This window comes from Pseudomonas sp. NBRC 111132 (genome assembly GCF_001320565.1).
GTDB lineage: Bacteria > Pseudomonadota > Gammaproteobacteria > Pseudomonadales > Pseudomonadaceae > Aquipseudomonas > Aquipseudomonas putida_P.
On the sequence record NZ_BCBI01000032.1, the window covers coordinates 1 to 54,317 of the forward strand.

A 54,317-nucleotide genomic window follows, 5' to 3' on the forward strand; every position below is an offset into this window, starting at 1 on the left:
AGGACAACAATCGGCCCCGCAGCGAGCGCCGAGGAGATGATACATGGCGCGAAAAACGATCACCGGCCTCTACGAGAAGGGCGGTGTCTGGCAAATCGACAAAGTCTACAAAGGGGAGCGAATTCGAGAGAGTACTGGAACTGGTGACCGGGAAGAAGCAGAGCAGTACTTGATCCACAAGCTCGAGCAGATGCGTCAACGGAAGGTGTACGGCGTTCGGCAGGTGCACACCTGGGAGGAGGCGGCAATGCGCTACCTCCTTGAGGTCAAGGATCAGCCCTCCATTCACCTGACTGCCTTGTGCATGAAACAGCTTCACCCGTACCTGGGCCACCTACCGCTGACGCACATCGATGACCAGGCGCTGGAGCCGTTTATCAGGGATCGGCAGACAGAAAAGGTTCTGCCGGATGGGACCATTGAAAAGGCCGTGAGCAACCGGACGATCAACATCGCCATCGAGCGCGCGGTCCGGGTTTTGACGCTCTGCGCCAGGAAGTGGCGAGACGATGATCGCCGCCCATGGCTGGACAGTGTACCCATGCTGAGAAAGCTCGAAGAGAAGAAGTCGAGCCGCAAGCCCTACCCTATGTCATGGGAAGAGCAGTCGATCCTCTTCAACGAGTTACCGGGCCATCTGCAAACGATGGCCCTGTTCAAGGTAAACACGGGCTGCCGGGAGCAAGAGGTGTGCAAGCTGAGGTGGGATTGGGAGATATCGGTGCCGGAACTGGGAACCAGTGTTTTCCTGATCCCTGCTGACTTCGGCGGGAGACACGCCCGGTCTGGCGTAAAGAATGGCGACGAGCGCCTGGTGGTGCTGAACAACGTGGCCAAGTCGATTATTGAAAGGCAGCGCGGGATCAGCAAGGAATGGGTATTCCCATACAACGGCACAGCGATGCACCGGATGAACGATTCGGCATGGAAGAAGGCACGGGTGAGAGCGGCGAAACTCTGGCAGGAGGAAAACCTTCGCCCCGCTCACCCTGGATATGCCTCGATCAGGATTCACGACTTGAAGCACACCTTCGGTCGACGACTGCGGGCAGCAGGCGTTACAGAAGAGGATCGGAAGTCACTGCTCGGGCACAAGAACGGCAGCATCACCAGCCACTACTCCGGCGCTGAGCTGGGCAAGCTGATTGAGGCTGCGAACATGGTATCAACAACTGACTCTCGCGGGCCGGTGTTGACGATCTTGAAGAGGAAAATCGGATGAAGTCCCGAAAAACTCCCCACATGCAAAAACGAAAAAGCCACCCGAAGGTGGCTAAGTCGTTGAAATATATGGTCGGGACGGAGTGATTCGAACACTCGACCCCTTGCACCCCATGCAAGTGCGCTACCGGGCTGCGCTACGCCCCGACTCTATTCTCGATACTGCTGAGAACGATGAAGAATCTACCCTAACCTCCTGATAAATGAAAGCTTTTTCTCAAAGAATTTTCACTTACCAGCAAACAAGCTCATTTCTTCAACACTACCAACACATCCTCCAACTCAACAATCATCTGACGAATCAGTTGCTTGTATTGGCTGGATTCATCCTTAGCCTCATCACTGGAGAGCCTCAACCGGGCGCCGCCAATGGTGAACCCCTGGTCATAAAGCAGCGCACGAATCTGGCGGATCATCAGCACATCCTGGCGCTGGTAATACCGCCGGTTGCCCCGCCGCTTCACAGGGTTAAGCTGGTCGAACTCCTGCTCCCAATACCGCAGCACGTGCGGCTTAACCGCACAAAGCTCACTCACTTCACCAATGGTGAAGTAGCGCTTGCCCGGTATGGGGGGCAGTTCGTCGTTATGGCTTGGTTCCAGCATAGGCCTCAACCCGGGCCTTCAACTTCTGCCCTGGACGAAAGGTGACGACGCGCCGTGCAGTGATCGGGATCTCTTCCCCTGTCTTGGGGTTGCGGCCCGGCCGCTGGCGTTTGTCGCGAAGGTCGAAGTTGCCGAAACCGGACAGCTTCACCTGCTCGTTCTCTTCAAGTGCGTGCCGAATTTCTTCGAAAAACAGCTCGACCAATTCCTTGGCCTCACGCTTGTTAAGCCCCAGCTCCTCGTACAGCCTTTCGGCCATCTCAGCTTTCGTCAGAGCACCCATGCCGTTATTTCCTTAACGTGGTGTTCAACCTTTGTTCGAGCGAGGTGAGGATGTTTTGCAGGGTAGTGTTCACCTCATCGTCGTTAAGAGTGCGCGATGGATGCTGCCAGGTCAAGCCGACGGCAAGGCTTTTTCTATCAGGATCAATGCCTTTACCTTGGTAGACATCAAACAGCCTGAGGTCTGTGAGCCATTCGCCTGCATTGTCACGAATTAATTCAAGCACCGCGCTAGAAGCTACATCACGCCCTGCGATCAAGGCCAGGTCGCGACGGGTTTCCGGGAACTTGGACAGCTCGCTGAACTTCGGCAGGCGGCCTTCGACCACGTCGCCCAGCACCAGCTCGAACAGGAATACCGGGCGGTCCAGGTCCAGGGCCTTGGCCAGCTCTGGGTGGATGGCGCCGAGGTAGCCGACCAGTTTGCCGTCACGCTCGATGGCGGCGGTCTGGCCTGGGTGCAGGGCTGGGTGCTTGCCGGCGCTGAAGGTGAAGTCGCTCAGGGCACCGGAGTAGCCCAGCAGGGCTTCCACGTCGGCTTTGACGTCGAAGAAGTCGACGCCGTCCCGGCCGTTGGCCCAGCCTTCTGGCAGGCGGCTGCCAGTGATTACGCCGGCAATCATCGGCTGCTGCTGCAGGTCACCGAGCTGGCCGACAAAGCGCAGGCCGCTTTCGAACAGGCGCACGCGGTCTTGCTGGCGGTTCAGGTTGTGCTGCAGCGCCTTGACCAGGCCCGGCCACAGGGACGCGCGCATGGCGGCCATGTCGCTGGAGATGGGGTTGGCCAACAGCAGCGGCTCTACGCCCGGGCTGAACAGTTCGAACAGTTTCGGGTCGATGAAGCTGTAGGTGATGGCTTCCTGGTAGCCGCGGGCAACCAGCAGACGACGCAGGGTCGGCAGGTCACCGCGAGTCTCTGGCTTGCCCTGGGGGGCCAGGCGGGCTTGCGGGTAGCGAACCGGCAGGTTGTTGTAGCCGTACAGGCGGGCCAGTTCTTCGATCAGGTCGACTTCCAGGCTGATGTCGAAGCGATGGCTCGGGACGTTGACGGTCCACTGCCCTTCCCCGTTGCGAGTGGTGGTCAGTTCCAGGGCGTTGAGCAGTTGCTCGACCTGGGCTGGGTCCATTTCCATGCCGAGCATCTGGGTGATGCGTTCGGCGCGCAGGGTGACAGGGGCCACTTGCGGCAGGTGCTGTTCGCTGACGGCTTCGACGATCGGGCCGGCTTCGCCACCAACGATGTCCAGCAGCAGCTGAGTGGCGCGCTCCATGGCTTCGCGGGCCAGCTGCGAGTCGACGCCGCGTTCATAGCGGTGCGAGGCATCGGTGTGCAGGCCGTAGGAGCGGGCTTTACCGGCGACGGAAATCGGCTCGAAGAACGCGCTTTCCAGGAACAGGTCGCGGGTTTTTTCGGTATTCACACCGCTGTGCTCGCCACCCATGACGCCGGCGATGGCCAGGGCGCGGGTGTGGTCGGCGATCACCAGGGTATCGGCACGCAGGGCCACTTCCTGGCCATCGAGCAGGACGAGCTTTTCGCCCTCTTCAGCCATGCGCACGCGGATGCCGCCGTTGATTTCCGCCAGGTCGAAGGCGTGCATCGGCTGGCCAAGTTCAAGCATCACGTAGTTGGTGATGTCGACGGCGGCGTCGATGCTGCGCACGTCGCTGCGGCGCAGGCGCTCGACCATCCACAGTGGGGTTGGCTTGCTGAGGTCGACGTTACGGATAACACGGCCCAGGTAGCGTGGGCAGGCAGCCGGGGCACTGACTTCGACCGGGCGCACTTCGTCGTGGGCCGCCGCTACGGCTGGCACGACCGGACGAGTGACCGGGGTGTCGTACAGGGCGCTGACGTCGCGGGCCAAGCCCGCGATGGACAGGCAGTCGCCACGGTTGGGGGTCAGGCCGATTTCGATGCTGGCATCGTCCAGGCTCAGGTACTTGCGAATGTCTTCGCCAACCGGGGCGTCAGCCGCCAATTCCAGCAGGCCATCGTTCTCTTCGCTGATTTCCAGCTCGGCAGCCGAGCACAGCATGCCGAAAGACTCGACGCCGCGCAGCTTGGCCTTTTTGATCTTGAAGTCGCCAGACAGCTCGGCGCCGATCATGGCGAACGGGATCTTGATACCTGGGCGGGCGTTAGGCGCGCCGCATACGACCTGGAAAGTTTCCTGGCCGTTGGTCACCTGACACACGCGCAGCTTGTCGGCGTCCGGGTGTTGTTCGGTGGCGAGGATTTCGCCCACGACGATGCCGCTGAACTGGCCGGCAGCGGGGGTAACGCTGTCGACTTCGAGGCCGGCCATGGACAGGCGGGCGACCAGTTCGTCACGGGAGACTTGCGGGTTTACCCAACCGCGCAGCCACTGTTCACTGAATTTCATGCTGTTCTCCTGAAAGTTGCGTCGGGCATTGACCTAGCGGAATTGCGCGAGGAAGCGCAGGTCGTTGTCGAAGAACAGACGCAAATCGTTGACGCCATAGCGCAGCATGGCCAGGCGCTCGGCGCCCATGCCGAAGGCGAAGCCCTGGAACTCTTCAGGGTCGATGCCGGACATGCGCAGCACGTTCGGGTGCACCATGCCGCAGCCCATCACTTCGAGCCAGCCAGTTTGCTTGCACACGCGGCAACCATTGCCGGAACACATCACGCACTGGATGTCGACTTCAGCGGAAGGCTCGGTGAAGGGGAAGAACGATGGGCGGAAACGTACCGCCAGTTCTTTTTCGAAGAACACGCGCAGGAATTCTTCGATGGTGCCCTTGAGGTCGGCGAAGTTGATGTCGCGATCGATCAGCAGGCCTTCGACCTGGTGGAACATCGGCGAGTGGGTGATATCCGAGTCGCAGCGGTATACGCGGCCAGGGCAAACAATGCGGATTGGCGGCTGAGTGGACTCCATGGTCCGCACCTGCACCGGCGAGGTGTGGGTACGCAGCAGCATGTTGGCATTGAAGTAGAAGGTGTCGTGCATCGCCCGGGCCGGGTGGTGGCCAGGGATATTGAGCGCTTCGAAGTTATGGTAGTCGTCTTCGACCTCTGGGCCTTCGGCGATGCCGTAGCCGATGTGGGTGAAGAACTGCTCGATGCGCTCGAGTGTACGGGTGATCGGGTGCAGGCCACCGGTGGCCTGGCCGCGACCTGGCAGGGTGACGTCAATGCACTCGGCAGCCAGGCGAGCGCTGAGCTCGGCTTCTTCAAAGGCGGCCTTGCGGGCATTGAGCACAACGGTAACGCGCTCTTTGGCGTCGTTGATCAGCGCGCCAACTTTCGGCCGCTCTTCGGCTGGCAGGTTGCCCAGGGTCTTCATCACCTGGGTCAGCTCGCCCTTCTTGCCGAGATAATTAACCCGGATCTGTTCCAGGGCGTTGATGTCTTCAGCGCGTTCCACGGCCTCTAGGGCTTGGGAGACCAGCGCATCCAGGTTTTCCATGTACAGACTCCAGATACGAAAATAGGGGAAGAGCTTTGAAGGCTCTTCCCCTATCGATGACGTTCAATGCCCGACAGCGCTAGCGCCGCCGGGTGATTGTCGCGGGTACTTAAGCCAGAACGGCTTTAGCTTTCTCGACAATCGCAGCAAACGCCGCTTTTTCGTTCACTGCCAGATCAGCCAGAACCTTACGGTCGATTTCGATCGAAGCCTTTTTCAGGCCAGCAATCAGACGGCTGTAGGACAGACCGTTGGTGCGGGCACCGGCGTTGATACGAGCGATCCACAGTGCGCGGAACTGACGCTTCTTCTGGCGACGGTCGCGGTAGGCGTATTGGCCTGCCTTGATGACCGCTTGCTTGGCTACACGGAATACGCGCGAACGTGCACCGTAGTAACCTTTAGCCAGTTTCAGAATTTTTTTGTGACGCTTACGAGCGATAACGCCGCGCTTAACACGAGCCATGAGTAACTTCCTCTATCTTAACCAGAATTAACGAACGCGCAGCATGCGCTCGACTTTTGCTACGTCGGACGGGTGCAGCAAGCTGGCACCGCGCAGTTGACGCTTACGCTTGGTCGACATTTTGGTCAGGATGTGGCTCTTGAAAGCGTGCTTGTGCTTGAAGCCCGAAGCTGTCTTCAGGAAGCGCTTCGCAGCACCGCTTTTGGTTTTCATTTTTGGCATGTTGGAACTCCGCATTCGATAAAATTACACATAATCATCAGGCCTGCCGTGCCCGGGAGATTACTTCTTTTTCTTGGGGGCGATGACCATCATAAGCTGGCGTCCTTCCATCTTAGGATGCTGCTCAACGGTGCCGTATTCGGCGAGGTCGGCTTCGACCCGCTTCAACAGCTCCATGCCCAGCTCCTGGTGGGCCATCTCACGACCACGGAATCTCAGAGAGATCTTGGCCTTGTCCCCATCGGTAAGGAAACGTACCAGGTTGCGTAGTTTTACCTGGTAATCCCCATCCTCCGTCCCTGGACGAAACTTGATTTCTTTGATCTGGATCTGCTTCTGGTTTTTCTTGGCTTCGTTAGCCTGCTTCTTCTTCTCGAAGAGGTGCTTGCCGTAGTCCATGACCTTGCAGACCGGTGGTACCGCGTCTGCAGAAATTTCTACCAGATCCAGCTTCGCTTCATCAGCGATACGCAGCGCTTCATCAATCGAGACGATGCCAACCTGCTCGCCGTCTGCGCCAATTAACCGAACCTCGCGGGCCGAGATATTCTCGTTGATCGGGGCCTTCGGTACAGCACGCTTATCGTTTCTCATTTCACGCTTAATAGTCATTACTCCGATTCTTGGCGACCACGCCGGGAAACCGCTTGTGTCAGCAACTCAGCGAATTGGGCGACGGGCATGGAGCCCAGGTCTGCGCCTTCGCGAGTACGCACAGCGACGGTTTGCGTTTCGACTTCGCGGTCCCCTATAACCAAAAGGTACGGGACCTTGAGCAAAGTATGCTCGCGGATTTTAAAGCCGATCTTCTCATTTCTCAAGTCCGACTTGGCACGGAAACCGCTACCGTTCAGAGATTTCTCTACCTCGAGGGCGAAATCGGCCTGCTTGTCGGTGATATTCATGATCACCGCCTGGGTCGGGGCCAGCCACGCCGGGAATACGCCAGCGTAGTGTTCGATCAGCATGCCGATGAAGCGTTCGAACGAACCGAGAATGGCGCGGTGCAGCATGACCGGGCGAACACGGCTGTTATCTTCGGCGATATAGCTGGCATCCAGGCGTTCTGGCAGGTTCGGGTCGTACTGCAGGGTACCGCACTGCCAGTTACGGCCGAGGCAGTCGCGCAGGGTGAACTCGATTTTCGGGCCGTAGAAGGCGCCCTCGCCTGGCTGGTATTCCCACTCAAGGCCCGATTCGTTCAGGGCGTCGGCCAGCGCCGTTTCGGCACGGTCCCACAACTCTTCAGAACCTACACGCTTGGCCGGACGGGTGGACAGCTTCATGGCGATGTCGCTGAAGCCGAAGTCCTTGTACACGTCCAGGGTCAGCTTGATGAAGTCGGCAGCTTCTTTCTTCACCTGCTCTTCGGTGCAGAAGATGTGCGCGTCGTCCTGTACGAAGCCACGCACGCGCATGATGCCGTGCAGGGCGCCAGACGGCTCGTTACGGTGGCAGGCACCGAACTCGGCCAGGCGCAGCGGCAGGTCACGGTAGCTTTTCAGGCCCTGGTTGAACACCTGCACGTGGCACGGGCAGTTCATCGGTTTTACCGCGTAGTCACGGCTTTCCGACGACGTGGTGAACATGTTCTCGGCGTAGTTGGACCAGTGGCCGGAGCGCTCCCAGAGGATACGGTCGACAACTTGCGGGGTCTTGATTTCCTGGTAGCCGTTTTCACGCTGCACGCCACGCATGTACTGCTCGAGTACCTGGTAGACGGTCCAGCCGTTGGCGTGCCAGAACACCATGCCTGGGGCCTCTTCCTGCAGGTGGAACAGGTCGAGCTGCTTGCCGATCTTGCGGTGGTCGCGCTTTTCGGCTTCTTCGATGCGCTGGATGTAAGCGGCCAACTGCTTCTTGTCAGCCCAGGCGGTGCCATACACGCGCTGCAGCTGCTCGTTCTTGGCATCGCCGCGCCAGTACGCGCCGGACAGCTTGGTCAGCTTGAATGCCTTGAGGAAGCGAGTGTTCGGCACGTGCGGGCCACGGCACATGTCGACGTATTCTTCGTGGTAGTACAGGCCCATGGCCTGCTCATCCGGCATGTCTTCGACCAGGCGCAGCTTGTAGTCTTCGCCACGGGCCTTGAACACATCGATCACTTCGGCACGCGGGGTCATCTTCTTGACCACGTCGTAGTCTTTCTCGATCAGCTCCATCATGCGCTTTTCGATAGCGGCCATGTCTTCAGGGGTGAAGGGGCGCTCGTAGGCGATGTCGTAATAGAAGCCTTCGTCGATCACCGGGCCGATCACCATCTTGGCGGTCGGGTACAGCTGCTTCACGGCGTGGCCAACCAAGTGGGCGCACGAGTGACGGATGATCTCCAGTCCCTCTTCATCTTTAGGGGTAATGATCTGCAGGGTGGCGTCGTTGCTGATCAGGTCGCAAGCATCGACCAGTTTGCCGTCGACCTTGCCGGCCACGGTGGCCTTGGCAAGGCCCGCGCCGATGGAAGCGGCTACGTCGGCTACGGATACGGCGTGATCAAACGAACGTTGACTGCCATCGGGAAGAGTAATAACGGGCATGGCGCCTCCTCTCCTAGTGGTGACCCCTACCAAAGGTCACGTGGGTTGGGATGAGCCAGTACAAGATCCGACCTGCCTTTCTTTAAGGAAAGCCTGCCTCACAGTGGCAGAAGCCTTTCGACTTGTCAGGGACGAACCAGAGTGACTGGAAAGAAAAAAGATAGCTGTAGCCGGCAACAACGCGACCACAAGCCGAGCATGCTAGCACGCGGGTTGCACCCCAGGCAGAAATATTTGGAAATTGCACCGCAGCGGTGAACTATCAGGAAAAAATGCCTATCAGACCTTGGGAAGCAACCTACTCTTGATGAGACCTTAACCCAAGGAGTAACTGGTTATGCGAGTTCCGTCTCTTCTGGCCCTGGCGGCCGCTGGCGCCCTGCTGCTGCCCGTGGCTGCGAACGCCGGCAACTTCCCACCTGGGAAGGAGGCCGGCTACATGACCCAGTGCACGCAGGTGGCCAGCGGCCAGGGTGTTGACGCTGCCACTGCGAAAAAGCACTGCGACTGTGGCGCGCAAGCCATCAAAAAGAATTTTACCGATGCCGAGATTGCCGACCTGGACAGCCAGGATGGCGTGGACGCCAAGCTGATGCAGAAGGCCCAGACGGTCGTTCAGCAGGCTTGTAAACCAAAAAGCTGAAACCTTAAAGCCAAGGTTGGCGAGCGATTCTTTGCCTTGAATCAACATCCGATGAAGGTAAAAGGCGCTACATCCGCAGAATTAGACTATGATGTCATCTGTGCCAGACAGCTCAGGCGTCTATGGCACTTCGAAAAATTTCAAGTTTCTGGAGATTCATCCCATGTCCAATCGCCAAACCGGCACCGTCAAATGGTTCAATGATGAGAAAGGCTTCGGCTTCATCACCCCACAAGGCGGCGGCGACGACCTGTTCGTTCACTTCAAGGCCATCGAATCTGACGGCTTCAAGAGCCTGAAAGAAGGCCAAACTGTTTCCTTCGTCGCCGAGCGCGGTCAGAAGGGCATGCAGGCTGCACAGGTTCGTCCGGAGTAATTCGGAAGCTGTAAAAAAACCCGCCCTTATGGCGGGTTTTTTTATGGGCGTTTGCATGGGCTGAGTGAAATGGCCTATGCGGGCACGCCATGTTTCGGGGGCCTGATGGCCCCTCAGCCCTGCATCAACCGCAGTTGACGCGGGTCACGTTGCCCTGCTCGTCCACATTCAGGTTCAAGCGCTCGGAGCGGTATTCCAGGGTAACCACGTCGTGCGGCTTGAGAATACGCGCCATTTGCGAGCCGCTGGCCTTGCGCGCCTGCTCCAACAATTCGGCGCTGGCCGGCTTGCCAATGGCAAAGTCAGCGCCGCTGGCTTCGCAACGGCCGTCGTTGCCTGCTGGCGTGGCCGGCGCAGCACCACCACCAGCGTTGTCACCAGTGCTGCAACCAGCCAGGACAGCAGCCACCGCCAGGGTTGCCAGGTAAGCACGGGTACGGAACATGAAGCCTCCTAAATCGGTCTGGGAACTGCCTGATCCGACAGCTCCACTCATCATTTGTTGCAAAACCGGCCAAGTCTGCCTGAACTGCAGCTGCGAGGCGAAAAGCAATCGTGACCGGATTTTGCACAACCCACTGCGTTTGCCATATGCTTAGCTCGCACGATCACTGGCGCAAAGCCATGATTTGTTGCAAGAAGTGGAGCGCATCCCGCCTCCATCGAACACCAGGGTCAGGTGTTCCCCTTCGTTCCGGGCCCCAAGCGAGAGCTTTTCATGAGCACCCACAACATCGATGCCGATATCAAGGTCAAATGGGCCGAGGGCCAGAGCGCGTACAGCCCCGGCACACCGGAGGAGCTGCTGTTGATTGGCATCGACCTGCTGGTGCGCGATCGCGGCGCTGAAGCCGCGCGCGGCTTCATCGAGCAAGTGCTTGAGCGTTACGCGCCGCACCCGGTTATTCCAATCGTGCCAACCGGGCGCTGAGCAGATCGAACAGCCCCTGGGCATCGCCCTGCTCCACCCACAGCACATTCGCCGGCTGCTTGAGCACGCCGTACCAGTCGGCAATCGTCTGGCCAAACGTTGGGCCTTCGCGGCTGTCGACGCTCATGTGAATGCGCCGGCCACTGAAAAGCTCGGGCTTTAACAGGTAGGCGATGACGCTGGCGTCGTGCACCGGGCCGCCGGGCATGCCGTACAGGTCCATGTCGTGGGTGATGTAGGCATTGAGGATATCTACCACGCGTTTGCTGGCCTGGTTATTCACGGCGGCCAGTTGCTTCAGGCGGGCGTCGCTGGTCAGCAGCTTGTGGGTGACATCCAGCGGCAAGTAGGTCAGTTGCACGCCGCTGGCCAACACCACTTCGGCGGCGTGTGGGTCGGCGTAAAGGTTGAACTCCGCCGCCGGGGTGATGTTGCCGCCGTTGAAATGGGCACCGCCCATGACGACCACCTCTTTGATGCCCTTGACGATGTCTGGGCGCTGAATCAACGCCAGGGCCAGGTTGGTCTGCGGGCCGAGCATGGCCACGGTGATGCTGTGGGGTGTGGCCGCGCCGAGGGTGTCGATCAGGTACTGCACGGCATTGCCCTGGGCCTGGGGCTTTTTCGGCTCGTGCACCGGTACGCCAGTGAGGCCTTCTTCGCCGTGTACGTCGGCAGCATAGATAGGTGTGCGCACCAACGGGCGACCGGCACCGGCGTAGACGGGGATATCTTCGCGCCCCGCCCATTCGCGAGCCAGGCGCGCGTTGCGCGAGGTTTTTTCCAGACGCACGTTGCCAGCCACTGTAGTGATGGCGCGGATGTTGAGTTCGTCGGGTGAGGCCATGGCCAGAAACAGCGCGACCACATCATCGGCGCCAGGGTCAGTGTCGATGATCAGGTCGATAGGGGCGGCCTGAAGGGTGGAAGCAGTGGCCATGAAGGCGATTCCTTGTAGCAGGGGTTTGAGCATGGGTGGCACTCCTGTTGCCTGGGTGGCGGTTTCCGGGGCCGCTTTGCCCCCCCGCCCTTAGAAGGTGACGCCGGATATGAGGGCGATGTTGCTGTAGGGCTGGCATTCACCTGTGCGCACCACTGCACGGGCACTGCGCGAAAGCACTTTGAAATTCTCATGGCTCAGCCATTCGCGCTTGCCCAGCTTGCCCTTCAGTCGCTCGATTTCGACCAGCGCTGGTGGCACGACTTTCTGCATTTCTTCAGCCAGCACGTGCCGCTCTACCTGCAATTCGCTCAGCACTGCCCGCAACACGCTGGCGAAATCCGGCAACCCTGGGGTAACGGCCAGGTCGATCATCTCCACGCCCGGCGGCACCGGTAGCCCGGCATCACCGATCACTAGAATGTCACCATGCCCCATGCCGGCAATAACCCGCGACAGGGCAACGTTCAGCAATGGGGTTTTCTTCATGGTGTCAGCTCCGCCAGGTAAGGAATCGACGGCTGGGCACCGGCACGGGTGACCGACAATGCGGCGGCACGCTGGCCAAACACAATAGCCTCGCCCTCCTCCAGCCCCCGCACCAGCCCGGCCGCAAAGCCACCGACAAAGGTATCGCCGGCAGCGGTGGTATCCAACGGTTGCACCACCGACGCCGGATAGTGCTGGTGGCCTTGAGCAGTAATCCGCAAGGCCCCTTGCGCACCCAGGGTGATGATCACTTTCCCCGCCCCCAGTTGCAGCAGCCGCTCGCCAGCGCGCCGGGCGCTTTCCTGGTCGGTCACCGCCATGCCGGTCAACGCTTCGGCCTCGCTTTCGTTAGGGGTGAGGTAATCGATATGCGCAAACCAGTCCGCCGGCAAGGGACCGGTAGCAGGTGCTGGGTTCAGGATTACCTGCTTACCCAGCTCATGCCCTCTGGCCAGGGTCCAGGCCACGGTTTCGGCCGGCACTTCCAGTTGGCAAATGATCACTTCAGCCGCCTGCAACAGCGCATCGAAACGCTGCACCGACCGTGGCGTAAGCAGGCCGTTGGCGCCGGGAATGATAACGATACAGTTCTGGCTGGCGGCATCCACGGTGATCAGTGCGACACCACTGGAAACCCCTGGGCACGTGCTTACGCCCTGGCAGTCGATACCCTCGACGTACAATGCCCGGTGCAGTTGCCGACCATAATCGTCGTCCCCCACATTGCCGATCATCGCCACGCTACCGCCCAACCGTGCCACTGCCACGGCCTGATTAGCGCCCTTGCCGCCCGGCACGGTGAAAAAGCTTTCGCCGGGGAGTGTTTCGCCGGCCCTGGGCAGGCGCTGCGCGCGGGCCACCAGGTCCATATTGAGGCTGCCGACCACCACAACCTTGGCATTCATGACATTTCCTTAGCGTTAGCGGTAATCATTGAACAGGTCCGGGCGTGGCCCGGTGGACTCACGCAAGACGATGCGCGGGGCAATGATGCGTTGCTCTGCCGCGCCTTGCCGGGGTGTACCGATACGCGTCAGCAACAGTGAAGCGGCACTTTCGCCCAGCTCGCGAATCGACTGGCCCACCGTGGTCAACGGCGGGTAGACGTAGCGGCTGAGTTCGATGTCGTCGAAGCCGATCACCGACAGTTCGCCGGGTACGCTGATATTGCGTTCGGCTGCAGCGCGCAGCACGCCGAAACCAATCATGTCATTGCCGGCAAAAATTGCCGTGGGCCGCTTGCCCTCCAGCACCTGCGTTGCCGCCGCATGGCCACCTGGGCTGGTGAAGTCGCAGTGCAGCACACGGTTGCCCAGCAGGGGCGCACCGGCTTCGATCATGGCGCGGCGAAAGCCGCACAGGCGCAGCTGAGTAACCCCGGTTTCGGCAGGGCCGCCGATGTAGGCGATGTCGCGATGGCCAAGCTCCAGCAGGTGCTGGGTGGCCAGGTACGCGCCATGCTCGTGGTCGATACGCACCAGGTCGGCATCGACGCCCTCCAGCTCACGGTCGACGATGACCATGGGCGTGCGTACACAGGCCAGGCTTTGCAGCAGGTCGCTGTCCTGGCCCACCGAGGCTACCACCAGGCCGTCGATGCGTTTTTCCAGCAGCACGCGCAGGTAACTGCGCTGCTTCTGCGGGTTGTCGTCGGAGTTGCACAGGATCACACAATAGCCGTTGCGTTCGCAGGCGTCTTCGATACCCCGCGCCAGCTCGGCGAAGTACGGGTTGACGCTGTTGGGCACCAGCAGGCCGATGGTGGCCGTGCTACGCGCCTTGAGTGAGCGGGCCACCGCACTGGGCACATAATCCAGTTCGATAATGGCGGCTTCCACTTTCAACCGCACCTGTTCGCTGACGGGTCGGGTCTTGTTCAGTACATGGGACACGGTGGTGTAAGAAATACCCGCCAGCGCCGCGACATCTTTGATGGTTGCCATGTTGTCAGTTCCGCCGGGCTGCACGCCGGCTGCGGTAAGTGTCGAGCACCACGGCGATGACGATCACCGCCCCGGTGATGATGCGTTTGGTTGGTTCGCTGGCGCCGATCTGCGCCAGCCCGGCGGCCAGTACGGAAATGATCAGTACGCCAAAGAAGGTGCTGATAACCGAGCCACGCCCGCCCATCAGGCTGGTGCCGCCGATCACTACAGCGGCAATCACCTGCAGTTCCAGGCCGGAGCCAGCATTGGGGTCGGCGGCTTCCAGCCGCGAGATCTGGAACAGCGCGGCCAGGCCGGCGAGCAGGCCCATCAAGGCGAACACCAACACTTTGTAGGGCCGCGGGTCGATACCGGCGAGGCGTACGGCTTCTTCGTTGGTGCCAATGCCAATCAGGTAGCGGCCGAATACCGTACGGGTCAGCACCAGCTGGGCCAACACGATTACCAGCAAGGCAATGATGAAGGCTGGCGAAATACCAAAGGCGACCGGGTTGGAGAACCAGGCATAGGCATCGCCAATATAGGCGGTGCGCGAGTCGGTGAACTGGTAGGCCAGACCACGGGCCATTTCCAGCACGCCGAGCGAAACAATGAATGACGGGATGCGCCAGGCCACGGTTACGCACCCGGTAATGCTGCCGGCCAGCGCGGCCACGGCCATGCCCAGCATCGCCGAGGGCAGCACGCCCCAGCCCCAGCCGAGAATCGCCACGCTCACCGCGGAGGCAGCCAGCGCCAGCACCGAGCCCACCGACAGGTCGATACCGCCGATAATCAGCACGAAGGTCATGCCCACCGCCAGTACCATCAGGTCCGGGATCTGGTTGGCCAAGGTGCTGAAGGTGCTGTAAGACCAAAAGTGGCTGCTGAGGAATGAGAACAACACGATCATCGCCAGCAAAGCGCCAGCCAAGCCCAAGTAAGTGGCCAAGCCAAAGTACGTGCCACTGCGGCGCACGGGAGCGACGCCTTGGCTGTCTAGCGGGGTGGTTTTCATGCATTCTTCCTGGGTGCTGCATCGTGCAGCAGTGCGTCACGTTTCTGATATCCGGCAAAGGCGGCGGCCAACAGCTGATCCTGAGTCCAATGCTCACGCTCGAAGGTGTCGATCAGGCGGCCGGCGGACAGCACAGCGATGCGGTCGCAAATCAGCATCAGCTCGCGCAGGTCGCTGGACACCACCACCAGGGCCTTGCCCTGGCGCGCCAGTTCGGCCAGCAGGCCATAGATGTCGAACTTGGCGCCCACATCGATGCCACGGGTAGGTTCGTCGAACAGCAGCACCTGGCAATCGCGCTCCAGCCAGCGGCCGATCACCACCTTCTGCTGGTTGCCGCCAGACAGCTCGCCCACTACCTGCTGCGCGCCGGCACTGCGAATGCGCATGGCCTGGATCTGGCGTTCGGCCAGGGCTTGCTCTGCCTGGCCATCGAGCACGCCGGCCCGCGATACCGCGCCCAGGTTACCCAGGGCGATGTTGGCGCTGATCGACTGCGTCAGCAGCAGGCCCTCGCCTTTGCGGTCTTCGGTAATCAGCGCGATACCCGCCCGCACGGCGGCCTTGGGCGAGTCGATGGTTACCGCTTGAAGTGGCTGGCCGAGCGCGATGCTGCCACTGTCGGCACGGTCGGCACCGTAGATCAGCCTCAGCAGCTCGGTGCGGCCGGCGCCGATCAGGCCGGATATGCCAAAGATTTCCCCTGCCCTGACCTCGAACGACACCTCGCGCACCTTGTCAGCACGGCTTAGCTTGTCGACCTTGAGCAAGGGGGCACCGATCTGCCGGCGGCCCAGGTCGATATGCTCGCCCAGTTCGCGGCCGACCATCAGGTTGACCAGTTCGGCACTGCTGTAGCGCTGTATCGGCTCATCGCACACCAGTTTGCCATCGCGCAGCACAACGATGCGCTGAGCCACGCGCTGCAACTCTTCCAGGCGGTGCGAGATATAGACGATGGCCACGCCACGCTGGCGCAAGCGCTCAATCTGGGTGAACAGCAACTCCACCTCGCGCGCAGTGAGCATGGCAGTGGGCTCGTCGAAGATCAGCACATGGCAGTCACCGATCAGGTTGCGGGCGATTTCGACCATCTGCTGATGCCCGATACCCAACTCGCCCACCGGGGTATCCGGGTCGATGGCATCGAGCCCGACCTGGGCCATGGCGGCCGTGGCCAATTGGCGCAGGCGCTTGTGGCTGATCCAGCCAAAGCGGCTGGGCAGGTTGTCGAGGAACAGGTTTTCCGCCACGGTCAGTGTCGGCAGCAGGTTCAACTCCTGCATGACCATGCGTACACCGAGGCGCTCGGCCTCGCTGCGGCTGGCGGGCGCGTAGGCCTGGCCGCGATAGGTCATGAGCCCGGTGGTGGGCACCTCCAGGCCACTGATGAGCTTGGACAGGGTACTTTTGCCCGCACCGTTTTCGCCGGTCAGGGCCAGCACTTCGCCGGCGCGCAGGCTCAGGCTGACGTCGCCTAGCACGGGCTGGGCGTAAGTCTTGCCCAACCCACGGGCGGCGAGTACCACTTCGTTGGCCAATGCAGGCATGGCCGTTCTCCTGGCAGCGTCAGGGCTTCTTGGTGATGAGTTTGACCGGGGTCTGGATGACGTTGTCGTCATCCACATCAGGCTTCTCGCCCTTGACCATTTTCAGCGCCGCCTGGATGCCGTACACCGCCTGCTGGCTGGCGGCCTGGTCGAGGGTGGCGAGTACGCGACCATCACCAAGCATCGGTTTGATGGCGTTGATGTTGTCGTAGCCCACCACTTGCACCTGGCCGGTCTTACCGGCAGCACGCACGGCCGATACCGCACCCAGGGCCATGCTGTCGTTGCCAGCCATCAGGGCTTTCAGTTCGGGGTATTCGTTGAGCATGGACGCCGCGACAGCGTTGCCTTTGTCGATTTCCCAGTTGCCACTTTGCACCGAGACGATCTTCATCTGTGCGGCCTCCATGGCGTCCTTGAAGCCGGCGGTGCGTTGCTGGGCGTTGGTGGTGGTCGGCACGCCTTCGATGATGCCCACCTGGTCGCCGGCCTTGAGCTTCTGGCTGGCCAGGTAGTCGCCGACCAGGCGCGCGCCCTTGCGGTTGTCGGGGCCAACGAAGGGTACGCTGATGCCTTTGCTCTTGAGCAGATCAGGGTCCAGACGGTTGTCGATGTTGATCACTACAACGCCCTGGTCCATGGCCTTCTTCACCGCCGACACCAGTGCCTTGGAATCGGCCGGGGCAATCACCAGCGCCTTGGCGCCGGAATTGACCATTTGCTCGACGATGCGAATCTGCTCGCCGGTGTCGGTTTCGTTCTTGATGCCATTGGCGACCAGGTCGAATTCACTGGCGTGGGCTTTCTGGTAGTCCTTGGCGCCGTCTTCCATGGTGCGGAAGAATTCATTGGCCAGCGACTTCATGACCAGGGCGACCTTGGGTTTGTCTTCGGCGTGGGCGGCCGACAATGGCAGGGCGAGAGAAAGCGAGGAAACGACAGCGAGGGCCAGCAGACGACCGGGGAACGGCAGTTTCATGGACGATGACTCCGAATCTTGTGTTTTTTATCGGATAGCAAACGTTTGCGGTACCTAACTATGGAAACAGGACCGGGGTTTGTCAAATCCGTTTGGCTGTCGGAGGCCAGAGCACTGCTTCGGCTGATTATCCAGATTTCTCCGAAAAACCGAACACCTTTTCCTATGTTTTTCGGGATTCCGAATGCAATACGCCCCCTGGCAACGCGCAAGGCCGCACCTACGCTCATTTACACAAGCTGGTATGAAACATGCCTTGTCCAGGTGCGACAAAAAAATCATCTCACTAGGAAGAGAGAACAATAACGATGAATGCCGCACTGAAAACCTTCGCCCCCAGCGCACTCGCGCTGCTGCTGATCCTGCCAGCCACCGCCTCGGCCAAAGAAGCCGAAACCCAGCAGAAGCTGGCCAACGTGGTCATCCTCGCCACCGGCGGCACCATTGCCGGCGCCGGTGCCAGCGCCGCCAACAGCGCTACCTACCAGGCTGCCAAGCTGGGCGTCGACAAGCTCATCGCCGGCGTGCCGGAGCTTGCAGACATCGCCAACGTGCGCGGTGAGCAAGTGATGCAGATCGCGTCTGAAAGCATCAGCAACGACGACCTGCTAAAGCTGGGCAAACGCGTCGCCGAGCTGGCCGAAAGCAAGGACGTCGACGGAATCGTCATCACCCACGGCACCGACACCCTGGAAGAAACCGCCTATTTCCTCAATCTGGTGGAAAAGACCGACAAGCCAATCGTGGTGGTCGGTTCGATGCGTCCAGGTACCGCCATGTCCGCTGACGGCATGCTCAACCTGTATAACGCCGTGGCCGTGGCCAGCGACAAGCAGTCGCGTGGCAAGGGCGTGCTGGTGACCATGAACGACGAGATCCAGTCCGGGCGTGACGTGAGCAAGTCGGTCAACATCAAAACCGAAGCGTTCAAGAGCGCCTGGGGCCCCATGGGCATGGTAGTGGAAGGCAAGTCCTACTGGTTCCGCCTGCCGGCCAAGCGCCATACGGTCAATTCCGAGTTCGATATCAAGCAGATCAGCAGCCTGCCCCAGGTGGACATTGCCTATGGCTATGGCAACGTCACCGACACTGCCTACAAGGCACTGGCGCAAAACGGTGCCAAGGCGCTGATTCATGCCGGCACCGGCAACGGTTCGGTATCGTCGCGGGTGGTGCCGGCGCTGCAAGAGCTGCGCAAGAACGGCGTGCAGATCATCCGTTCGTCTCACGTCAACCAGGGTGGCTTCGTGCTGCGCAACGCCGAACAGCCGGACGACAAGAACGACTGGGTGGTGGCCCACGACCTGAACCCGCAAAAGGCGCGAATTCTGGCGATGGTAGCGATGACCAAGACCCAGGACAGCAAGGAACTGCAGCGAATCTTCTGGGAGTATTGAGTGCTCCACTCAGGGCCGGTGCGCCGGCTCTGAGGCTCTTGCCGCCCTTCCCTCTGCGGTGCCTGGCACCGCCTCTGAGCCACGCATGACCAGCCCCGGCGGCGGCGCTCTTCGCGGGCATGCCCGCTCCCACAGCGACGACTGTCATCCTGTACAACCGGTGCCATCCACTACAGGAACTCAGGGCGCAATGCGCTTCAGGTCATTCAACAAGCCCATCAGTTGCTGCAGCTTCTCTTCACCAAACTGCGCCTGAATCTTCTGGTAGTTGGCCTCCATCCCTTCCTTCATCGAGGCAAAGCACGCCTCCCCGTCTTCGGTCAGGCTGACGAACACCCGCCGCTGGTCCTGCGCTGCCTTCTGCCGCCGCACCAGCCCATCGCGCTCCAGCCGCCCCAGCACCCCGGTCATGCTCGGCTTGAGGATGCAGGCCAGTTCTGCCAGCTGGTAATTCTCCAGCTCGCCATGCTGCTTGAGGATGCGGATGACCCGCCATTGCTGCTCGGTCAGGTCATGCGCGTTCAACAGCGGCCTGAAAAATGCCATCGCGGCTTCTCGGGCCTGCAAAAGGCTTAGGGTGAGCGAAGGTTGGGTCTTGGTCATGGTCGAGCCTGTGGTTTTTCTCAGTTCACAAATTTAAGGGCATGCACGATGGAAAGTGCAATCTGTTCCACGGAAAACCCATTCAAGCCCAGCGCGCGGGCTGCGACTATCCGGTACAAACAACAACACATACCGGGTGCGCCGCCATGGCCCTGTCACTGCAAGTGTGCCTGCCGCTGGCGATACTCCCCAGGCGTGAGTTTGGCGTAGCGGTTGAAGAAGCGGCTGAAATAGGCCGGGTCCTTGAAGCCGAGCTGGTAACAGATTTCGTTGGCCGTGCTACCGGAAAACAACAGCAAGCGCTTGGCCTCCTGCATCAGCCGCTCCAGTACCAGGCGCTTGGATGGCAAGTCGGCGATACGCCGGCACACATCGTTCAGCCGCGCCTCGGTCACGCCAACCTGCTGCGCGTAGCGGGCCAGCGGCCAGTGCTCGAGGTAATGCGCTTCGATCAGTGCATTGAAACGGTGGAAGATCTTCAAGTCCTCATGCCGCGCCGGGGTCGACTCCAGCGAGTTGGGGCACAGCCGCAGCAGGCTGACCATGATCAAGCGGGTCAGCGACTGCAGCGCCGCCTCGCGCCCCGGTTGCTGTGTGGCGAACTCGTCGCTCAGCGCTTCCAGCCAGCCTTGCAGGCGGTGGGCCTCGGCCTTGTATTCGGCCGGCAGGTTGCCCAGCGCCACGCAGGCCGGCTGCACCTGCATGCCCGCCGGCAGCAGGCTGGCATCGGCTTCGATCAATTGCCAGACCAGTTGCTGGCGCACAGTCAGCACATGCCCGTCGCTGTCGGCTTCGGTAACGAACGCGTGTGCCACCGTGGGCGGCGTGAGGAAGAACATCGGCCCGGCCTCGATGTACTGCTGGTCGTCCAGATACACCCGCACCGTGCCCGATTTCACGTAATGCACCTGGAAGAACCGGTCATGTCGGTGCACTGGCATGTTGCGCCCGAAAAAGCCCGCCAGGTTGCCCAGCCGGTCGTAATGCACCTCGCTGTCGCTGTAGCGCTGGTCATAGACCTGGCCGATGTTGATGTTCGGTATCGGATGCCGGTCGCTCATGGCTGCTTGCTCGCAAATCGCTTGACCCTGTTGACGATGGCCCATGGTGCACCGCCTTGTCGGCACGCACCACTGGCCACCTCTTGACCATCGTTAACATATTAACTATAACATTAACACATTAACAAAATCCGCAGGACGGCCATCGCCCTGCACTGCCAGGAGAAGAGCATGAGCCATGCCCTGCATGACGTTGCCAACGGCACCCTGTTCGGCGTCGCGCTGAACTACCGGGGTTTGCTGCAGCAGCACCAAGCGGCGTTCGTCGAAGCACCGTACAAGCAACTGCCAGTCAAGCCAGTGCTGTTCGTCAAAACCCCGAACACGCGCAACCAGCATGAAGGCCAAGTGCTGTTCCCGGCCAACGTACAGCGCCTGCAACCTGGCCCGGCGCTGGGTGTGGTGATTGGCAAGGACGCCAGCCGCGTCAGTGTGGAGGACGCCCTGGAGCATGTGGCGGGCTACACCATCGTCAACGAAACCAGCCTGCCCGAAGACAGCTACTACCGCCCGGCCGTCAAGGCCAAGTGCCGTGATGGCTTCTGCCCGATCGGCCCAGCGTTGGTGCCGGCCAGCCAGGTAGCCAACCCCGATGCCCTAGGCCTGCGCCTGTATGTGAATGGCGAACTGCGCCAGCACAACAACACCGCCAACTGCGTGCGCACGGTGGCCCAGCTGATTGCCGAAATCAGCGAGTTCATGACCCTGCACGCTGGCGACATCCTGATCACCGGCACCCCCGAGGGCCGCGTCGATGTACAGCCAGGCGACCGCGTCGATATCGAGATCGACGGCCTGGGCAAGCTGACCAACCACATCGTCGCCGAGTGAGGAATTACCTGTGAAACACGCCCGTATCCAGTTCGACGGCCAGGCCCATGATGTCACGGTCGAAGGCGACCACCTGCGCCTTGCCGATGGCCGCCTGGTCCATCAAGACCAGGTCACCTGGCTGCCGCCCGCCACCGGCAGCATGTTCGCCCTGGGCCTGAACTACGCCGATCACGCCAAGGAACTGGCCTTCGCGCCGCCCACCGAACCTCTGGCCTTCATCAAGTCGCCCGGCACCTACACCGGCCACGGCCAGGTCACCTGGCGCCCGGACAACGTCGAGTACATGCACTACGAGTGCGAGTTGGTCGCGGTCATTGGCAAAGCGGCGAAAAACGTCAAGCGTGAGGACGCCCTGGCCTACGTTGCCGGCTACACCGTGTGCAACGACTACGCCATCCGCGACTACCTGGAAAACTACTACCGCCCCAACCTGCGGGTGAAAAACCGCGACGCCACCACCCCGGTCGGCCCGTGGATCGTCGATGCGGCCGATGTGCCAGACGTCAGCAACCTGAAGCTGCGCACCTGGATCAACGGTGAGCTGAAGCAGGAAGGCACCACGGCGGACATGATCTTCGACATCCCGCACCTTATCGAATACTTCTCCAGCTTCATGACCCTGCAGCCAGGCGACATGATCGCCACCGGCACGCCAGAAGGCCTGGCCGACGTGGTGCCGGGCGATGAAGTGGTAGTGGAAGTGGAAGGCGTCGGCCGCCTGGTCAACCGCATCGTCAGCGAAGCTGACTTCTTCAAGAACAACAAGGCATGAGCAGCATGATCAAGCACTGGATCAACGGCCGTGAGGTCGAGAGCAAAGACACCTTCGTCAACTACAACCCGGCCACCGGCGATGCCATTTGTGAAGTCGCCAGCGGTGGCGCCGAAGAAGTGGCGCAAGCCGTGGCCGCGGCCAAGGAAGCCTTCCCCAAGTGGGCCAACACCCCGGCCAAGGAACGTGCCCGCCTGATGCGCAAGCTGGGTGAGCTGATCGACCAGAACGTGCCGAAACTGGCCGAGCTGGAAACCCTCGACACCGGCCTGCCGATCCACCAGACCAAGAACGTGCTGATCCCGCGTGCCTCGCACAACTTCGATTTTTTCGCCGAAGTGTGCACACGCATGGATGGCCACACCTACCCGGTCGACGACCAGATGCTCAACTACACCCTGTACCAGCCGGTGGGTGTATGCGGCCTGGTCAGCCCCTGGAACGTGCCGTTCATGACCGCCACCTGGAAGACCGCGCCGTGCCTGGCGCTGGGCAACACCGCCGTGCTGAAGATGAGCGAACTGTCGCCACTGACCGCCAACGAACTGGGCCGCCTGGCTGTCGAAGCCGGCATCCCCAACGGCGTGCTCAACGTGATCCAGGGCTATGGCGCCACCGCTGGCGACGCCCTGGTACGTCACCCGGATGTACGCGCTATTTCCTTCACCGGCGGCACCGCCACCGGCAAGAAGATCATGCAGACCGCTGGCCTGAAAAAGTACTCGATGGAACTGGGCGGAAAATCGCCGGTGCTGATCTTCGAAGATGCCGACCTTGAGCGTGCGCTGGACGCCGCGCTGTTCACCATCTTCTCGCTGAACGGCGAACGCTGCACCGCCGGCAGCCGCATTTTCATCCAGGAAAGCGTGTACCCGCAGTTCGTCGCCGAGTTCGCGGCGCGCGCCAAGCGCCTGATCGTCGGTGACCCGACCGACCCGAAAACCCAGGTCGGTTCGATGATCACCCAGCAGCACTACGACAAGGTCACCGGCTACATCCGCATCGGCATGGAAGAAGGCGCACGCCTGGTCGCCGGTGGCCTGGAACGCCCGGCCAACCTGCCGGCGCATTTGGCCAAAGGGCAGTTCATCCAGCCCACCGTGTTCGCCGATGTGAACAACAAGATGCGCATTGCCCAGGAAGAAATCTTCGGCCCGGTGGTGTGCCTGATCCCGTTCAAGGACGAAGCAGAAGCGCTGCAACTGGCCAACGACACCGAGTACGGCCTGGCGTCGTACATCTGGACCCAGGACATCGGCAAGGCCCACCGCCTGGCCCGTGGCATCGAGGCCGGCATGGTGTTCATCAACAGCCAGAACGTACGCGACCTGCGCCAGCCATTCGGTGGCGTGAAAGGTTCCGGTACCGGGCGTGAAGGCGGGCAGTACAGCTTCGAGGTCTTTGCAGAGATCAAGAACGTGTGTATTTCCATGGGTAGCCACCACATTCCGCGCTGGGGCGTGTGAGCAAACCGTAGATGGCCGCTCCCACAAGTACCGCGTCAGCCGCCGAAAACAACAACATTCTGTAACCGGAGCTTTCCATGGGCAAACTCGCTCTCACTGCCAAGATTACCCATGTACCGTCCATGTACATGTCCGAACTGCCAGGCCCGCGCCAGGGCTTTCGCCAGGCAGCCATCGACGGGCATCACGAAATCAGCCGCCGCTGCCGCGAGCTGGGCGTGGACACCATCGTCGTGTTCGATACCCACTGGCTGGTCAACGCCAACTACCACGTGTTGTGCGGGCCGCATTTCGAGGGTGTGTACACCAGCAACGAACTGCCGCACTTCATCAGCAACATGCCTTACGCCTTCCCCGGTAACCCCGAGCTGGGCAAGCTGCTGGCAGAGGAATGCAACCGTTTCAATGTCGAGACCATGGCCCACCACGCCACCACCCTCGCCCCGGAGTACGGCACCCTGGTGCCGATGCGCTACATGAACCAGGACCAGCACTTCAAGGTGGTTTCGGTCTCGGCACTGTGCACCTCGCACTACCTGGCCGACAGCGCCCGCCTGGGCTGGGCCATGCGCAAGGCAGTAGAAGACCACTACGACGGCACCGTGGCATTCCTGGCCAGCGGTTCGCTGTCGCACCGCTTCGCGCAGAACGGCCAGGCGCCGGACTTCGCCACCAAGGTGTGGAGCCCGTTCCTGGAAACCCTTGATCACCGCGTGGTGCAAATGTGGCAAGACGGCGAGTGGGAAGCCTTCTGCGGCATGCTCCCTGAATACGCCGCCAAAGGCCACGGTGAAGGGTTCATGCACGACACGGCGATGCTGCTCGGTGCGCTGGGCTGGTCCGACTACGACGGCAAGGCCGAGGTGGTCACGCCCTACTTCGGCTCTTCCGGCACCGGCCAGATCAACGCGATCTTCCCGGTTACCCCACAGGATGGCAGCGCCATCCCTGTAGCCCAGGCCGCCAACCCGGCAGCCGTGGTGTCCACCAGCCGCTTGTAATCCACCCGCTTGCGCCTGGCCGTCCCGGCGGATGGCGGGCGCGGCTCGCCGAGGATACCCCTCATGCCACACCTGGTTCTGCTCTACACCCCCGACCTGGAAACCGATGCCGACATCCCCGGCCTGTGCCGCGCCTTGGCCGACACCATGCTCGAACAGCGCGATGGTGAAGGCAAAGCTGTGTTCCCCACCGGCGGCACCCGCGTGCTGGCCTACCCCGCCGCCCATAGTGCAGTGGCAGATGGCAAGGGCGAATACGGTTTCCTGTACGCCAACCTGCGCATGGCCACCGGCCGCAGCACCGAGGTGCACAAGGCGGTGGGCGACAGCCTGCTGGCGGTGTTGAAAGCCCGCCTGGACCCACTGCTGCAACAGCGCCCAATCGGCATCACCGTACAGATCGACCACAGCACCGCCCAAGTCTACGACGCCAAGCACAGCACCTTGCACCCATTGTTCAACCGCTAGCGCGCCGGCTCGAAAGCCCCTTCCCCGCCTCATTGAAGAACAAGTACAAAAACATGAGCACACTCGAACACGCCTCGCCACGCGAGGCACACGCTGAAAGGGTCGACAGTACCCACCGGGCAGTCACCTGGCGGCTGATGCCGCTGCTGCTGGTGTGCTACCTGTTCGCCCACCTGGACCGCATCAACATCGGCTTCGCCAAGATGCAGATGAGCCAGGACCTGCATTTGTCCGACACCGTCTACGGCCTGGGTGCCGGGCTGTTCTTCATCGCCTATGCGCTGTTTGGCGTACCCAGCAACCTCATGCTCGACCGGGTCGGCCCACGCCGCTGGATCGCCTGCCTGATGGTGGTGTGGGGGTTGTTGTCGACCAGCATGCTGCTGATCGAAAGCAGCAGCGCGTTCTACCTGCTGCGCTTCGCCCTGGGCGCGGCGGAGGCCGGGTTCTTCCCAGGTATCCTGGTCTACCTCAACCGCTGGTACCCGGCCGGGCGGCGCGCCCAGGTGACGGCGCTGTTCGCCATTGCCGTGCCATTGGCCGGAGTCGTCGGCGGGCCGGTGTCCGGGGCCATCCTGGCCTTCATGCACGACACCGCAGGGCTGCGTGGCTGGCAGTGGATGTTCCTGCTCGAAGGCGCACCTGTGGTGCTGCTGGGCCTGGTGGTGCTGGCCGTGCTGCCGGAGCATTTCGAAAAGGTGAGCTGGCTGGACGATCAGCAGAAAGCCACGCTGCGCGCGCAATTCGGTGAGGAAGAACAGCGTAAGCCGGTGACCTCGTTCAGCGCCATTTTCGCCAGCCGTGCACTGTGGCTGCTGGTGGCGGTGTATTGCGCGGTGATGCTGGCGGTCAACACCCTGGCGTTCTGGATGCCCAGCCTGATCCACAGTGCCGGGGTGGCCAGCGACGCCAGTGTCGGCCTGCTCAGCGCTGTGCCGTACGTGGCCGGCTGCGTGTTCATGCTGGCCTGCGGCCGCTCCAGCGACCGCCTGCGCGAACGCCGCTGGCACCTGTGCGTCCCCCTGCTGATGGCCGCCACCGGCATCGCCATCGCAGCCCTTGCCCCCGAGCAGGCGTGGCCGGTAATGGCCGGCCTGGTGCTGGCCGGCATGGGCGCCAGCGCTGCGCTGCCGATGTTCTGGCAACTGCCGCCGGCCTTCCTCAACGCCCGCACCCAGGCCGCCGGCATTGCTCTGATCAGCTCGCTGGGCAGCATCGCCTCGTTCTTCACGCCCTACTTCATCGGCTGGGTGCGCGACACCACCCACAGCGCCAGCCTGGCCCTGTATGTGCTCGCCATCTTCATCGCCCTGGGTGGCCTGCTGGTGCTGCGCACCCGAGCTGCCATCGTCAACCCTTGAATCAAGAGACTGTCCCCATGCTAGACAACGCTTTCATCCAGCAAGCCGCCGAACGCCTCGACCAGGCCGAACGCTCCCGCGAGCAAGTGCGCCAGTTCTCGCTGGAGCAGCCCGCAATCAGCGTCGAAGACGCCTATGCCATCCAGCGCGCCTGGGTGGCGAAAAAGATCGCCGCCGGGCGCAAGCTGGTGGGCCACAAGATCGGCCTGACCTCGCGTGCCATGCAGGTGTCGTCGAACATCACCGAGCCAGACTATGGCGCATTGCTCGACGACATGCTGTTCGATGAAGGCAGCGACATCCCCTTCGAACGCTTCATCGTGCCGCGCGTTGAAGTGGAGTTGGCGTTCATCCTCGGCAAGCCGCTGAAAGGCCCCAACGTCACTGTTTTCGATGTGCTGGAAGCCACCGAATGGGTGATCCCGGCGCTGGAAATCATCGATGCGCGCATCCAGCAGGTGGACCCGCAAACCCAGGCCACCCGCAAGGTGTTCGACACCATTTCCGACAACGCCGCCAATGCCGGCGTGGTGATGGGCGGACGGGCCGTGCGCCCCACCGAGATCGACCTGCGCAAAGTGCCGGCAGTGCTCTACCGCAACGGCGTGATCGAGGAGTCCGGTGTCAGCGCCGCGGTGCTCAATCACCCGGCCAAAGGCGTTGCCTGGCTGGCCAACAAGCTGGCCCCGTACGACGTCACCTTGCAGCCCGGCCAGATCATCCTCGGTGGTTCGTTCACCCGCCCGGTGGCCGCACGCCCAGGCGATACCTTCCACGTCGACTACGACATGCTCGGCGCCATCGCCTGCCGCTTCGTTTGAGGACCAGCCCATGGACATGCCCATCAACCACTTCAAGCAACGCCTGTGCAGCGGCGAGCCGCAGGTCGGCCTGTGGCTCGGCCTGGCCGATGCCTACTGCGCAGAGCTGGCCGCCAATGCCGGTTTCGACTGGCTGCTGATCGACGGCGAACACGCCCCCAACGACCTGCGCGGCATGCTCGCGCAGTTGCAGGCGGTGGCCCCCTACCCCAGCCAGGCGGTGATCCGCCCGGTAATCGGTGATACCGCGCTGATCAAGCAGGTGCTGGACATCGGCGCTCAGACCTTGCTGGTGCCGATGGTGGAAAGCGCTGAACAGGCGCAGCAACTGGTCAAGGCCATGCATTACCCGCCCAACGGCATTCGTGGCGTGGGCAGCGCACTGGCACGGGCATCGCGCTGGAACACCATCCCCGGCTACCTGGACCACGCCGATGAACAGATGTGCCTGCTGGTGCAGATCGAAAACAAGGAAGGCCTGGCCAACCTGGACGAGATCGTTGCGGTGGAAGGTGTGGATGGCGTGTTCATCGGGCCTGCGGACTTGAGCGCAGCCATGGGCCATCGGGGCAACCCTGGGCATCCAGAGGTGCAGGCAGCGATCGAGGATGCCATCGTACGCATCGGCAAGGCGGGCAAGGCTGCAGGTATTCTCAGCGCGGATGAGAAACTGGCGCGACGTTATATCGAGCTGGGTGCGGCATTTGTGGCCGTCGGTGTGGATACCACGGTGCTGATGCGCGGGCTGCGCGAGCTGGCAGGGAAGTTCAAAGGTACGCCGATGGTTGGCAGTGCCGGGGGGAGTGTCTACTGAGGTATCTGTGTGGATGGCACCGGCCTCTCCGGTGCCATCCACAGCGAGATCAGATGTTGATAAGTGCCTTGAGCACTGTCTTGAAAGTCTCCAGCTGCTCTTCACTGAACTGCCCGAACACCTTGTCCTGCTGTTCCCGGGCAATGGTCCACAATGCCTCGGTCTCGTCCACGCCCTTCACCGACAACCGCACACGTCCGTCATCATCGGCAATCAACCCTTTGCGCTTGAGGTTGGCCACCGCTTCCTCGATCTCCCGCGCCGGCATCGCCACTTCCCGTTGCAGGTCGTTCAGGCTCAGCCCCGCATCGTTCTCCAGCACCATCAGCATGCGCGCCTCACTGGTACGCAGGCCGGTGCACAACTGGCGTGGCTGGTAGTCGGCCTGGTAGGCGCGCAATGCCTGGGTCATCAGGTAATACAGGTTGTGTTGCAGGCGGCCCTGGAAGTGGCTGCTGGGTGCCTGCCCTTCTGCACGCTGGGTCATGCGGGTATGTGGCAGCACCATGGAATAGGCGCCCTGGTGGTACAGCAGCGGCGAGCGGCCGAAATCATCGAACGCCACCACCCTGCCTATCAGGATCCAGTGATCGCCACCGTCCAGTTGCTGGTACTTTTCACACTCGAAGCGTGCCGCGCAATCGACGAACAATGGCACGCCGCCAACGCCCGTCTCGTAGTCGATACCGGCAAAGCGGTCCTCTTTGGGCCGGGCGAAGTTGTTGGACAGGTCGATCTGGTCCGCAGCCAGAACGTTCACGGCAAAATGCGAGGCCTCTTCGAACACTTCATGGCTGGTCGAACGTTTGTCGATGCTCCACAGGATCAGCGCCGGGTCCAGCGACACCGAGTTGAAACTGTTGGCGGTGACGCCCACCTTGCGGCCACTGGGGCCGGCTGCGGTCACCACGGTAACGCCGGTGGCGAAGTTGCCCAGTGCGCGGCGGAAGGCACGCGCGTCGAAGGTTTCATTGGACATGCAAGACTCCCGGGCAGGCCTGGCAGCCCGCCCTGATTGTTGTTGTGCTTGTGAGGGATGGTTGAAACGGAAAGCGACTCAGACCATGGTCGGGTCGGGCTCCAGGCCCATCAACTCGCGGCCGAGGATCTGCGCGCAAACGTCGTAGTCGGTGTAGGCATGGGCGCCGGTCATGTGCGAATCGCGGAACAGGCGTTGCAGTTCGTTGCTCTCGAACCAGGCGCCACCACCGGCCGCTTCCATCAGGCGGTCCACGGCCTGGATGCACAGTTTCACTGCATAGCCCTGGTTGGTGCGCCAGAATGCCAGCGTGCCACGCGAGGGGTATTCATGGCGGGCGCTGTGCTCGGCAATTTCGTCCCAGCTTTTTTCCAGCAGTGCCCGGGCGGCGGCCACCTGATGGGTCGATTCGGCCAGGCGCATCAGCGCCGGGGTAGCAGCGCCCACGGCAGCACCGGTGTAGGCACGCACGCGGTTGCGGGTTTTCTCGCGGAACACCTCCAGCATGCGCTCGGCAACGCCGAGGCTCACGGTGGAAAAACCGCTGGCGAAGTATGGGCGGTATGGGGCGAAGAAGATCTTGCTGTCCGGGTACAGGCCAAAGCCCGCCGACTTGCCCTCCATCATGTCCTTGGCTTTCTGGATACGGTGCTCAGGCACGAAGGCGTCACGCACGATCAAGGTCTTGCTGCCACTGCCGCGCATGCCCACGGCATACCAGTCATCACGGATTTCATAATCGCTGCGCGGTAGGATGGCGAAGCAGTAATCCTGAGTGCCTTCGGCATTGTTGCGGCGAAAACCTACGATCGCCCACTCGGCGTGGTCGCAACCAGAACTCCAGCCCATCTCGCCGCTGAACGACACGCCACCCTCGACCTCTTCGGTACGGCCAAATGGCGCGATACTGCTGCTGGCAGTGGCATCCGGGTCGCTGCCCCACACCTCCTGCTGCAGCTTGGGCGAGAACATTGCCATCTGATGGCTGTGGGTGCACAGCAAGCTCATGGCCCAGGCGGTGCTGGCGCAGGCGCCCGCCAGCTGGGCGATGCACTCGGCGAATTGCGGCAGGGTGATTTCCATGCCGCCGTAGTGTTTGGGCAAGAAAGCGCGGTGCATGCCGATGCTTTTCAGCAGGGTGATGTTCTCTGCCGGCACGCTGCGGTCCTGTTCTGCACGCATGGCATTGGCGGCGATGGTCGGCAGGATGGATCTCAGGTCTTCCAGCAGGGGGTTTGGCTTTTTCATGAACGGTCTCTTTCTTATTGGATTCGAAGACGCGTTCAGTATGTGAGCCGCGATTGGGCGGCGGAATGCACGTTACGAGGGGAACATTGCACTTTTCATGGCGTGCAGAAATTGCCCAGCCACGAGCATTGACCCGTGCATTTGCGATCACCACAATCCCACCCATATGACGCGCGCGGCCTGCCGCGCCCCTGACGGAGCGATGCTGTTGAAAGACCTTTCCCCTTCTGCGGTGCGTGTGTGCGATGCCGCCGTCGGCCACTTCGCCGAGTATGGCTACGATGCCTCTTCGCTGAACGAAATCGCCCAGCTGGCCGGCATGCGCAAGGCTTCACTGTATGCACACTTCGCCAACAAGGATGCTTTGTTCGTGGAGGTGTTCCAGCGTGCGCTGGTGCAGGAAACGGCGTTTGTCGAACAGGGTTTTGCGCAGGAAGATCGCGACGGCCTGGCGCCCGGGCACTGGCTGGCCTTGCACCTGGCCGAGCGTTATCGCGGCTCCGCTGCGCTGCGCTTCGTGTTGCGCACGGCCTTCCTGCCCCCGGCGGGCATCAAGCCGGTTGTCACTTGCGGCTTCGAAAAGTACCTTGACGGCATACGCGAAGGGTTCTGCAAGGCCCTGCAAGCTCGGAACAACTGGGCTGATGAGCAGCAAAGCCGCCTGGCGCTGTACGCCGATGCCTACCTGGGCATCATCGACAGCCTGTATGTAGAGCTGATGTACGCAGGCCCCGCCGCCTATGAGCGGCGCGCGACAGCCTTGCTGAAAGTGCTCGAAGACTCGCTGTCACTCAACCGCTGACGGCTGGTGCGTCAGGGTTTGATCCGCTTCATTTCATCCAGCAACTGCATCAGTTGCTGCAGCTTGTCCTCGCCAAACTGGGCGAGGATCTTGTCGTAGTTGCGCGCCATTTCCTCACTCATCGCCACAAATGCCTGCTGCCCCGCGTCGGTCAGGTTGATGAACACCCGGCGCTGGTCTTCTGCCGACTTGCGCCGCGCCACGATCCCATCGCGTTCCAGGCGCTTGAGCACACCACTCATGCTGGGTTTGAGAATGCACGCCAGCTCAGCCAACTGATGGCTTTCCAGCTCGCCTTGCTGGCGCAAGATACGGATTACCCGCCATTGCTGCTCGGTCAGGTCATGGGCATTCAACGCTGGGCGGAAAAACGCCATGGTGGCTTCGCGCGCCTGCAACAGGGTCAGGGTCAGGGAGGGTCTTGGTGTGGTCATGCGGGCTCGTGGGGCTGGGAATAGCAAACCGGCGAGTATGCCAGTGCACAATCATTAATACATTAATAGAATGTTTTCTACCCATTGCCAAGAAGCAGCGCCAGCCGCCGATTGCGTGTGGCAGGCTGGTTACACTTGCTGGCAGGCAAGCGCAAGACAGCTGATGATCGGCAGGCGCTCAATGGCCTCATGTGCCAGCGCCCGGCAAACGGCCCTATCACAATTCCAATTCAGCAGGCTGCGTCATGATCACCTTCGAGAGCCCCACGTATTACTCGGCGACCAAGAAGTACAACCTGAATTTCCCCACCCTGGAAAATGACATCGAAGCCGATGTCGTGGTGATCGGCGGTGGCTTCTCCGGTATCAACACCGCGCTGGAGCTGGCAGAACAGGGTGTGGCCAATGTGGTCGTGCTCGAAGCCCGCTACCTGGGCTACGGCGGTACCGGGCGCAACGGTGGGCAGATCATGGCAGGTATCGGCCACGACCTGGAAAACATCCGCAGCAGCGTGGGTGACCAGGGCGTGAAGGAAATGTTCGAGATCAGCGAGCTGGGCGCAGGCATCATCAAGGAACGCATCGCCCGCTACGCCATCGACGCCGACTTTTGCCACGGCTATGGCTACATGGGCTTCAACCACCGCCAGGAACAAACCCTGCGCAAGTGGGAAAAGGCATTCAAGGCAATCAACACCCGCGACGAAATCCGCTTTCTCGGCGGCAGTGAGGTGCACCAGATCATCGGCAGCACCGCCTACAGCAGCGCCCTGCTGCATATGGGCGGTGGCCATGTGCATTCACTGAACCTGCTGCTGGGCGAAGCACAGGCGCTGGTCAGCCATGGCGCGCGCATCTTCGAACACAGCCCGGCCCTGGAAGTGACCTACGGCGAACGCATCAAGGTCCGCACCGGCCGCGGTTCGGTACGCGCCAGCAAGCTGCTGTGGGCGTGCGACAGCTTCCTCAACAAGCTGGAGCCGGAGCTGCACGCACGCACCATCAACACCTATGCCTTCCAGATGATGACCGAGCCGTTGCCGGATGAACTGATCGAGCGCATCAGCCCGATACGCGGTGCCTACAGCGATATCCGCCCGGTGATCGACTACTACCGGGTCACGCGTGAGAACCGCCTGCTGTTCGGCGCCGCCACCCCCTTCGTCGAGCACGTTCCGCTGGACCTGAAGGCCTGGAACCGCGCGCTGATGCTGAAGATTTTTCCCTACCTGAAAAACGTGCGCATCGACCTGGCCTGGGGCGGACCAATGGCCACCAGTGCCAACCTGTTTCCGCAAATCGGCACCCTCGGCAACCGGCCCAATGCCTTCTACGTGCAGGGTTACTCCGGCTTTGGCGTCACCCCCAGCCACATCATCTGCAAGATCCTCGCCGAGGGCATGCTCGAAGGCTCCAGGCGCTATGACCTGGTCAGTTCGGTCAAGCATGCGCGCATCCTCGGCAAGGACTACCTGCGCCCGCTGCTGCTCACCGCCGGCAAGACCGTGCACCAGCTGTCTGGCTACTTCAACGGCCGCCGCTGAACCTGTTCGACTCAACCCTGGAGAACTGCCATGACCCTTACCGCCGCCAAGCAAGGCGTACAATTATCCGAACTCGATGCCTGGGGCAGCGTTGCCGATTTGGGCTCGGAAATACTCGAAGGCGACGTGAAAGCCTTTGGCAAGATGACCTACGGCGCGCCTGACGACGCGGTCAGCAGTGCTTATTTCGGCACTACGCGCGGCAAGTTCCGCATGGTCTACCCGTTCGACGAACAGGCAGTGATCGTGACCGGCGAAATCCAGCTGACCGATGAATCCACCGGCCAGGTCACCCGCTACAAGCCCGGTGATGCCTGGTTCGTGACCAAGGGCACCCCGGTGCTTTGGGAAGTGTTGAGCGATTCATTCGTCAAGCATTACCTGGCGGTGGCCTGAGCCCGGTAGTCCTTGGGCGAGCGTTCGAACTGCTTCTTGAACGAACGGCTGAAATGCGCCGAGTCGGTAAACCCCCACTTGTAGGCGATCGAGGTGATCGACTCGCCCTTGAAGAACGGGTTGGCCAGATCATCGGCGCTGCGCATCAGGCGCGCCCGCTGAATGTAGCGGCACACGCTATCCCCCTCCTCCTCGAACAGCCGATACAGGTGGCGTACCGAGATGTTAAGGCGCCCGGCAAGGTTGGCTGGGGTCAGCCCAGGCTGTGACAGCGACTCGTCGATCACCTGTTGCACATAGCCGCGCAGGTTGGCACCGCTCAATGCTCCAAGGTTGCCCGGCGCCTCGCCATTACGCTCGAAGCCCGGCTCCAGCAAGGCGATGAAGGCGGTCTGCAGCGCATCACCCTGGGCACCATCACCGCTGACGTTGCCGTCCTTGCACAGCTGGTCCATCAACACATGCAGCATGCGCCCGCAGGCGTTGCTCGACGATATCTTGCCGAACATCGGGCCGCTGCCCTGCACGTACTTGCGCACCTGCTCGCGCGACAGCGCCAGCGAGACATGCTCGATCAGGCCGCTAGGGGTGATTTCACAACGCCCGACCGAATCCATCAGCAGCAGCTCACCCGGCGCCAGGCTAACCTGCAGGCCACCCTGAGATACAGTGGAGTGACCCGCACGCTGGCTGACCAGAAAGCAATGCTGGTCATCGTCGAGCGTGGGGTTTTCGCCCAGCCGACGGATGTTGCCGGCATTGGTGCGCAGGTTGGCCAGCGGCAAGCCAGCGCGGGAAAAGGTGGAGACCTCGCCGATGAACAGCGAGTGATTGGACGCAAGCTCCGTCTCGAAACGGCCACAGATCTGTTGCATGGCCGTGGTCCAGCGTTCCAGCCCCTGACGGTTGGATTGTTGAGTATGCATGGCTGCCCTCGACGCAGGATTTGTTGTTATGCGCACATTGTTAACATGTTATCAATGCACGCACAACTGTCATCATTTGTCGTTAGACACAGCAAGGCATGTGCCAAGCTGCGTCAGAGGCTGGGGAGCAAACGGCTGAACTGAGCCAGGCTGGCCATCAGGTGCGCCCGCTGTTGCGGGCTGATAGGGATGTAGCGACGAAACGCCGGCATACGGTTGACCACTTCGCTGCCGCCCATGTGCTCCAGCGTCAGCAGCCATTGACCGTCGCGACAGGCCAGGCTCAGGCGCTTGAAATCCAGCGGCATCAGCGCCGCCACCAGCGCGGTCTGCTGCAGCAAGCGGTCGCGCAACTGAGCGAAGCGTGCCCGATCACCCTTGCGGTACACGCAGGCAAGGCCGGTACGGCGCAGCGCACCGGTATGGCGCAGCTCCAGGCTGACCTCGCCTTGTTGCGGGGCAGGCAACTGCAGCTGGAACTCACAGGTGACGATGTGCATCAGCAGGTGGGCCTCGACGCGTTCGTGCACCTTGGCCTGCCAGCCCTGAGCCGGGTCGTGGAGCACCCCCGCAACTGCAAGGTCCTGCTGCCCCAGGTTGCGCGCCAAGCACATCAGCGTCGCCCCTGGGCGGTAACCTGAAGGCGCCCGAGGCGCCAGCAGGTGCTCACGCAAACTTCTGATCATGCTGCAGGTGCTCCACGGCGTGGCCAGGTTCGGCGGCGAATTCTTTCTCAAGCACATCCTCGACCCGCGCCGGCTTGAACGGGTTGACCTTCTGCACGCACAGCGTCCAGAACAACGCGTAGGCCGCCGTAGCACCGAGCATGATGGCGAACGGCACGTAGACATCGGCGGGGTTCATGCCTGGCGGCGTGATGAACGCCATGCCGATCAGGATGCCGCTGCTCGAGAGGATCTGCGGCAGCGGGAACAGCGGCGAGCGGTAGGCACGCGGCAGGTCCGGGCGACGGATGCGCAAAATCACCACCGATAGCGTCACCAGCAGGTAGGCGGTGCTCCAGGCGCACACGGCGGCCAGCACCAGGTGCAGGATGTTGTCCGGGTTGCCACCCAGGTACCAGGCATGCAGGCAAGGGATCAACGCCACCACCAGAATGCACAGCAGCGGCGTCTTGAAGCGCGGGTGCAGGTAGGTGAACACCTTGGGCAACGCGCCGTCGACCGCCATGCCATAGAGAATGCGCGGTACGCCGGCCATCAGTGTGTTGATGGTCGCCGCACCGGCGAACAGGAATCCGATACCAAGCCACACCGGGCCGATGTCGCCCATCACCTGCTCGGCGAAGCGCGGGATTGCCATGGGCGTGTCCAGCAGGTGCACGCCACTGGCGGCATCCAGCACCACGTTTTCCACCTGGCGCTTCATCGCCGCACCGTAGATGAACATGCAACTGGCAACGCCGAACAGGCCCAGCGCCATGGCCCGTGGCAGCACCCAGGCCGAGCGTCGCAGCTCGGGCGCCAGCGGCGTGACGAACTCGCAGCCGACGAACATGAACATGGCCATGCCGACCAACGACAGGATGGTCATCAGGTCGGTGCCCACCAGCGACACGCCGAACGGGCCGTCCAGCTCCACCGCAGGTGCTGCGATCAGGCCCAGCACGCCGAACACCATCAAGGTGGTCCACATGCCGAAGGTCAGCACCACTTCGGCGCGGCTGAACGCGCTGACGCCAAAGGCATTGAGCACCGCGAACGCCACCACGAAACACACCCCCAGCAACCACGAACCACCGGCTGACTCTGCCAGGGTGTTGAGGTGCTCGAAGTTCACCAGCGCCATCACCCCCGACAGGATGGTTTCGGCGGTACCGGCGAACACATGCACGATCAGGTAGGCCGACAGTGTGCCGGTGATGGCGAAGAAGCGGCCCATGCCGCAGTTGATGTAGTCGTACACCGAGCCCGTGGTCGGCAGGATCGACGCGGCCTCGGCAAAGGTGGTGGATTGCGCCAGCATCATCAGTGCGGCAATGACCATGGCCACAGCGAAGGCGCTGCCGCCGATGCCAAAGCCCATGGTTGCGGTGAGGATCACCGGGCTGGCCATGATCAGCCCGACGGTGCTGGCCAGTGCGGTGGGGAAACCGACCGTGCCGCGGTTGAGGTGCTCGGTGAGCTTGTTATTGAGTGACATCGTTATGCCCCGGCTTGTTTTTGTGGCGTTGAACGAGTGATTACTGTGCGCTGCAGGTGGCATGCCGTCTTGCCGATGGCTGCCGCCGGGCTTGTTGCTGCCTGCCAGCAATCAGCTCCAGAGCCTGGCGATGCCCCTGTAGGAGCGGCCTTGTGTCGCGATCGGGCCGCAAAGCGGCCCCGGCGATATTGGCTGTGATGCAAAAAACGGGGGCTGCTGCGCAGCCCGATCGCGACACAAGGCCGCTCCTACAAGGGATCGCGCAAGGCTGACTCATCGCTTGGCAGCCACAGTCATGCCCCTGTCACGCAGGCACAAGAACCGCTCTGCCCCGCTCACTAAGCTGCAAGCTTTGGCCACCTGCCCCGGAGTTTGCATGAGCGACATCACCCTCCTACCTGCCGTCACGGCCTTCCTGGCCCGCGAGCATGGCGTGTTCATCCACGGCCAGCACCTCGCCAGCCAGTCGTCGTCGACAATCGCCGTGGTCAACCCAGCCAACGGCCAGACCATCGCCCACATCGCCGACGCCAACCAGGCCGATGTCGACCATGCCGTCAGCTCCTCGCGCCAAGGCTTTGCCACCTGGTCGCACACCAGCCCCGCCGCCCGCGCGGCGGTGCTGTTCAAGCTGGCCGACCTGCTGGAAGCCCACCGCGAAGAGCTGGCGCAGCTGGAAACTGTGCAGTCCGGCAAACTGATTGGTATCTCCCGCGCCTTCGAAGTAGAGCAGGCCGCGCACTTCCTGCGCTACTACGCCGGCTGGGCCACCAAGATCACCGGCCAGACCATCACCCCGTCGCTGCCCTCGTTCGCCGGTGAGCGCTACAGTGCCTTCACCCTGCGCGAGCCGATCGGCGTGGTGGTGGGCATCGTGCCGTGGAACTTCGCCACCATGATCGCCATCTGGAAGCTGGCCTCGGCCCTGACCACCGGCTGCAGCATCATCCTCAAGCCGAGTGAATTTACCCCACTGACGCTGCTGCGCATCGCCGAACTGGCCACACAAGCCGGCCTGCCGGCCGGGGCGCTGAACGTGCTGACCGGTGGCGGCCTGGTGGGCAAGGCACTGATCGAGCACGCCGGTACCGACAAAGTTTCATTCACCGGCTCGGTCCCAACCGGCATCGCCGTCGGCCAGGCTGCCATGGGTGCCAAGCTGACCCGGGCGACACTGGAACTGGGTGGCAAGAATGCGGTGGCCTTCCTGCCCGATGTGGCAACCGACAAGGCCGTGGACGGCATCATCGAAGCCGGCTTCCTGCACTCGGGGCAAATCTGCGCGGCTGGCGAACGCTTCTACGTGCACCATTCGCGCATCGACCCGTTGCTGGACGCGCTGTCCCAGCGCCTGGGCCAACTGAAGATCGGCTCGCCGCTGGACGAATCCACTCAGTTCGGCCCGGTGGCCAACAAGCCACACCAGCAGAAGCTGGCGGAACTGTTCGCCACTGCGCGCGCCGAAGGTAGCCAAATCATCCATGGCGGCAAGCTGGGCGACGGCCCCGGTTGCTTTGTCGAACCTACGGTAATCCTCGCCAGGTCGGCCAACGACACCCTGCTCAACCAGGAAACCTTTGGCCCGGTGGCGACCTTCCTGCCGTATGACGACGAAGACGAGCTGCTGCAGTTGATGAACGCCTCGCCCTACGGCCTCAGTGCCAGCCTGTGGACCAACGACCTGGGCAAGGCCATGCGCATGATCCCGCAAATCCAGGCCGGCACCCTGTGGGTGAACATGCACACACTACTCGACCCGGCTGTGCCGTTTGGTGGCATCAAGGCATCCGGCGTTGGCCGCGAGTTCGGCTCGGCGTTCATCGATGACTTCACCGAACTCAAGTCGGTGATGATTCGCTACTGACCACACCCCTTGGCCAAGGCGTGCAAACGCCTTGGCAGCCACGAACAAGACCCCGCCCTACCGCACACGCCCTAATAGGCCATCGCCGCCAACCGCGATGGCCCCTCGCCAGACCGAGGGTGCCCCCGAACAACAAGGGCCGCCTTGCAGGCGGCCGAGAAAAACGAGGGATGTGCAAATGGTCAAACCACAGACGCTGTCCAGCCTGGCACTGGCAACCTTGCTGGCCAGCCAGGCCGCGCCGGCCGTTGAGCTGTACGCCGACGAGGACAGCCACCTGAACGCCGACATGCTGGCGGTATGGGGCATGTTCAATAGCCGCAAGAACTACGACGGCACCACGGGCGGCTCGACCTGGCGCGAAGGCTTCATCAAGTATGGCCTCAGCGGTGACCAGGGCCTGGCCGGCAACGGCACGCTGTATGGCAGCCTGAACTGGGTAAGCTCGGCCACCTGGGGCGACGGCGATGCGGCCGGCAATACCGATGGTTCGGAACGCACCACCAAGATCGAGGACGCCTTCCTGGGTTGGCGCTCAGGCGATCTGTTCCCGGTATTGGGCAAGGATGGCGTGGACCTTTCCGCAGGCCGCCAGACCATTCGCCTGGGCAGTGGTTTCCTGATCAACGACGACGGCCCGAACCTCGGTAATGGCGTGGCCGACGGCGCCCTCGATCGGGGTGGTGCCTACTATCTGGCCGCCCGCCATGCCTTCGACCGCACCGCCATGCTGCGCCTGGGTGGCAGCGATGGCCTGCATGGCAGCCTGCTGTGGCTGAAATCCGACAACCGCGCCCAGGCCGAAACCGAACTGGCCGCTGGCACGCTGGACTACACCCACGCCCTGGGCACTTTGGGGCTGACCTGGATTCACGGCATCGACGTCGCCGACCAGTGGGCCAGCGAGTTCCAGAAAGCCCGCGAAGGCATGGACGTGTACAGCCTGCGCGGCGAAGGCAGCGCCGGCATCGACAATGCCAGCTTCGCCTTTGAGTACGCTTGGCAGGACAAGACCGACGGCCCCGAGCAAGCCTGGTACCTGCAGGCCGGCTACACCTTCGCCGACCTGCCCTGGGCACCGTCGATCACCTACCGCTACACCCGCTACTCAGCCGGCTGGGACTCGCTGTTCAGCGGCTTGTCCTCCGGTTATGGCACCTGGTTCCAGGGCGAAGTCGCCGCCAACTACGCCGGCCCGTTCAACAGCAATACCGGCATCCACCATGTGGGCGTGAAGGCGACGCCGTTGGAAAACCTCACGGTTGGCGCGCTGTACTTCGATTTCGACACCGTACGCACCCGCGATAGCCTCAACCTCGATGCCAGGGAGCTGGACCTGTATGTGGAATGGGCAGTCAACGACCACCTGATCATCAGCCCGCTGGTGGGCCTGTACCAGCCACGCAAGGATGAAAGCAACGGTGGCAATCAGGTCGGCGGCAACGGCACCAACGTGTACAGCCAGCTGACCGTGGCCGTGCCGTTCTAAAGCAACCACTAAAGGCTTTCGGAATACCCGTGGGAGCGGGCATGCCCGCGAAGAAGGCGACTCGGTGTATGGCACCGGCTTTGCCGGTGTTCGCGGGCATGCCCGCTCCCACAGGGATGGGTGACTGACCTCCAGAAGCGTTTGACCTTCTCTGATTGGGCAAATAAGATTCGCCAACCTACCGATCGGTAGGCGAAAAAACAGACAGAGAAGACCATGCACGCAGATCCCTCTCCCCCAATACGTTTCAGCTTCGCCCTGGGCCTCGGCCTGATTGGCGCACTCGGCCCTTCCGCCGTCGACATGTACCTGTCGAGCCTGCCGGAAATCGCCAGCCACTATCAGGCCAGTTTCACGCGTGTGCAGCTGACGCTGACCTTCTTCCTGCTGGCCATGGGCGCCGGCCAGCTGATCTTCGGCCCCATCGTCGACGCCTATGGCCGGCGCAAACCGCTGCTGGCCGGCCTGCTGCTGTTCATCCTCTGCTCACTCGGCGCAGCCGCGGCCCCCAGCCTCGACACCCTGATCATGCTGCGCTTCTTCCAGGGGCTGGGCAGCGCGCTGACCCTGGTCGTGATCATGAGCATGGTGCGTGATGTGAGCCAGGGCGTTGCCGCGACCAAACTGTTCGCCCTGCTGATGACCATCGAAGGTGTGGCACCGATCCTGGCACCGGCTCTGGGCGGCGTGATCGACGCGCATTTCGGCTGGCGCGCGGTGATGTTGGTACTCGCCGGCATGGGGCTGGCGGTGCTGCTCAACAGCCTGCTGAACCTGCCGGAAACCCTGCCCCCGGGCAAACGCGAACCGCTGCGCCTGGGCCACGCCTGCCGTACCTACCTGGCCATTCTGGCCGACCGCCGCTTCCTGCGCCCGACCCTGGCAGTGGCCGCGGTGTTCTTCTTCCTGTTCGCCTACATCGGCGGTGCCACCCTGGTGTACCAGGCCCACTACGGCCTGAGCGCCCAGGCCTTCGGCCTGCTGTTCGGCGCTACCGGGGTATCGATCCTGTTTGGCGCCATGGCCGCCAGCCGCCTGATCAGCCGCCTGGGCTTGAATACCCTGACCCGCCTGGGCGTGCTATGCATGGCTGGCGGCGCCTGCATCAGCCTGCTCGGTGCGCTGACCGGCCTGGGGCTGCCGGGTGTGGCTGGCGGCATGGTGGTGGCGCTGTTCGGCCTGGGCATAGCCGAATCGACGCTGATGTCGCTGGTCATGGCCTCGCAAGACAAGGCGTTGGGCTCCACCGCAGCGCTGCTGGGCGCTATCCAGCTGTCTGCATCTGCCGGCGCAGCCCCGTTGGCCGCCGTGGTGCTCGACCACGGCCCGACCGCCTGGGCCGCGCTGCTGGCCCTGTGCACCTTGGTGGTGTGCCTGCTGACCGCTCTCAGCCTGCGCGATACCCCCGCCAGCTTCTCGCTCGCTGGCCATTGAAGCCCTGGCACTGACGGTCAACTCGGCTGGCAGGCAGGCACAAGACGACCTACCAGTCGTTAGCGAAACTGGCTGCCTCGATACCAACAATAAATCCGATGGCAGCCAGCCCTGCGAGACCCGCTATGACCCTCGATACCAGAATTGACTTCATCTACCTGTCCGAGCAGGACATGATCCGCGCCGGCGTCACCGACATGCCCGCCTGTGTCGACACCATGGAAGAGATGTTCGGCTTGCTGTACCAGGGCGACTACCGCATGGCCGGCCCGAACAGCGACTCGCACGGTGCGATGATCACCTTCCCCGAGCACTCGCCCTTCCCCAATATGCCCAAGCCCACCGCCGACCGGCGCATGATGGCGATGCCAGCCTACCTCGGCGGCAACTTCCAGACCGCCGGCGCCAAGTGGTACGGCTCGAACATCGCCAACCGCGAGAAAGGCCTGCCCCGCTCGATCCTGATGTTCACCCTCAACGATGCCGACACTGGCGCGCCACTGGCGCACATGTCGGCCAACCTGCTGTCGGCCTACCGTACCGGCGCCATCCCAGGCGTAGGTGCCCGCCACCTGGCGCGCAAGGACGCCAAGGTCATCGGCCTGGCCGGCCCGGGGGTGATGGGCAAAACCACGGTCGCCGCGTTCATGGCTGTCTGCCCACTGATCGACACCATCAAGATCAAGGGCCGCGGCCAGAAAAACCTGGATGCCTTCGTCGCCTGGGTCAAAGCCAGCTTCCCGCAAATCGTCAACGTGCAGGTGGTTGAAACCCTGGAAGAGGTGGTACGCGGCTCCGACCTGGTCACCTACTGCAGCTCGGGCGAAGTGGGCGACCCCAGCCAGTACCCCCTGGTGCGTCGCGAATGGGTCAAGCCTGGCGCATTCCTGGCGATGCCAGCCCCGTGCAGCATCGATGCCGGCATGGAGCAGGACGACGTGCGCAAGGTGGTCGACAACACCGGCCTTTACGAGGCCTGGTTCGAAGAACTGCCCAAGCCTGCGCATAACCACGTGCCGCTGGTAGGCGTGCGTTTCATGGACATGATTCACGAAGGCAAGCTGGCCGCCGAGCAGGTGGAAGACATCGGCAAGATCATCAGCGGCGACGCACCAGGGCGTCTGCATGACGACGAAATCATCCTGATGTCGGTAGGCGGCATGCCTGTCGAGGATGTGGCCTGGGGCACCGTGGTGTACCGCAAGGCGCTGGAGCAAGGCATCGGCGTGAAGCTCAACCTTTGGGAAACCCCCGTTCTCAGCTGATTCACCCATTACCGGACAACGAGGCAAAACCCATGACACAGATCACCAAACTGAAAACCGGCTCCAAATTCGAAGACATGGCCAGCTACTCCCGCCTGGTGGCGGTGGACAACTGGATTCACGTTTCCAACACCGCCGGGCGCAACCCGCAGACCCAGCTGATCCCGGAGGACGTGATCGAACAGACCCACCAGGTGTTCGCCAATATCGAAACCGCCTTGGCCGCGGTCGATGCCAGCCTGGCCGACGTCATCAATTCGCGGGTATTCATTCAGGACCCGGCCGATGTGCCGCAGGTCATGGACGTGATCGGCCAGAAGTTCCGCGGCATCGACCCGGCCACCACGGTCACCTGCCCGCCGTTGGGCTCCACCGTGTACAAGGTCGAGCTGGAAGTCACTGCCTACCGCGGTGCGGGGCAAGCGCAAGTGACCCTGATCCGCCTTGGCCAGTAAAACCGCTGGCTGCCGCTGAGCACTCCTCTGCCCGAACCACAATGAGTAAAGCCATGTCTCCCACGATCGCCCCCGTGCAAACCAGCACCCGCCACCCCGCCGCCACGACTGTGGTGATCATCGGTGGCGGCATCATCGGCCTGACTGCCGCACTGACGCTCGCCGAGCGCAACATACCGGTGGTGGTGCTGGAAAAGGGGCGCATCGCTGGCGAGCAGTCGTCGCGCAACCTGGGCTGGGTGCGCAAGACCAACCGTCACGCCCACGACATCCCCCTGGCACTGGCGGCCGACCGGCTGTGGGCCGAGATGCCAGCGCGCGTAGGCAGCGACGTTGGCTATCGCCAGGCGGGCATCATGTTCATCGGCCGCAACGACACGCAGATGGGCATGCATGAAGGCTGGCTTAAAAGTGTCGAGGCGCTGGGCCTGGATTCGCGCCTGCTGAGCGCGCGTGAAATCGCCCAGAAAGTGCCGGGTGGTCGGGCGGATTGGGCAGGCGGCATCTTCACACCCTCCGATGCCCGCGCAGAACCGACGCTGGCCGCCAGCGCCATCGCCGGTGCGGCCATTGCCAAAGGCGCGGTGGTGGTGGAGAACTGCGCGGTGCGTACGCTGGTCACCGCAACCGGCCGTATCAGCGGGGTGGTCACCGAGCAAGGCGAAATCCGCTGCGACCAGGTATTGCTGGCCGGTGGCCTATGGTCGCGCAAGTTCCTCGGCAACCTGGGCATCAACCTGCCGACCTTGCCGCTGACCTGTTCCGTGCTGCGCACCGAGCCAATGGACGGGCCTACCGATATCGCCGTCGGCGCACCGGACTTTTCGTTTCGCAAGCACAAGGACGGCGGTTACATCATCACCCAGCGCGGCGCACTGGATGCTTTCCTCACCCTCGACCACCTGCTGCTGGGCAAGCGTTACCTGCCCCAGCTGCGTGCGCAGCGGGACTTTTTGCGCATCAGCTTTGGCAAATACTTCTTCAAGGACCTGGCCCTGGCCCGGCGTTGGAAAGCCACGGATGTGACCCCTTTTGAGCGCGTAAGGGTACAAGACCCACACGCCAACCCAGCACTCAACGACGAGGCCATGCGCAACCTCAAAGCGGCCTGGCCGGTATTCGAACAGGCACGCATCGCCAGCGCCTGGGCTGGCACGATTGACGTCACCCCCGACTCCAACCCGGTAATCGGCCCGGTGGCCAGCATCCCAGGCCTGACCCTGGCCACCGGTTTTTCCGGGCATGGCTTCGGCACCTCGCCCGCTGCCGGCCAGTTGGCGGCGGACCTGGTATCCCAGGCCACACCACTGATTGACCCGAGCCCATACCGCTTCGAGCGCTTTGCCTGATCTAACAGGCCAGGGGCCATTGCTGTCAGCGAGCCGACTGCCTCAAGGGTTGGTCGGCATCGCAAACGCCGCCCCGTTGAGCGATGCCTGAGATGCCCGCAAAGCTACCTGAACTGATACGCCAACCCCGCCCCCGCATACCACGATCGCCCAGGCGCTGCCTCGTAATAACGCCCGTTGCTGTCGCCAACGATCACCGACCCCACATACTGCCGGTCGAACAGGTTGTCCAAACGCACCAGTTGATGGAACGTCCAGGGCCCGACGTGCTGTTCGAAACGCGTCCGCCAGTTGAATACGGCATACGCAGGTGCCGGTTTGGCGTTGTTGCTGTCGTCCACATACACCTTGCTGCGGTATTGCCCTTCTACCCCCATGCTGACCGACGGAACGGGTTTCCACACCAGCTCGCCATACAGGTTGTCGAGCGGCACACCCGGCAGCCGGTTGCCACGTTCGATGGCCGAACTGACATCTTCGGCATAGCGCGCATCGGTGCGGGTGTACACCACCGTGGTCTGCCATTGCTCGCCCAGGTCACTCTGCAGGCTCGCCTCGAAACCGCGTCTTGTCGTGCGCCCTGCATTGCGATAACTGGTGCGGCCAGCCGTAGCGTTGGCAACGACGATTTCGTCATCGGTTTGAATTTCATACACCGCCGCATTCAAGCGCGTGCGTACGCCCAGGCGATACTTCACACCCACTTCATACTGCATGCTGGTGGCAGGTTTGAGCCCGAAGTTGAAACGTTCGACCTCACCCGGCGCATAGGCCATTTCGGCCTGCGTGGGGGTTTCGAAACCTTTACCAACGCTTGCGTAGCCGCGCAGGTCGGGGGTGAACGCATACATCACCGACAGCGACGGGGTGGCCTGCTGGTACGTCTTCGAACCACTCGAATCACCGTTGGCCAGGTAATGGTCATCGACGCGCATTTTCATGGTGCTGTAGCGCAGCCCCAGTTCGCTAGTCCAGTTGCCGATTTCCCAGTGCGCCTGCAGGTAGGGGTCCAGGCTGGTGGCCGTGTCCTGCTCGTCGCGGCGCAGTTCGCCCTTGACGCCCAACTGGTCGCCGCTGAAGTTCTGGTAGCCGCGGCGGTCATCCGTGCTCTGGTCGTAATCGGCGCCGACGGTGAACGTGAGGTTACCGGGCACCTCGACAACCGGCTGGATCCAGCGCAGGGTGCCGCCGTGGAATTCGCGGTCGAAGTCAACGACTCCGCCACCACGCTGCACGTTTGAAGGTGCTTTTTCTGATATGGACAGGTACTGCACAACACTGCGTCGCCCCGCGTACAGGTTGAACTGCAATGTGGCATCACCGAAATAGCGCTCGTAGTTCATGCCCAGCTGTTGATGATCGATGCTTTTACGCGTGTTGTATTTCTCTGCCTCGACCGCGGTAGAACGAGGGTCGTGCTTGTAGGCATCCCACTTCTGCCCCAGCGGGTCCTGCGTGTCGTTCTGCTCCAGGCTGCTGTAGATCAGCGCCATGCGCGAGTCGTCGTCGGGCTTGAAATTGACCTTGGCGAACGTCTGGTCGCGGCGTGCGGCACTGTGGTCGCGGTAACCATCGGTGTCCATGCGCGAGGCATCCAGCACGAAACCGGCGGTGTCGTTACCGCCCTCGGCGGACAGGTGATTCTTGTTGAAGCCGTCACTGCCGAACGTGGTTTCAGCGCCAACGCGGGCCGGGCCCTGCCCGTCGCGGGTGAACATCTGGATCACGCCACCGGCATTGCTGCCATACAACGTCGCAGCCGGGCCACGCAGCACCTCGATGCGCTCGGCCACGTCCAGGTTCAGCGTGGCTGCCTGCCCTTGCCCGTCGGGGGTACTGGCAGGAATACCATCGCTCAGCAACTTGATACCGCGCACACCGAACGCTGAACGGGCACCGTAGCCCCGTGAGGAAATCTGCAGGTCCTGGGCATAGTTCTGCCGGTTCTGCACCACCAGGCCGGGCACCTTGCTCAGCACTTCCGACAGGTTGACGCCAAGCTGGCCATCAGTGCCGTGGGACAGGTCAACGGTATCGACCGAAAACGGCAGGTCAAAGCTGCTGGTGGGCGTGTAGGCGCCGGTAACCACCAGCGGATCCATGACGACGACATCGGGCGAATGGGCCCTGGCAACGCTATTGGCGCTCATGCCGCCTGCAAACAGCAGGGCCAGGCTTGTAGATGAGGGAACACGAAAAAGAAATCGATACATGCGCAGCTTCCGGAAATTGCCGGTATTACACCAGACCAGCAGCGCCAGCGCGAACGCCATGACGGGCTAACGCTGGATTTCCTCTGGCAAGCTGTTGCGATTTTACTTACAGTGAAATACTGTATGCACATACAGCAAAATAAGGAATTCCCTGTGTCCAGCACCGCCTCTGCCACCCCGAGCAGCTATGAACAGCTGGGTGTACGCATCCAGAAGATCATCAACAGCCCCACCGCCCAGCGCAGCCGTGCGGCGCTGATCTTCCGCCTGGAACAGGAAAGCCCGGATGACTGGGAGACGCTGCTCGAGGAAATCGCCGAGAACGACAACGTCACCCTCGCCCACCGGGACGATGGCGGCGTGCAGATTTTCTGGACCGTGCAGAAGGAAGACTGACCACGCATGAGACTTTCGCTTTTCGCTGCAACCTGCCTGCTGCTGACCGCCCCCTTTGTTCAAGCCGACGCCCCGCGTACCTTCCAGGAGGCCAAGAAGGTCGCCTGGAAGCTGTATGCGCCGCAATCGACCGAGTTTTATTGCGGCTGCAAATACAAGGGCAACAAGGTCGACCTGGCGTCCTGTGGCTATGCCCCGCGCAAGAATGCCCAGCGCGCCTCGCGCATCGAATGGGAGCACATCGTACCGGCATGGCAGATCGGCCATCAGCGCCAGTGCTGGCAGGCCGGCGGGCGCAAGCAGTGCTCGCAGCATGACGACGTGTACAAGCGCGCCGAAGCTGACCTGCACAACCTGGTGCCCAGCATCGGCGAGGTCAACGGCGACCGCAGCAATTTCAGTTTCGGCTGGCTGCCCGAACAACGCGGCCAGTACGGCCGTTGCCTGACCCAGGTCGACTTCAAGGCCAAGAAGGTGATGCCGCGCCCTTCGATCCGCGGCATGATCGCGCGCACCTACTTCTACATGAGCCAGCAGTACAACCTGCGGTTGTCCAGCCAGGACCGCCAGCTGTTCGAGGCCTGGAACAAGACCTACCCGCCGCAAGCCTGGGAGCAGCAACGCAACCAGCGAGTGGCCTGCGTGATGGGGCGGGGCAACGCGTTTGTCGGGCCGGTCAACCTCAAGGCCTGTGGCTGAGCCTCACACCAGCGCCTGCAAGTAGGCGCTGGCTTCCCGATAGCGGGCCAGCCGCGCCAGGTCAGCGGGGCTTGGGCAGGGAATGCGTGAGAGGTCACTGTTGTCGGCCAGGTCGGCCAGCTTGACGGTGCGCGCCAGCGGGTCATCGCCCAGGCGCACCACGAAGTCCTGGTAGGCCTCGCCCTCGCGGCGGCTTAGCGCCAGCAACGCGGCAAGGATTTTCAGCGCGAAGCCCTCGCGCGCCAGGTCGGACAGGGTCAGCGGGGTATCTTCGATCACATCGTGAAGCACCGCGACAATCCGTTGCTCGGGCGTGGCAACCCGCATCATCACGCGTAACGGGTGGAGGATATAAGCCGCCCCACCCTTGTCGTATTGCCCTTCATGCGCCCTGGCGGCCACGGCAATGGCCCGCTCCAGTGTAGACATGAGGCCCTCCCCGTCTGGCATCTCCCAACCCAAGCATAGCCAAACTTGTGTGAACAATGTCTAGTACAGGCCAGGCCGCCAACACTTCGGCATAGGCTTAGCGTGCTGCGCCGTGCTGAATGACCACCGAATCGGTACCCAGCTTGGCCATCACCTCGTCCCGGCGCGCCTGGGCCTCTTCGCGGGTCGGGAACGGCCCCATCAGCACCACCGGCTTGCCGTCGCGGTACTCCACCGAAGATGGGATGCCCTTCTCGATCAGCCGTGCGGTCATGTCGCTCAGCGCGCCCATGTTGGCGCCCTGCACCACTTCCACATCCCAACCCTGGGGCGCCGGCTGGTCGGCGAGCGCTTCGGCACGTCGCTGCAGGTCGGCACCGCCGCAAAGCTCGCGGATACGCAGGTTGTTGCCGGTGTCGTCGACGATGATGTCGTACTGGCCATCGCGCTTGATCGCCACATAGCTGCGATAGGCTTCGTATTGCCCGGCATCGTCCTTGCCGCGGACCTGGCCGCAAATGGTGCCCTGGGTGTCGATCCGTACGTTGCCGAACTTGGCAGTCTTGGGGTTGTGCAAGTGTTCGGCCACCTGCTTGTGCACGCCTTCGACCTCGTTCTCACAGCCCGCCAGGGCGAGCACTGCCATTACCACAGCCAGTTTGCGCACGCGTGTACCTCCAGATTCGAAGGGGCGGATTCTAGCATGGCGGGCCATACCCGAACCGCGACCAAACGTTACACGCTGCTTCGTGCGCAAATGAAAAAAGGGCGATCATTGCTGATCGCCCTTTTTCGATTTGGTAGGCACAATTGGACTCGAACCAACGACCCCCACCATGTCAAGGTGGTGCTCTAACCAACTGAGCTATGTGCCTGTCGTGTGGTGCGCATATTAGTGATCGAATGCGTACCTGTAAAGCTTTTTTTTGATAAAAATCAAAAACTTTCGGGGTTCGTGCACGAGGAGTCTATATGCGACTCGGGCCGGTCGCGAGCCCAATGAAAAAAGGGGTGACCCTTGCGGATCACCCCTTCTTCGATTTGGTAGGCACAATTGGACTCGAACCAACGACCCCCACCATGTCAAGGTGGTGCTCTAACCAACTGAGCTATGTGCCTGTCGTGTGGTGCGCATTCTACGCATTCCAAAAACCCTGTCAACACTTTTTTTCGCGCTAAGCTACTGAATCTTAAACTCTTTATATAAGGACGGCCGACAAGCGCCCCGTAAAGGATTTTCACCAGACGACTAGCGGGTGTTTATTATTATTGATAGCATCGGTACATTCGTTAAAAATATAAAACACGAGGTTCCTGCAGCATGGCTAACACCCCCTACCCCCAGTCCTACTACGCCGCCTCGGCCAACCCGGTGCCGCCACGTCCGGCGCTGCAGGGTGAGGTGGAAACCGATGTATGCATCATCGGCGCCGGCTACACCGGCCTGTCCAGCGCCCTGTTCCTGCTCGAGAACGGCTTCAAGGTGAGCATCGTCGAAGCGGCCAAGGTCGGCTTCGGAGCGTCGGGCCGCAACGGCGGCCAGATCGTCAACAGCTATAGCCGCGACATCGACGTCATCGAACGCACCGTTGGCCCCAAGCAGGCGCAACTGCTGGGCCATATGGCCTTCGAAGGCGGCCGCATCATTCGTGAGCGCGTGGCCAAATACAACATCCAGTGCGACCTGAAAGACGGTGGCGTGTTCGCCGCCATCACCAGCAAGCAGATGGGCCACCTGGAGTCGCAAAAGCGCCTGTGGGAACGTTTTGGCCACAATCAGCTGGAGCTGATGGACCAGAAGCGCATCCGCGAAGTGGTTGCCTGTGACAGTTACGTCGGCGGCATGCTCGACATGAGCGGCGGCCACATCCACCCATTGAACCTGGCCTTGGGCGAAGCGGCTGCAGTCGAGTCGCTGGGTGGCATCATCTATGAACAAACCCCGGCGGTACGCATCGAACGTGGTGCCAACCCGGTCGTTCACACCCCGCAGGGCAAAGTCCGCGCCAAGTTCATCATCGTTGCCGGCAACGCCTACCTGGGCAACCTGGTGCCAGAGCTGGCCGCCAAGTCCATGCCATGCGGCACCCAGGTGATCACCACCGAGCCGCTGGGCGAAGAACTGGCACGCACCCTGCTGCCGCAGGACTACTGCGTCGAGGACTGCAACTACCTGCTCGACTACTACCGCCTGACCAGCGACAAGCGCCTGATCTTCGGCGGTGGCGTGGTGTACGGCGCGCGTGACCCGGCCAACATCGAGGCGATCATCCGTCCGAAGATGCTCAAGGCCTTCCCGCAGCTGAAGAACGTGAAGATCGATTACGCCTGGACCGGCAACTTCCTGCTGACCCTGTCGCGCCTGCCACAGGTTGGCCGTATCGGCGACAACATCTATTACTCGCAGGGTTGCTCGGGCCACGGCGTGACCTACACCCACCTGGCGGGCAAGGTACTGGCCGAAGCCCTGCGCGGCCAGGCGGAGCGTTTCGACGCCTTCGCCGGCCTGCCGCACTACCCATTCCCGGGTGGCCAGATGCTGCGCGTGCCGTTCAGCGCCATCGGTGCCTGGTACTACAGCCTGCGCGATCGTCTGGGCTTCTGATGTAAACAGGCCTGACCCTATCGCCGGCAAGCCTGCCCCCACAGGAACCGCACCATTTTCGAATGTGCAATTTCTGTGGGGGCAGGCTTGTCGGCGATAGGGCCGGTTCAGGCCATTTCATTTGTTCAGGCTATTCACCGCCTGTTTCGCTGCAACTTCCTGCCCCGCCTTGGCCAGCTCATCGGCAGCCATCAACCAGCGCTGGCGATCCACCTGGGCCGGCAATTGTCGCGGTGGCTGCACCAGCACCGCCCAGCTCCCCTGCTTCGCCCACGCCGAGGCAAACTCATCGAATGCCATCACCTGCCGCCGGTGCATGCCCGAGCGCAACAACACCCGCTGCTTGTAACGGTCATAACCGATCAGCACCGCATAACGCGGCTCACCCCACCAGGCCGAACCTTCCTCGTAACGCAGCAGCACTGGGTTGCCCGCCGCCACTTGGGTCAACAGCGCGTCCAGTTGTTTGTCCAGCGGGTACACCACCATGCCGTAGTCCCGCGCCACGCGGGGGATACCGGTATCCAGCGCTTCGGCGCCCTGGGGCAGGTTCAACGGTTTGTCCAGAAGCCCCGGTGTGATCGGAGCCCCCTGTTGCGACAGCACGGCCGCCAGTGCCATAGCCCCGCTGTGGTTGGCGTTGCCACGGTAGAACGGCACGCTGCTGATCTCCACTCGCTGAGGCAAGCCCTTGAGGTTGGCAGGCGGTGCGCTGGCACAACCGGCCAGGGTGGCAGCCATCAGACAGGCGGCCAGCAGCCGTCGGTAGGCGGTTTTGACGGAATGTTGCTCCATGGACACTCGCTTGTTCCAACGCCAGGCAGGCAGCGCCCGGCTCTGGCCACCGATCATAGGTCCGACAGCGGCGCGGGTATAGTCCGACAACGGCTTAGAGCGAATCGGCCCCAGAGATAGACCTTTGTTCGATGGAACGTCACAGGCGAAGGGCTAGACTAAAGCAGTGTCTGGAAGGCAAGCGCTGGCCAATCGAAGGCTTGCCGTAGAGATGGAGGCACAGATGAGCCTGACCATGGCAATTCTCATGCTGGTAGGCATGTGGCTAAGCGTTGCAGCCGCCATGCTGTGGGGTGTACTGCGCATTGTGCGGCGTCATGCACAACATCACCACCTGCCACCGCAGCCCCTGGCCAAGCCACAGCCAGTAAGGCGGGCGCGGCGGCATGCCGGGGTGCACTGACCTCAAAATTTACTAAAGCCCATTCGCGGGCTTGCCGCCGAATGGGGCGCAATGCGCCCCGCTTTTATATCAACCTTCAGCTGCCTCACGCTTCAAACGTGCCCGACGCGCCAGGATGTTGAGGATCTCGATAGCCGTCGAGAACGCCATGGCGGCATACACATAACCCTTCGGTACATGAGCGCCAAACCCTTCGGCGATCAGCGTCATACCGATCATGATCAGGAAGCCCAGGGCCAGCATCACGACGGTCGGGTTGTCGTTGATGAAGTTGGCCAGCGGGTCGGCGGCCACCATCATTACGATCACCGCAGTGATCACGGCAATGATCATGATCGGCAGGTGCTCGGTCATACCCACAGCGGTGATGATGCTGTCGACCGAGAAGACGATGTCCAGCAGCAGGATCTGGAAGATTGCCGCAGCAAAGCCCAGGGTAACGGTCGAGCCAACCTTGGCTTCTTCCTTGGCACCGTGCGGGTCGACGCTTTCGTGAATCTCCTTGGTCGCCTTCCACAGCAGGAACAGGCCACCGGCAATCAGGATCACATCCTTCCACGAGAAGGCGTTGCCGAACACTTCGAACACCGGGTCGGTCAACTGGACGATCCAGGCCACCGTGCTGAGCAAGGCCAGGCGCATGACCAAGGCCATGCTGATGCCGATACGCCGTGCCTTGGAGCGGTACTCCACCGGCAGCTTGTTGGTCAGGATCGAGATGAAGATCAGGTTGTCGATACCCAGTACAACTTCCATGGCCACCAGCGTAGCCAGGGCAACCCAGGCGGTAGGGCTAGCGGCGAGTTCCAGCAAATATTCCATTGTTCAGATCCTGCAGCGGCGGTTGGGGTCAAATGTCCTGGGTTTGTTCTTTTTTCTCGGCATCCTTGGGCTTCTGCCCTTCGCTGCCGATGGCATCGCTCAACGCCTGCTGGGCAGCCTTGTTGGTATCGTCGATGGCCTGCTTGGCCGACTGCGCGGCCTGGTCGAGCATCTGCTGGGCAGATTTCTCGGCCTGGTCGCAACCTGCCAGGGTGAACAGGGCCAAGGCCAGCACCAACGGGGTGCCGATGGATTTGAGTTGCAGCATGGTGTCCTCGCTTGAAAATTCCGGCGGCGCATGGCGCCTGATGCCGTGCATTCTAGAGACGCCGATAGTTCAGTAAAATTCGTATTTTCATGACGTATACTTCGGTTTTTACGAATCGGGACGACCAACGGTGCTCAACTATCGCCAGCTGCATTACTTCTGGGCCGTGGCCAAGACTGGCAGCATCACCCGTGCCAGCCAACAGCTGAACCTCACACCGCAAACCATCAGCGGGCAGATCACCCTGTTCGAGCAAACCTACGGCCTGGAACTGTTCCAGCGCGCCGGACGCCAGCTTGAGCTGACCGAAACCGGCCGCCAGGCGCTGGTGTACGCCGAGCAGATGTTCCAGATCGGCGGCGAGCTGGAAGCCCTGCTGCGGGCCGGCCCCCAAGAGCAGATCCTGTTCCGCGTTGGGGTAGCCGACGTGGTCCCCAAATCCATCGTCTACCGCTTGCTGGCACCTACCATGGAACTGGACGAGGTGCTGCGCATCAACTGCCGCGAAGACAAACTTGAACGGCTGCTGGCAGACCTGGCCATCCAGCGCCTGGACCTTGTGATTTCCGACAGCCCCATGCCCAGCCACCTGGACATCAAAGGTTACAGCCAGAAGCTCGGCGAATGCGGGCTGAGCTTTTTCGCCACCCCTGCACTGGCGCAACGGCTGGACGGCCCTTTTCCGGCCTGCTTGCAGGATGCGCCGCTGCTTGTTCCAGGCCAGGAAACCGTGGTGCGCAGCCGCCTGCTGCGGTGGCTGGGCGAACAGCAGGTGCAGCCTCGGATCGTGGGGGAGTTCGATGACAGTGCCTTGATGCAGGCGTTCGGGCAGTCGGGTAGCGGCATTTTCGTTGCCCCCAGCGTTATCGCCGAGGAGGTGTGCCGCCAGTATGGCGTGCAGTTGATCGGCCAGACCGAAGCCGTACACGAGTCGTTCTATGCCATTTCGGTGGAGCGCAAGGTCAAGCACCCAGGGATCGTGGCGATTACCGAGGGGGCGCGGCGGGAGTTGTTTCATTGGTGAGGCGCTCGGAGCAGCCCTACAAGCCGCTATGGTAAAGTCCGCCCTTTCCAGATTCCGAGATACCGCTGCACATGACCCCCCTCCTCCGTTTCCTCAACC

Annotated in this window: 58 protein-coding genes and 3 tRNA genes (1 of these 61 running past the window's edge); 28 read left to right on the forward strand and 33 right to left on the reverse strand. The window is 62.0% G+C overall.

Annotated elements, in window-relative coordinates; translation table 11 throughout:
- Positions 1-43 precede the first annotated feature (43 nt).
- Positions 44-1,222, forward strand: coding sequence for a tyrosine-type recombinase/integrase (locus APH35_RS16180; RefSeq protein WP_046787169.1), 1,179 nt, complete (start codon positions 44-46; stop codon positions 1,220-1,222).
- Between the two features lie 69 nt (positions 1,223-1,291).
- On the opposite strand, the gene APH35_RS16185 is transcribed toward APH35_RS16180, so the two are convergent.
- From APH35_RS16185 to thrS, 9 genes are all read right to left on the reverse strand, one after another.
- Positions 1,292-1,368, reverse strand: a tRNA-Pro gene (locus APH35_RS16185).
- A 101-nt stretch (positions 1,369-1,469) separates the two neighbouring features.
- A complete protein-coding gene (locus APH35_RS16190; RefSeq protein WP_003250681.1) occupies positions 1,470-1,826 on the reverse strand; it encodes a MerR family transcriptional regulator in 357 nt (118 codons plus the stop codon).
- The gene (gene ihfA, locus APH35_RS16195; RefSeq protein ID WP_003250679.1) at positions 1,807-2,109 is read right to left on the reverse strand and encodes an integration host factor subunit alpha; all 303 of its coding nucleotides are present in this window, start codon (positions 2,107-2,109) and stop codon (positions 1,807-1,809) included. The genes APH35_RS16190 and ihfA overlap by 20 nt, the downstream gene beginning before the upstream one ends.
- 4 nt (positions 2,110-2,113) lie before the next feature.
- The gene (pheT, locus tag APH35_RS16200; RefSeq protein WP_012273092.1) at positions 2,114-4,495 is read right to left on the reverse strand and encodes a phenylalanine--tRNA ligase subunit beta; all 2,382 of its coding nucleotides are present in this window, start codon (positions 4,493-4,495) and stop codon (positions 2,114-2,116) included.
- Between the two features lie 33 nt (positions 4,496-4,528).
- Positions 4,529-5,545 (reverse strand): phenylalanine--tRNA ligase subunit alpha, encoded by a 1,017-nt coding sequence (pheS, locus tag APH35_RS16205; protein ID WP_003250674.1) that lies wholly within the window; start codon positions 5,543-5,545, stop codon positions 4,529-4,531.
- Positions 5,546-5,654: 109 nt separating this feature from the next.
- Positions 5,655-6,011, reverse strand: coding sequence for a 50S ribosomal protein L20 (rplT, locus tag APH35_RS16210; RefSeq protein ID WP_003250671.1), 357 nt, complete (start codon positions 6,009-6,011; stop codon positions 5,655-5,657).
- Between the two features lie 27 nt (positions 6,012-6,038).
- A complete protein-coding gene (rpmI, locus tag APH35_RS16215; RefSeq protein ID WP_003250667.1) occupies positions 6,039-6,233 on the reverse strand; it encodes a 50S ribosomal protein L35 in 195 nt (64 codons plus the stop codon).
- A gap of 60 nt (positions 6,234-6,293) precedes the next feature.
- Complete coding sequence (gene infC / locus APH35_RS16220) at positions 6,294-6,845, reverse strand: translation initiation factor IF-3 (protein ID WP_012052879.1); 552 nt, start codon at positions 6,843-6,845, stop codon at positions 6,294-6,296.
- A complete protein-coding gene (gene thrS, locus APH35_RS16225) occupies positions 6,845-8,767 on the reverse strand; it encodes a threonine--tRNA ligase (RefSeq protein ID WP_012273093.1) in 1,923 nt (640 codons plus the stop codon). Before thrS ends, infC begins: the two co-directional genes overlap by 1 nt.
- Positions 8,768-9,104: 337 nt before the next feature.
- Between thrS and APH35_RS16230 the strand changes: the two genes are divergently transcribed.
- A complete protein-coding gene (locus APH35_RS16230; RefSeq protein ID WP_012273094.1) occupies positions 9,105-9,410 on the forward strand; it encodes a hypothetical protein in 306 nt (101 codons plus the stop codon).
- A gap of 163 nt (positions 9,411-9,573) precedes the next feature.
- The gene (locus tag APH35_RS16235; RefSeq protein ID WP_012273095.1) at positions 9,574-9,786 is read left to right on the forward strand and encodes a cold-shock protein; all 213 of its coding nucleotides are present in this window, start codon (positions 9,574-9,576) and stop codon (positions 9,784-9,786) included.
- 124 nt (positions 9,787-9,910) lie between these two features.
- On the opposite strand, the gene APH35_RS16240 is transcribed toward APH35_RS16235, so the two are convergent.
- Positions 9,911-10,231: an I78 family peptidase inhibitor gene (locus tag APH35_RS16240; RefSeq protein ID WP_060493920.1), complete on the reverse strand. Its 321-nt coding sequence runs from the start codon at positions 10,229-10,231 to the stop codon at positions 9,911-9,913.
- Between the two features lie 273 nt (positions 10,232-10,504).
- Here APH35_RS16240 and APH35_RS16245 point away from each other — a divergent pair, with 273 nt between their 5' ends.
- Entirely contained in the window at positions 10,505-10,717 is a 213-nt protein-coding gene (locus APH35_RS16245) for a hypothetical protein (RefSeq protein ID WP_041166542.1), read from the forward strand.
- Here the strand turns inward: APH35_RS16245 and APH35_RS16250 are convergent.
- The 7 genes from APH35_RS16250 to APH35_RS16280 are packed head-to-tail and all read right to left on the reverse strand — an operon-like array spanning position 10,689 to position 17,618.
- Entirely contained in the window at positions 10,689-11,690 is a 1,002-nt protein-coding gene (locus tag APH35_RS16250; RefSeq protein ID WP_060515098.1) for a nucleoside hydrolase, read from the reverse strand. The two genes, APH35_RS16245 and APH35_RS16250, sit on opposite strands and share 29 nt — an antisense overlap.
- 57 nt (positions 11,691-11,747) lie before the next feature.
- Positions 11,748-12,146 carry a D-ribose pyranase gene (gene rbsD / locus APH35_RS16255; protein ID WP_012273099.1) on the reverse strand — a complete coding sequence of 133 codons (399 nt, stop codon included), beginning with the start codon at positions 12,144-12,146 and terminating at the stop codon, positions 11,748-11,750.
- Positions 12,143-13,051, reverse strand: coding sequence for a ribokinase (rbsK, locus tag APH35_RS16260; protein ID WP_012273100.1), 909 nt, complete (start codon positions 13,049-13,051; stop codon positions 12,143-12,145). The genes rbsD and rbsK overlap by 4 nt, the downstream gene beginning before the upstream one ends.
- Before the next feature lie 15 nt (positions 13,052-13,066).
- Positions 13,067-14,089 (reverse strand): LacI family DNA-binding transcriptional regulator, encoded by a 1,023-nt coding sequence (locus tag APH35_RS16265; protein WP_012273101.1) that lies wholly within the window; start codon positions 14,087-14,089, stop codon positions 13,067-13,069.
- A gap of 4 nt (positions 14,090-14,093) precedes the next feature.
- Entirely contained in the window at positions 14,094-15,089 is a 996-nt protein-coding gene (locus APH35_RS16270) for an ABC transporter permease (RefSeq protein WP_060515099.1), read from the reverse strand.
- The gene (locus tag APH35_RS16275) at positions 15,086-16,639 is read right to left on the reverse strand and encodes a sugar ABC transporter ATP-binding protein (protein WP_060515100.1); all 1,554 of its coding nucleotides are present in this window, start codon (positions 16,637-16,639) and stop codon (positions 15,086-15,088) included. Before APH35_RS16275 ends, APH35_RS16270 begins: the two co-directional genes overlap by 4 nt.
- 19 nt (positions 16,640-16,658) lie before the next feature.
- A complete protein-coding gene (locus APH35_RS16280; RefSeq protein ID WP_060515101.1) occupies positions 16,659-17,618 on the reverse strand; it encodes a sugar ABC transporter substrate-binding protein in 960 nt (319 codons plus the stop codon).
- 308 nt (positions 17,619-17,926) lie between these two features.
- On the opposite strand from APH35_RS16280, the gene APH35_RS16285 reads away from it, so the two are divergent.
- Complete coding sequence (locus APH35_RS16285; protein WP_060492717.1) at positions 17,927-19,015, forward strand: asparaginase; 1,089 nt, start codon at positions 17,927-17,929, stop codon at positions 19,013-19,015.
- A gap of 180 nt (positions 19,016-19,195) precedes the next feature.
- Here the strand turns inward: APH35_RS16285 and hpaR (APH35_RS16290) are convergent, their stop codons facing one another.
- Positions 19,196-19,618, reverse strand: a complete 423-nt coding sequence (gene hpaR / locus APH35_RS16290) for a homoprotocatechuate degradation operon regulator HpaR (RefSeq protein WP_060492718.1) — start codon at positions 19,616-19,618, stop codon at positions 19,196-19,198.
- Positions 19,619-19,773: 155 nt separating this feature from the next.
- Positions 19,774-20,679, reverse strand: a complete 906-nt coding sequence (hpaA, locus tag APH35_RS16295) for a 4-hydroxyphenylacetate catabolism regulatory protein HpaA (RefSeq protein ID WP_041166751.1) — start codon at positions 20,677-20,679, stop codon at positions 19,774-19,776.
- Between the two features lie 171 nt (positions 20,680-20,850).
- Between hpaA and APH35_RS16300 the strand changes: the two genes are divergently transcribed.
- From APH35_RS16300 to hpaI, 8 genes are all read left to right on the forward strand, one after another.
- Positions 20,851-21,510 (forward strand): fumarylacetoacetate hydrolase family protein, encoded by a 660-nt coding sequence (locus tag APH35_RS16300; protein WP_012273108.1) that lies wholly within the window; start codon positions 20,851-20,853, stop codon positions 21,508-21,510.
- Positions 21,511-21,520: 10 nt separating this feature from the next.
- Positions 21,521-22,285: a fumarylacetoacetate hydrolase family protein gene (locus tag APH35_RS16305; RefSeq protein ID WP_012273109.1), complete on the forward strand. Its 765-nt coding sequence runs from the start codon at positions 21,521-21,523 to the stop codon at positions 22,283-22,285.
- Between the two features lie 5 nt (positions 22,286-22,290).
- Entirely contained in the window at positions 22,291-23,751 is a 1,461-nt protein-coding gene (gene hpaE, locus APH35_RS16310) for a 5-carboxymethyl-2-hydroxymuconate semialdehyde dehydrogenase (RefSeq protein WP_041166752.1), read from the forward strand.
- 77 nt (positions 23,752-23,828) lie between these two features.
- Positions 23,829-24,752, forward strand: a complete 924-nt coding sequence (gene hpaD / locus APH35_RS16315; protein ID WP_012273111.1) for a 3,4-dihydroxyphenylacetate 2,3-dioxygenase — start codon at positions 23,829-23,831, stop codon at positions 24,750-24,752.
- A 63-nt stretch (positions 24,753-24,815) separates the two neighbouring features.
- The gene (locus APH35_RS16320) at positions 24,816-25,220 is read left to right on the forward strand and encodes a 5-carboxymethyl-2-hydroxymuconate Delta-isomerase (RefSeq protein WP_012273112.1); all 405 of its coding nucleotides are present in this window, start codon (positions 24,816-24,818) and stop codon (positions 25,218-25,220) included.
- A 53-nt stretch (positions 25,221-25,273) separates the two neighbouring features.
- Positions 25,274-26,581: an MFS transporter gene (locus APH35_RS16325; protein WP_060515102.1), complete on the forward strand. Its 1,308-nt coding sequence runs from the start codon at positions 25,274-25,276 to the stop codon at positions 26,579-26,581.
- Between the two features lie 17 nt (positions 26,582-26,598).
- Positions 26,599-27,402, forward strand: coding sequence for a 2-oxo-hept-4-ene-1,7-dioate hydratase (gene hpaH, locus APH35_RS16330; RefSeq protein WP_012273114.1), 804 nt, complete (start codon positions 26,599-26,601; stop codon positions 27,400-27,402).
- Positions 27,403-27,412: 10 nt separating this feature from the next.
- Complete coding sequence (gene hpaI / locus APH35_RS16335) at positions 27,413-28,216, forward strand: 4-hydroxy-2-oxoheptanedioate aldolase (protein ID WP_060515103.1); 804 nt, start codon at positions 27,413-27,415, stop codon at positions 28,214-28,216.
- 49 nt (positions 28,217-28,265) lie between these two features.
- Here hpaI and APH35_RS16340 read toward each other — a convergent pair whose 3' ends face one another.
- Positions 28,266-29,195, reverse strand: coding sequence for a p-hydroxyphenylacetate 3-hydroxylase reductase component (locus APH35_RS16340; RefSeq protein ID WP_012273116.1), 930 nt, complete (start codon positions 29,193-29,195; stop codon positions 28,266-28,268).
- 78 nt (positions 29,196-29,273) lie between these two features.
- Complete coding sequence (locus tag APH35_RS16345; protein WP_012273117.1) at positions 29,274-30,443, reverse strand: p-hydroxyphenylacetate 3-hydroxylase oxygenase component; 1,170 nt, start codon at positions 30,441-30,443, stop codon at positions 29,274-29,276.
- A gap of 202 nt (positions 30,444-30,645) precedes the next feature.
- On the opposite strand from APH35_RS16345, the gene APH35_RS16350 reads away from it, so the two are divergent.
- A complete protein-coding gene (locus APH35_RS16350) occupies positions 30,646-31,245 on the forward strand; it encodes a TetR/AcrR family transcriptional regulator (protein WP_060515104.1) in 600 nt (199 codons plus the stop codon).
- 11 nt (positions 31,246-31,256) lie between these two features.
- Here APH35_RS16350 and hpaR (APH35_RS16355) read toward each other — a convergent pair whose 3' ends face one another.
- Positions 31,257-31,679 (reverse strand): homoprotocatechuate degradation operon regulator HpaR, encoded by a 423-nt coding sequence (hpaR, locus tag APH35_RS16355; protein ID WP_012273119.1) that lies wholly within the window; start codon positions 31,677-31,679, stop codon positions 31,257-31,259.
- A 245-nt stretch (positions 31,680-31,924) separates the two neighbouring features.
- Here hpaR (APH35_RS16355) and APH35_RS16360 point away from each other — a divergent pair, with 245 nt between their 5' ends.
- Positions 31,925-33,223: an NAD(P)/FAD-dependent oxidoreductase gene (locus tag APH35_RS16360; RefSeq protein WP_060515105.1), complete on the forward strand. Its 1,299-nt coding sequence runs from the start codon at positions 31,925-31,927 to the stop codon at positions 33,221-33,223.
- 30 nt (positions 33,224-33,253) lie between these two features.
- The gene (locus tag APH35_RS16365) at positions 33,254-33,619 is read left to right on the forward strand and encodes a cupin domain-containing protein (RefSeq protein ID WP_012273121.1); all 366 of its coding nucleotides are present in this window, start codon (positions 33,254-33,256) and stop codon (positions 33,617-33,619) included.
- On the opposite strand, the gene feaR is transcribed toward APH35_RS16365, so the two are convergent.
- From feaR to APH35_RS16380, 3 genes are all read right to left on the reverse strand, one after another.
- Complete coding sequence (gene feaR / locus APH35_RS16370) at positions 33,601-34,545, reverse strand: transcriptional regulator FeaR (RefSeq protein WP_012273122.1); 945 nt, start codon at positions 34,543-34,545, stop codon at positions 33,601-33,603. The genes APH35_RS16365 and feaR overlap by 19 nt on opposite strands.
- A gap of 113 nt (positions 34,546-34,658) precedes the next feature.
- Complete coding sequence (locus APH35_RS16375) at positions 34,659-35,231, reverse strand: DUF3156 family protein (RefSeq protein WP_012273123.1); 573 nt, start codon at positions 35,229-35,231, stop codon at positions 34,659-34,661.
- Complete coding sequence (locus APH35_RS16380; protein ID WP_012273124.1) at positions 35,212-36,708, reverse strand: APC family permease; 1,497 nt, start codon at positions 36,706-36,708, stop codon at positions 35,212-35,214. Before APH35_RS16380 ends, APH35_RS16375 begins: the two co-directional genes overlap by 20 nt.
- Before the next feature lie 376 nt (positions 36,709-37,084).
- Between APH35_RS16380 and APH35_RS16385 the strand changes: the two genes are divergently transcribed.
- From APH35_RS16385 to APH35_RS16410, 6 genes are all read left to right on the forward strand, one after another.
- Complete coding sequence (locus tag APH35_RS16385; RefSeq protein ID WP_060515106.1) at positions 37,085-38,572, forward strand: aldehyde dehydrogenase family protein; 1,488 nt, start codon at positions 37,085-37,087, stop codon at positions 38,570-38,572.
- A gap of 178 nt (positions 38,573-38,750) precedes the next feature.
- Positions 38,751-40,061 carry a hypothetical protein gene (locus APH35_RS16390; RefSeq protein WP_060492728.1) on the forward strand — a complete coding sequence of 437 codons (1,311 nt, stop codon included), beginning with the start codon at positions 38,751-38,753 and terminating at the stop codon, positions 40,059-40,061.
- A 216-nt stretch (positions 40,062-40,277) separates the two neighbouring features.
- Positions 40,278-41,495 (forward strand): multidrug effflux MFS transporter, encoded by a 1,218-nt coding sequence (locus APH35_RS16395; protein ID WP_060492729.1) that lies wholly within the window; start codon positions 40,278-40,280, stop codon positions 41,493-41,495.
- A gap of 125 nt (positions 41,496-41,620) precedes the next feature.
- A complete protein-coding gene (locus tag APH35_RS16400) occupies positions 41,621-42,760 on the forward strand; it encodes a tyramine oxidase subunit B (RefSeq protein ID WP_012273128.1) in 1,140 nt (379 codons plus the stop codon).
- A gap of 32 nt (positions 42,761-42,792) precedes the next feature.
- A complete protein-coding gene (locus APH35_RS16405) occupies positions 42,793-43,215 on the forward strand; it encodes a RidA family protein (protein ID WP_012273129.1) in 423 nt (140 codons plus the stop codon).
- A gap of 53 nt (positions 43,216-43,268) precedes the next feature.
- Positions 43,269-44,564, forward strand: coding sequence for an NAD(P)/FAD-dependent oxidoreductase (locus APH35_RS16410; RefSeq protein ID WP_060515107.1), 1,296 nt, complete (start codon positions 43,269-43,271; stop codon positions 44,562-44,564).
- A gap of 104 nt (positions 44,565-44,668) precedes the next feature.
- Here the strand turns inward: APH35_RS16410 and APH35_RS16415 are convergent, their stop codons facing one another.
- Complete coding sequence (locus APH35_RS16415; protein ID WP_060515115.1) at positions 44,669-46,714, reverse strand: TonB-dependent receptor family protein; 2,046 nt, start codon at positions 46,712-46,714, stop codon at positions 44,669-44,671.
- 216 nt (positions 46,715-46,930) lie between these two features.
- Between APH35_RS16415 and APH35_RS16420 the strand changes: the two genes are divergently transcribed.
- Both APH35_RS16420 and APH35_RS16425 read left to right on the forward strand, forming a co-directional pair.
- The gene (locus APH35_RS16420) at positions 46,931-47,173 is read left to right on the forward strand and encodes a DUF1654 domain-containing protein (RefSeq protein WP_060515108.1); all 243 of its coding nucleotides are present in this window, start codon (positions 46,931-46,933) and stop codon (positions 47,171-47,173) included.
- Between the two features lie 6 nt (positions 47,174-47,179).
- Positions 47,180-47,872, forward strand: a complete 693-nt coding sequence (locus tag APH35_RS16425) for an endonuclease (RefSeq protein WP_060492731.1) — start codon at positions 47,180-47,182, stop codon at positions 47,870-47,872.
- Positions 47,873-47,875: 3 nt separating this feature from the next.
- Here APH35_RS16425 and APH35_RS16430 read toward each other — a convergent pair whose 3' ends face one another.
- The 4 genes from APH35_RS16430 to APH35_RS16445 form a co-directional block, all read right to left on the reverse strand.
- On the reverse strand, positions 47,876-48,301 hold the full coding sequence (locus APH35_RS16430) for a hypothetical protein (RefSeq protein WP_012273134.1): 426 nt from the start codon (positions 48,299-48,301) through the stop codon (positions 47,876-47,878).
- A gap of 97 nt (positions 48,302-48,398) precedes the next feature.
- Positions 48,399-48,968, reverse strand: coding sequence for an SPOR domain-containing protein (locus APH35_RS16435; RefSeq protein WP_003250559.1), 570 nt, complete (start codon positions 48,966-48,968; stop codon positions 48,399-48,401).
- A gap of 131 nt (positions 48,969-49,099) precedes the next feature.
- Positions 49,100-49,176 (reverse strand) — tRNA-Val (locus APH35_RS16440).
- Between the two features lie 167 nt (positions 49,177-49,343).
- Positions 49,344-49,420 (reverse strand) — tRNA-Val (locus APH35_RS16445).
- 202 nt (positions 49,421-49,622) lie between these two features.
- Here APH35_RS16445 and APH35_RS16450 point away from each other — a divergent pair.
- Entirely contained in the window at positions 49,623-50,906 is a 1,284-nt protein-coding gene (locus APH35_RS16450; protein ID WP_012273135.1) for an NAD(P)/FAD-dependent oxidoreductase, read from the forward strand.
- A 117-nt stretch (positions 50,907-51,023) separates the two neighbouring features.
- Here APH35_RS16450 and APH35_RS16455 read toward each other — a convergent pair whose 3' ends face one another.
- The gene (locus APH35_RS16455; RefSeq protein WP_060492733.1) at positions 51,024-51,758 is read right to left on the reverse strand and encodes a peptidase C39 family protein; all 735 of its coding nucleotides are present in this window, start codon (positions 51,756-51,758) and stop codon (positions 51,024-51,026) included.
- A 166-nt stretch (positions 51,759-51,924) separates the two neighbouring features.
- Between APH35_RS16455 and APH35_RS16460 the strand changes: the two genes are divergently transcribed.
- A complete protein-coding gene (locus tag APH35_RS16460) occupies positions 51,925-52,104 on the forward strand; it encodes a hypothetical protein (RefSeq protein ID WP_060515109.1) in 180 nt (59 codons plus the stop codon).
- A 69-nt stretch (positions 52,105-52,173) separates the two neighbouring features.
- Here APH35_RS16460 and APH35_RS16465 read toward each other — a convergent pair whose 3' ends face one another.
- Positions 52,174-52,926, reverse strand: a complete 753-nt coding sequence (locus APH35_RS16465; protein WP_060492734.1) for a TerC family protein — start codon at positions 52,924-52,926, stop codon at positions 52,174-52,176.
- A gap of 28 nt (positions 52,927-52,954) precedes the next feature.
- Entirely contained in the window at positions 52,955-53,194 is a 240-nt protein-coding gene (locus tag APH35_RS16470; protein WP_012273139.1) for a hypothetical protein, read from the reverse strand.
- A gap of 130 nt (positions 53,195-53,324) precedes the next feature.
- On the opposite strand from APH35_RS16470, the gene nhaR reads away from it, so the two are divergent.
- Positions 53,325-54,218, forward strand: coding sequence for a transcriptional activator NhaR (gene nhaR / locus APH35_RS16475; RefSeq protein WP_012273140.1), 894 nt, complete (start codon positions 53,325-53,327; stop codon positions 54,216-54,218).
- Between the two features lie 71 nt (positions 54,219-54,289).
- Positions 54,290-54,317 carry the 5' end (the start) of a serine/threonine transporter SstT gene (gene sstT / locus APH35_RS16480; protein ID WP_060492735.1) on the forward strand. 1,184 nt of this gene lie beyond the right edge of the window, so 28 of the gene's 1,212 nt are visible here — the first part of the coding sequence; its start codon is at positions 54,290-54,292; the stop codon falls past the right edge of the window.

What these genes read in the sequence shown, in the direction of transcription:
- APH35_RS16380 (WP_012273124.1), bottom strand. Translation starts at nt 36,708, where the DNA reads ATGTCACTCAATAACAAGCTCACCGAGCACCTCAACCGCGGCACGGTC.
- APH35_RS16465 (WP_060492734.1), bottom strand. Translation starts at nt 52,926, where the DNA reads ATGGAATATTTGCTGGAACTCGCCGCTAGCCCTACCGCCTGGGTTGCC.
- APH35_RS16250 (WP_060515098.1), bottom strand. Translation starts at nt 11,690, where the DNA reads ATGCTCAAACCCCTGCTACAAGGAATCGCCTTCATGGCCACTGCTTCC.
- APH35_RS16320 (WP_012273112.1), top strand. Translation starts at nt 24,816, where the DNA reads ATGCCACACCTGGTTCTGCTCTACACCCCCGACCTGGAAACCGATGCC.
- APH35_RS16410 (WP_060515107.1), top strand. Translation starts at nt 43,269, where the DNA reads ATGTCTCCCACGATCGCCCCCGTGCAAACCAGCACCCGCCACCCCGCC.
- feaR (WP_012273122.1), bottom strand. Translation starts at nt 34,545, where the DNA reads ATGCATACTCAACAATCCAACCGTCAGGGGCTGGAACGCTGGACCACG.
- hpaR (WP_012273119.1), bottom strand. Translation starts at nt 31,679, where the DNA reads ATGACCACACCAAGACCCTCCCTGACCCTGACCCTGTTGCAGGCGCGC.
- APH35_RS16415 (WP_060515115.1), bottom strand. Translation starts at nt 46,714, where the DNA reads ATGAGCGCCAATAGCGTTGCCAGGGCCCATTCGCCCGATGTCGTCGTC.
- hpaA (WP_041166751.1), bottom strand. Translation starts at nt 20,679, where the DNA reads ATGAGCGACCGGCATCCGATACCGAACATCAACATCGGCCAGGTCTAT.
- hpaI (WP_060515103.1), top strand. Translation starts at nt 27,413, where the DNA reads ATGGACATGCCCATCAACCACTTCAAGCAACGCCTGTGCAGCGGCGAG.
- APH35_RS16360 (WP_060515105.1), top strand. Translation starts at nt 31,925, where the DNA reads ATGATCACCTTCGAGAGCCCCACGTATTACTCGGCGACCAAGAAGTAC.
- APH35_RS16285 (WP_060492717.1), top strand. Translation starts at nt 17,927, where the DNA reads ATGAATGCCGCACTGAAAACCTTCGCCCCCAGCGCACTCGCGCTGCTG.
- APH35_RS16430 (WP_012273134.1), bottom strand. Translation starts at nt 48,301, where the DNA reads ATGTCTACACTGGAGCGGGCCATTGCCGTGGCCGCCAGGGCGCATGAA.
- APH35_RS16385 (WP_060515106.1), top strand. Translation starts at nt 37,085, where the DNA reads ATGAGCGACATCACCCTCCTACCTGCCGTCACGGCCTTCCTGGCCCGC.
- pheT (WP_012273092.1), bottom strand. Translation starts at nt 4,495, where the DNA reads ATGAAATTCAGTGAACAGTGGCTGCGCGGTTGGGTAAACCCGCAAGTC.
- APH35_RS16230 (WP_012273094.1), top strand. Translation starts at nt 9,105, where the DNA reads ATGCGAGTTCCGTCTCTTCTGGCCCTGGCGGCCGCTGGCGCCCTGCTG.
- APH35_RS16405 (WP_012273129.1), top strand. Translation starts at nt 42,793, where the DNA reads ATGACACAGATCACCAAACTGAAAACCGGCTCCAAATTCGAAGACATG.
- APH35_RS16265 (WP_012273101.1), bottom strand. Translation starts at nt 14,089, where the DNA reads ATGGCAACCATCAAAGATGTCGCGGCGCTGGCGGGTATTTCTTACACC.
- APH35_RS16325 (WP_060515102.1), top strand. Translation starts at nt 25,274, where the DNA reads ATGAGCACACTCGAACACGCCTCGCCACGCGAGGCACACGCTGAAAGG.
- APH35_RS16470 (WP_012273139.1), bottom strand. Translation starts at nt 53,194, where the DNA reads ATGCTGCAACTCAAATCCATCGGCACCCCGTTGGTGCTGGCCTTGGCC.
- rplT (WP_003250671.1), bottom strand. Translation starts at nt 6,011, where the DNA reads ATGGCTCGTGTTAAGCGCGGCGTTATCGCTCGTAAGCGTCACAAAAAA.
- APH35_RS16245 (WP_041166542.1), top strand. Translation starts at nt 10,505, where the DNA reads ATGAGCACCCACAACATCGATGCCGATATCAAGGTCAAATGGGCCGAG.
- APH35_RS16365 (WP_012273121.1), top strand. Translation starts at nt 33,254, where the DNA reads ATGACCCTTACCGCCGCCAAGCAAGGCGTACAATTATCCGAACTCGAT.
- APH35_RS16275 (WP_060515100.1), bottom strand. Translation starts at nt 16,639, where the DNA reads ATGCCTGCATTGGCCAACGAAGTGGTACTCGCCGCCCGTGGGTTGGGC.
- rbsK (WP_012273100.1), bottom strand. Translation starts at nt 13,051, where the DNA reads ATGAATGCCAAGGTTGTGGTGGTCGGCAGCCTCAATATGGACCTGGTG.
- APH35_RS16460 (WP_060515109.1), top strand. Translation starts at nt 51,925, where the DNA reads ATGAGCCTGACCATGGCAATTCTCATGCTGGTAGGCATGTGGCTAAGC.
- hpaR (WP_060492718.1), bottom strand. Translation starts at nt 19,618, where the DNA reads ATGACCAAGACCCAACCTTCGCTCACCCTAAGCCTTTTGCAGGCCCGA.
- APH35_RS16395 (WP_060492729.1), top strand. Translation starts at nt 40,278, where the DNA reads ATGCACGCAGATCCCTCTCCCCCAATACGTTTCAGCTTCGCCCTGGGC.
- APH35_RS16350 (WP_060515104.1), top strand. Translation starts at nt 30,646, where the DNA reads ATGCTGTTGAAAGACCTTTCCCCTTCTGCGGTGCGTGTGTGCGATGCC.
- ihfA (WP_003250679.1), bottom strand. Translation starts at nt 2,109, where the DNA reads ATGGGTGCTCTGACGAAAGCTGAGATGGCCGAAAGGCTGTACGAGGAG.
- hpaD (WP_012273111.1), top strand. Translation starts at nt 23,829, where the DNA reads ATGGGCAAACTCGCTCTCACTGCCAAGATTACCCATGTACCGTCCATG.
- APH35_RS16235 (WP_012273095.1), top strand. Translation starts at nt 9,574, where the DNA reads ATGTCCAATCGCCAAACCGGCACCGTCAAATGGTTCAATGATGAGAAA.
- APH35_RS16340 (WP_012273116.1), bottom strand. Translation starts at nt 29,195, where the DNA reads ATGTCCAATGAAACCTTCGACGCGCGTGCCTTCCGCCGCGCACTGGGC.
- rpmI (WP_003250667.1), bottom strand. Translation starts at nt 6,233, where the DNA reads ATGCCAAAAATGAAAACCAAAAGCGGTGCTGCGAAGCGCTTCCTGAAG.
- APH35_RS16375 (WP_012273123.1), bottom strand. Translation starts at nt 35,231, where the DNA reads ATGATCAGAAGTTTGCGTGAGCACCTGCTGGCGCCTCGGGCGCCTTCA.
- APH35_RS16345 (WP_012273117.1), bottom strand. Translation starts at nt 30,443, where the DNA reads ATGAAAAAGCCAAACCCCCTGCTGGAAGACCTGAGATCCATCCTGCCG.
- APH35_RS16240 (WP_060493920.1), bottom strand. Translation starts at nt 10,231, where the DNA reads ATGTTCCGTACCCGTGCTTACCTGGCAACCCTGGCGGTGGCTGCTGTC.
- APH35_RS16455 (WP_060492733.1), bottom strand. Translation starts at nt 51,758, where the DNA reads ATGATCGGTGGCCAGAGCCGGGCGCTGCCTGCCTGGCGTTGGAACAAG.
- thrS (WP_012273093.1), bottom strand. Translation starts at nt 8,767, where the DNA reads ATGCCCGTTATTACTCTTCCCGATGGCAGTCAACGTTCGTTTGATCAC.
- APH35_RS16280 (WP_060515101.1), bottom strand. Translation starts at nt 17,618, where the DNA reads ATGAAACTGCCGTTCCCCGGTCGTCTGCTGGCCCTCGCTGTCGTTTCC.
- pheS (WP_003250674.1), bottom strand. Translation starts at nt 5,545, where the DNA reads ATGGAAAACCTGGATGCGCTGGTCTCCCAAGCCCTAGAGGCCGTGGAA.
- APH35_RS16390 (WP_060492728.1), top strand. Translation starts at nt 38,751, where the DNA reads ATGGTCAAACCACAGACGCTGTCCAGCCTGGCACTGGCAACCTTGCTG.
- APH35_RS16425 (WP_060492731.1), top strand. Translation starts at nt 47,180, where the DNA reads ATGAGACTTTCGCTTTTCGCTGCAACCTGCCTGCTGCTGACCGCCCCC.
- infC (WP_012052879.1), bottom strand. Translation starts at nt 6,845, where the DNA reads ATGACTATTAAGCGTGAAATGAGAAACGATAAGCGTGCTGTACCGAAG.
- rbsD (WP_012273099.1), bottom strand. Translation starts at nt 12,146, where the DNA reads ATGAAGAAAACCCCATTGCTGAACGTTGCCCTGTCGCGGGTTATTGCC.
- APH35_RS16450 (WP_012273135.1), top strand. Translation starts at nt 49,623, where the DNA reads ATGGCTAACACCCCCTACCCCCAGTCCTACTACGCCGCCTCGGCCAAC.
- APH35_RS16180 (WP_046787169.1), top strand. Translation starts at nt 44, where the DNA reads ATGGCGCGAAAAACGATCACCGGCCTCTACGAGAAGGGCGGTGTCTGG.
- APH35_RS16270 (WP_060515099.1), bottom strand. Translation starts at nt 15,089, where the DNA reads ATGAAAACCACCCCGCTAGACAGCCAAGGCGTCGCTCCCGTGCGCCGC.
- APH35_RS16190 (WP_003250681.1), bottom strand. Translation starts at nt 1,826, where the DNA reads ATGCTGGAACCAAGCCATAACGACGAACTGCCCCCCATACCGGGCAAG.
- APH35_RS16400 (WP_012273128.1), top strand. Translation starts at nt 41,621, where the DNA reads ATGACCCTCGATACCAGAATTGACTTCATCTACCTGTCCGAGCAGGAC.
- hpaE (WP_041166752.1), top strand. Translation starts at nt 22,291, where the DNA reads ATGATCAAGCACTGGATCAACGGCCGTGAGGTCGAGAGCAAAGACACC.
- APH35_RS16300 (WP_012273108.1), top strand. Translation starts at nt 20,851, where the DNA reads ATGAGCCATGCCCTGCATGACGTTGCCAACGGCACCCTGTTCGGCGTC.
- hpaH (WP_012273114.1), top strand. Translation starts at nt 26,599, where the DNA reads ATGCTAGACAACGCTTTCATCCAGCAAGCCGCCGAACGCCTCGACCAG.